We start from the raw sequence: 57,671 nt of genomic DNA, 5'->3' as shown, positions 1-57,671 counted from the left end.
ATACTTCTTCTATGAATTTTAAAATCTCTGAAATATTCAATCGATCTGCTGACTTTATAAGCTATTTCACGAATGCACTTTGCATGCTTGTACAAAGTTTTTTCTTATTCTTATTGCTTTTTATAATAGCATGGAAAGAAGCTATTATTTCAAGCCTAGGAATTGCTATTATTGGATGCATTATCTTATATATAAATAAATTGGTTTCAATGAATGCAAAGCAAGTTCCTGTGCAACAAATTAAACTAAACGAAGGAATTGAAAAGATTGCAAGGAATTTTTTATTTATAAAATTAATGAAAAAAAGAGATGATGAATATCAAGAGATTTCAGAAGCACTTAAGGAATATTCATCGAAAGCCACTAGCGCAGGATTTTACAGTAATTTAGGGACTCAAACAGGACCGTTCCTTGGCATTTTACTATTAGTTTGCATTATACTTATAAGCAATAATATTTTTGCTACAAATGGTGCTATCCTTGTCTCATTCATTTACTTATTAGCGCGTTTCATACAAAGTTTATCTATTCTTTCAGGTTACTATGGCAATGCAACTATTTATTTCCCGCAATTTAAATTATCTTTATTGACTATTGAAAGTCCAAATTTTAGTGAAATTTCCAAAGATAATTTTGATAAAATATTGTTAAACGGATATCGAAAAAAGATAGATGTCAAAAAAAATTATGATAAAATTTCTCTTTCAGATTCACATAAACTTTCGTCGCCAACTATCTATTTTAAGGATGTTACTTTTTCTTATCCAAATTCAAATCCAATTTTTGAAAATTTAAATTTAACATTTGAAAAGGGAAGTCAAACAGGACTTATTGGACCGAGTGGAGTAGGAAAATCAACTTTATTATTACTAATCACTGGACTTCTACAACCAACCTCTGGACAAACGTATATAAACGAGATCCCACCTTGGGAATATGTATCACAAAAAAATATGCGCATAGGTTACGTTGGTGCTGAACCCTTTTTAATTAAAGGAACAATTAAAGATAATATTTGTTATGGACTGACAAGGGAAGTTAATGAACAAGATATCTATAATATATTAGAAAAAGTATCTTTAAAAGAACTCATTGATGAAAAAGGTTTATCTTATATAATTGCTGAAGATCAATCTGGTTTATCAGCAGGTCAAAAGCAAAGACTCTGTCTTGCTAGAGCCTTGCTCAACGAACCAGCTCTTTTAATACTCGACGAAGCAACCGCAAATTTGGATGATGAAAATGAATTATTAATTGCACAAATACTTGCAGATATAAAATCAATTTGCACTACAATCATCGTTTCTCATCGAATAGGAATCCTAAAATATGCTGACAAAGTTATTGATTTGAAACTGCTGAAGTCGCACTAACTTTCTTGTGACTTACTTTTGTTTTCAATTTTCTTTGAAATTCATCAATTAAGCTCAATACACACGGAACTATGACAAGAGTTAACAACGTCGAAGAAATAAGGCCTCCAATCACACAAATTGCCATTGGAGAACGCCCTTCACCACCTGCGCCATGCCCAAAGGCAATAGGCAACATTCCAAATATCATTGCAAATGTTGTCATTAAGATAGGTCGCAAACGGAGGGGACCAGCTTCAAGCAAGGCTACATTGACATCTATTCCTTGTCTCATTCTTTGCAAGGTAAAATCAATTAATAATATACCACTTTTAACCACCAAGCCAATGAGCATAATTAAACCAATCATTGCATAAAGATTCATTTGCTTGCCAGTAATAAGTAAAAATCCAAATGCACCAGAAAATGCTAAAGGAACACAAGTCATAATTACAAATGGAAAAATGTAACTCTCAAATTGAGCACATAAAGTCATAAAAACTAATAAAATTGATAATGCAACAGCAAATATCATTGCACTTATTGTTTCTCCTAAAAATTTTCCTTGACCATCGAATTCAAACACAAAACCATCTGGTTTGGTACTATTTGCTTCTTTTGCTATCATTTTATTTACGTTAGATAAATCTTTTCCAATATAATTGGCAAGTACAAAAACAAATGGAATTCCTCCTGAGTGAGTGATTTTAGAAGGAGAATCATTTAATTTAATATCTGTTACTGATGCAAGAGGAATTTGCATTCCATTTTTATTCTGAATATACAAGCCTGAAATATCTTCAACTTTTTGTGAATCTTTAGGGTTTATTTTTATGCGCACATCATTGCGATTTCCAAGACTATCTTGCATTTCTCCAAGCTTCATTCCTTCTTTATTAAATAAAATATTAATTGACTGTCCAATATCGTTTGCACTTATTCCAACATCAGCAGCACGCACCGCATCAGGAACAATAGAAATTTGCTTATAAAAAGGAGGAGGATCAATAAATGTATCAACTGCATCCGGAACTTTTGTCTCTATAAACTCCTTCATATGATTTGACCATGCTTGAAGTTTTTCGCTGTCTGAGCCAATTAGTTTCAATTGAATAAGTTGTGCTCTTCCTCCAATATTTGGCATATCAACCTGAATAAGAGAGCCTTTTTCAGAAAAAGATTTGTTTAAATCAATTCTTAATCTATTTACTAATTCTTGCACTCCATATTTTCTCTCATCCCTTTTCACTAATAAAACTGCTAAACTTGCTTTATAGGAAGGTTTATCAATATCGCTCCCAATTACCAACAGAACATCTTTTACTCCTGCATAAGCACGAATCTGCTCACTCATTTTTATAGCTTTTTCTTTAGTATAACTTAATGGTGTATCTGGAGAAAATTGATAAACAACACTCAATTCATTTATATCATCTATTGGAACAAAGGCTTTTGGCACAAAGGCAAGCATAATAAAACTTAAAAGAAGAAAGATAACTCCACTTAATACAGTATATAATCTTCTCTTTAAACTAAATAAACAATAAGTTAATATTTTTTTATAATAATGTTCAGTTGCTTTAAAATAAACTTCAAATTTTGCGCTGATAGGTTGCTTTCGAGGATCAAAATCATGACTTTTTTTAAGTAGGCGACTTGACAACATTGGCGTTAAAGTAAAAGCAATAAAAAGAGATATTAATACAGCAACAGATACTGTAATTCCAAAAGGATAAAAAAATCTTCCAACAATACCGTCCATAAATGCAACAGGAATAAAAACAGCGCAGACTGAAAGAGAAATTGCAATTGCAGCAAGTCCAATTTCTGCTGTCCCATCTTTTGCTGCTTGTAAGGCGCTCTTACCCATCCCAATATGTCGATAAATATTTTCGATAACAACAATTGCATCATCAACCAACAGACCTATTGACAAAGTAAGGCCGAGCAAAGTCATATTATTTATAGAAAAGTCAAAAAGAGTAAATGCTGCAAAGGTTCCAATAATTGCTGTGGGCAATGCTAATGCGCTGATAATTGTTGCACGCCAATCCCTTAAAAATATATAAATAATACAGACAGCTAAAATAGCTCCCAAAATCATATCCAAAAAGACTGAGCTCATAGAATCTTTAATGAAAACTGAACTATCTTTTATCATTTTTAAAGAAACATTTGGTGGGAGAGTTTTGTTTATTTCAGCTACTTTATCTTTTATTTCAGAAGCACTTTTTACTATATTTCCACCTGCTTGTTTATTTACTAATAATATAATACTTGATTTATCATTGTATCGACCATAAGTGCTTTCAAATGCAAGACCATCTATAACTTCAGCAACATCGCTTACCCGAATTATATTTCCACTTTGCCCTGGAACTGGAATGGCAATACGAGCAATTTGATCGACAGAATATGGAACTCCTGTTGTTTTAATCTGAATTTGATTAGAATTTGTTTCAAGCGTTCCTCCTTGCATTTCCATAATTTGACTTTGAATTGCATTTGCGACAAGAGAAGGGCTTAATCCAATACTTTGCAAAGTAGATTTATTGAGAAGAACTTGAATTTCTCTTTCTCTATCTCCAATTATATTTACTTGCCCAATACCATTTATTTGTTGGAATTTTGATACTAGTTTATCATTTGCAAAAGAGGATAATGCTCCAAACGGATAACTTCCTTCACTTGATAATACAAGGGTTGCAATGGGAAGTTCCCCAATTTGAATTCGCCTAATTTGTGGAGCTCGAGCTCCTGATGAGCTTGGATAACTCGGATTTCCTTGAATAACACCCACTTGATTAAGGACATTTTGCATTGCAGTTGATGTTTCTATACCCAATTTAAATTGCAGCACAACGAACGCAGAATTAGGCGACGCAGTCCCTATTAAGCTATCAAGTCCTTCAATTCCATTTAAGTTTTCTTCCATCACTTTGAGTAACTTTTCTTCTACCAACGTTGCATCCGCTCCAGGCCATGCAGCACTCACAATGATGATAGGGAAATCAATATTTGGATTATTTTCCACAGCAATTTTAGAAAACGAGAATAAACCAAACACAATAAATAAAAGGTTTAATATTGTTGCTAGAACAGGTCTTTTAATAGATAAGTCTGATAAAAACATTAGAATTCCGCCTCAACAAATTGCCCAGGAATAAGATTAATATCAATTGTATTTACTTTTCCACGCACTTCAAACATTCTTGTTTCTTTAGATATCAAATCAACAATTCTTGTTATTTTTAATATGGCTGTTTTATCTATCGAAGGAACACTTACGTTAATTTCCATTCCAATTTTTACTCTAGACATTTGAGCTTCATTTATTTGTAAAGAAATTTCTACATTTTTATCTTCAAATGCACTAAAAACTGACATTCCTTCTGAAACAAACTCTCCAATATCTTTAAATTTACCAGATATTTTCCCATCATAGGGAGCAATCAGACGCGTATCATTAAATGCTTTCTCTGCTAAAACTAAATTGGTTTCTGCTTGTGTCAATTGAATTTGTGCAGATGTAAATGAATCTTGTGATTGTTCCAATGCAAACGGAGTTGTGGCATGCTTTTTAAATAGCTCATCAGTTCTTGCCAATTCCCGTTTTGATTGCTCAAATTTTACTTTGGCTAATTGCACATTTTGTTGTTGTAATTTCTTTTGAAGCAAAGGATTTCTATCATCTAAAATAGCAATTATTTGACCTTTACTTATTTTATCACCCACATTTACAAATTCCTGAGCAATAAAACCTTTTGTTTGAAAGCTTAAATTTCCTTGTTTCAATGAAACTACATTTCCACTCACACGAATTCCAGTTTTATTTTGCTCTGAATGATTTTCCTTTTTCTGCAGACTCATATCGGCTTGTGTCGTAATGGAGTTTTCGCCTAATTTGTTTAGATTACTTACTGATTGAGTGTTTTCATCTACAGTGGTGCCATTATTTTCAACTCCTTCCTTCTTAGGAGTGACTAAATTGCTATTTTTAAAATCATCTGTAACTTTAGGAATAACTCCGGATGGAGGTAAGGTTGCTTTTTCGTGTTTCTCTTTATTCGTACAAAAAATAAAAAGTAAAACAGATAATGGAATAATCAAAATTGCTAATATGCTTTTCTTTTTCATGCTTAATCCTCGAAATTAGAATTGCTCAATATTCTTTTTTAAAAAATATGTACTTATAAATTAAACTTAATAACCTATTAACTAAATTCTTACATAAATCAATCTCTAAATAGCATATGAACATTTTTTTGTCTTGCACCTTCAAAGTATTTTTATTTATTCATGCCATAATTTTAAGCATTTATTGATTTTTATTTGGAGGGAGTAAATGCAGTTTTATCTTTGCTTTCTTCTTCTTTTATTTGATCAACAAAGGTTTTATCTTTTGGAGAAAGAATATCTTTCCAGACTTTAGAATGAGCACTCATTTGGGATGAATTGTTACCAAAAATATAAATTTTTTCAAGTAATGCTTTTTTTTGTGCATCTAAATTTGTCTTCCAAGAACCTTCTAAAAGCGCTAAAATACTATCAGATTTCCAGCGTGCTTGTGCACTTTGTTGTTTAATTTTCCTCGCTAGATTGTCATCCTTTTCAGATAATATTCTTCCATACCAATAATAATTTCTTAAAATAATTGATACATAACTACGTGTTTCACGAAAAGGCATGTAATCACTAAATAACATCATATTGTCATTTGACACGCGATCTCGCCATTTATCTAAATTAGATGCACCTGCATTATAAGCCGCCAATACATATTCAATTCTTCCATCGTATCTTCGTAAAAGTCTATTTAAATATGAAATACCAACCTCAATATTTATAAAAGGATCATAAAGCTGCTTCGCAGAAACTTTTCTTTTAATACTTTTAGCTGTAGAGGGTAAAATTTGCATAAGTCCACGTGCATTTGCACCCGATCTCGCATAGGGGTCAAATGCACTTTCTTGCCGAATTACTGAGAGTACAAAGATTGGATCAATATCTATAGATTTATCAGATATTTCTCGTAAATAAGGTTTTGGAAAGAATATATATAAAAGAGTTTTGCTTACTTTAAAGTTTTTTTCACTTTTACTATATCGACCAAGCATAGAAATTGAATACCTATAATTATAAACAGAATTCTGTGCTAATGCCCAATAAAGTAACATTTTTGGATTGCTTACAGCAGTCGTTCTTGCAACAAATCCAGCCCATTCCGTTGCAGCTTGTTGATCCTTACGTGCTCTCATTAGATCAAAAATAAAAGCTTCTAAATTATTATCGTTCCACCCCTGGGCTTCTCGACTTTGCAATAGTATTTCATCATCCGGAACCAAATTCTCCATTGGATCAACTCCCATTTGCTGCGATGCAACAATGGCAGCTAATGAAATAGGCACTTCTTTTAAAAGTTTTTGCCAAAATGGATTTTTTGATGGATCCGAATTCCTATTATTTTTTTGATAAATAGCACCAAGCCAAAATAAACTGCGAGAACTTTCTTGAGGATCTTTTTCAAGAAGAGCTTTTTCAAATGCCTGCGTTGCTGAATTAGGAAAACCAGATATTAAGCGAAATAAACCCACTCTCAAATGAACTTTTTCACTTCCCTCTAAATTAGGTAATAGACATTTTTGAACTTTAGAATAGAGTTTTTCTATACTTGAATAAGCATTATGATTTGGTAAAAAGGATTCAAGGCGTAAAATGACGGCTGAAGTCGCTCCTGCAAAATCACAATCTGAAGAATAATTTAAAGCTTTTGCAGATAAAGTAACTGCCTGTTTTAAATTATCTGGATCAATTTGCAAAAATGAATCCGTAAAACTCATCCCTCTGAAGTTTTCCCAATCATGCTTTTGTTTACTTGTTAATCTTTTTGAGTTGGCAGAGGAGGAGTATGAATTTCGTCGCAGTGAATTTAATTCTTCATTGTTTTTTCGATCAAGCCACCATGCAGTGCAAGCTAGAGACTGTTCATTTAGTGGAAACTCTTTTTTAAATCCCCCTATAAGGGCTTCACAGTTTTTTGCCAATTGTGATTTATCTTTTTGTGAAATCGTTCTTAAAATCCAATCAGAAAGAATTTTTGCACTTTCATTGTAGAGTTTCAAATTTTTAAAATTTGCTTCTTCAATAAGTTGGTTTTCTTTAGGGGGAGTATAAGAACTTAAATTGGAAAGGTAGAGTTCGCTTGAATTTCTTTCAATTCTTGACTGCATTTGCTTTTGATCGGGCAATGTTAATTCCAAATTTTCAGTTAAAATTGGATTACTTGAACAAGCTAAAATAAAAATATAAGAGCTTAAAATAATGAATGCTCTAAAAGAATTTTCTTCTTTTATTTTTAAGAATTTGAGCATCCTCAAAAACCCCCTTTTCTATATTTTTTTATCGTCAATAATTATTATGACTTGAGACGATTCACATTGCAAAGGGGGTTAAAATATTTAAATTGGATCACGCAAAACGGGACAAGTCATACAGCGTGGTCCTCCTCCTCCACGAGAAAGCTCACTTCCTTCTACTGTTACAACTAATGGAGATTCACTGCTTAAAAGCGCTGGATGCTTTATCGCATCTTTAGCAGATACAATTTTAAAACCAGCGGTTTCACATGCCTGTAATGTGTGCTCATGCATGTAACTTATGACTTTACCTGGAGCAAACGAAAAGAGATTCGCTCCACTGTTCCATTGCTCACGCTGTTGATGCAAAGGGTTATCTCCACCGCATGGGATTGGATCCATGCGCACACCCACACTGCGCAAACCTAAAATGAGATCTTCAACTTCCTTAAATTTTTTATCGCCATCTGCTTTTACTCGTATACGAACAACTCGAGCTCTTTCACGCCCTAAAACATAAGGAGAATAAACAACCGCTTGTTCTTTGTTTGCAACTGTAAAAATCATATCTAAATGTATTGTACTTCTTTCTTGAGGTAAAATAACGCATAAAATATTAAAAGGTTCTGTTTTACCTTCTTCAGTACGAGCATTTAAAATAGAATTAACGAGAGCATCGACAGCTTTTACAGTTGTCCTTTCACTGATACCAATTAATAATAAATCTTCATTAATTACCAAAATATCTCCGCCTTCAATGGTGAACTTTGGATCATTATTTTTATAACAGGCATCAAGTAACAGACCATGACTGCTTAACTCGGGGTGATATTCATAAATAGCTCTCATAATAAGAGATTCGGTAAAACGAACTGAACTTGCCATTCTCGAAGATATTACTCTCGAACCTACCACCATGCTTGTATCACGCATAAAGTACATATTTGGTAAAGGAACGAGAGAAAATGTTTTTGAAGATAACCAAGACTCAAGAGAGTTTCTTTTTAAAGGAACACCCGTAATGAGTAACTTTGCTAGCTCATCAGAAGGAAGTTCACTCAATTCAAATTTAAGATCGGGACAACCTTGATAATACAATATTTGATCAAGAAGTTCATTACGTGCTTGCTGATAATCTAATATTTCCTCTAGACAAGTCGAGACTTCAAGCACTTCACTCACTAAAGATAAAACAGATTTTAATTGTGCATGTCCTGCAACAATATTTTTATAATAAATAATATCATTGTAAAGCAATTCAGATGCACTTTTAGGTGTCATTGACTCAACTTCTTGTCCTGGACTGTGTAAAAAGACTTTTCTCAATTTACCTATTTCAGAATGAACTCCAATTTTACTTTTAATTTTATGGATATTTTCTGCTTTTTTTTCTTCAGACAAAGAATCCCAAAAGCGAAAATGACTTCCTTTATACAAATGTAACTCCTCTTTCACTGTTAAACTCCTTGACCAAGACGATGCTAAATGACAAAAATAACAACTCACAGTTACCACGGATCACACCGATCTGCCCAAGAGCCATTTTATATATTAGAGGAGAATGACTATGTCGTTGAAAAAGAATGTTGCCGTTTTTGGTGCCGGCAAAATTGGTAAATTGGTTGTCCACATGCTCTCTCAATCTGACGATTATCACGTCACAGTCATTGACTCTAATAAAAATGCTGCACAAATTGCAGCGACATCTCCTACAAGTGGAAAAATACTTAGAAATGTCGATTATGACACGGCTGATTTCATGTCACAAAGAGACATCGAGCGCGTCCTAACTGGTAAGGATTACATCTTAAGCTGCGCGCCTTTCTATTGCAATATTGGCATCGCTGAAGTTGCTAAAAAACTAAAAGTTCACTATTTAGATCTTACAGAAGATGTTAAAACGACTGCTAAAATTAAAGAATTGGCGAAAGATGCACAATGCGCTTTTATTCCGCAATGCGGATTAGCTCCAGGTTTTATTACAATTGTAACAAACCATCTAGCGCATCAATTTGACAAAGTGAATACCGTTAAAATGCGTGTTGGCGCATTGCCAATGTATCCCCACAACAGATTAAAATATAATTTAACCTGGAGCACAGAGGGCCTTATAAATGAATACTGCAATGCTTGCGAAATCATTTCCGATGGTAAACTAGAAGCTGTTCCAGCACTTGAAGGTTTAGAATTATTAAATATTGATGGCGAAGAATACGAAGCATTTAATACTTCAGGGGGGCTTGGTACTTTAGCTGAGAGCCTCGCAGGTAAAGTAACACATATGGATTACAAGTCTATTCGTTATCCTGGCCATAGGGATATTTTATGTACTTTATTGCACGATCTTAAATTTATTGATGATCGTGAAGGATTAAAAAAAGTTTTTGAAAGATCACTTCCCCACACCTCACAAGATGTTGTCATTATTTTTGTAACTGTAACTGGAGAAAAAGAAGGGCGCTTTACTCAACAAAGTTATGTTAAGAAAATATATCATGCAGAGATTGGTGGTGAGCATTGGGGTGCGATTCAAATAACAACTGCTGCTGGAATATGTTCCGTGCTTGATATTCATGCCACCGCTCAACTTCCTGCCAATGGATTTATCCGTCAAGAAGATATTTCTTATAACAAGTGTATAGGCAATCGCTTTGGAAAGTATTACTCTTAGAATGACAACGTCTCTTTGCTCTTTGAGATGTTGTCGTATCTCAAGGAGAGTTTTGAATGTTTCCAGAAAATTTAGATGATATTCCAGTATATGAGAAGATATTTTGTAACCGTTCTCTTAATATGAAATCTATAAAAGCAGTCGGCTTTGATATGGATTATACTCTCGCACTTTATAAGCCCGAAACTTTTGAAAAACTTGCTTACGAAGAGACTTTAAAAAAACTTATTGAAATGGGTTATCCAAAAGAAATTTCTAATTGGGAATTCGACCATACCTATATGATACGTGGGCTTATAATTGATAAAGTTCGTGGAAATATTCTCAAAATGGATAGACATCGTTATGTTAAAGTTGCATATCATGGCTTTCGCGAATTAACGCGTGATGAACGCCGCAAACTATACGATGTCGAAAATGTAATTATTTATGAAGAACCTAATTTTGCATTAATTGACACACTTTTTTCACTTGCAGAAGCATTTTTATTTGCACAGTTAGTCGAATACAAAGATAAAAGTTCAAAACTGCAAAATAAGACTTTCCAAGAATTTTATAACGATGTACGAAAATGTATTGATCTTTGCCACAGAGATGGAAGCATTAAGCACCGAGTCGCAGAAAATCCAGAAAAATATATAACTCTTGATCAACACTTGTCTACAATTTTAAAGGATTTACGTGCCTCAGGCAGAAAAGTATTTGTAGTAACAAATAGCCTTTGGGATTATACAAATGTTGTGATGAATTATTTGTTAGGAAATCACAAAAAAGATTTAAATCAAAATTGGACAAATTATTTTGACGTAATTATTACAGGATCTCAAAAACCTGCATTTTTTATGGCCAAAAATCCGCTTTATGAAGTTGATGTTAATTCAGGACATCTTATAAATACCGATCTCATTACTTTTAAAAAAAGTAACAAAGAATATCCTACAGTCTACCAAGGTGGACATTTTAAATTACTATATGACATTTTAGGAATTAAAACAGGATCAGAAATTCTTTATGTAGGCGATCATATTTATGGAGATATTTTAAGAAGTAAAAAAGAAATTGGTTGGCGCACAATGCTTGTCATTGAAGAACTTGAAAAAGAAATTATTTCATCCAATTCTCTAAAAGAGCAATATAGACTTTGTGACATATTAAATTCAAAAAAAGTCCATTTAGAGGCTGAGTTTGAAAGACTTCAACTTTTAGAAAAAGAAAATAAGAAATCTAAAAATAAAGATTCCATTGAAGATGATAAAAATGTAAAAAAAGTTGGATATGACCTTTTAAAGCTCAGAGAACTTGAAAAAAAAGAGATTAGAAATTACCACTTAAAACTACATCCAATTTGGGGAGAACTTATGAAAACAGGACGACAAAACTCTCGTTTTGCCGCCCAGGTTGAAACTTATGCATGTCTTTATACAAGCAAATTAACAAATTTACGTCATTATGGTTCACATAAAAATTTTAGAGCTGTACGCGATTTTATGCCACACGATTTAAATGAATAGCATCGCTTAAATATCTATTTATTATTTTGTACATTTTTTCCATTGCAATGCATAGGTTGTCTGCACATTTCCATCAACAGAGTCTGTTGTTAAATGAGAATATCCATTGGGATTATTTGCACCAACAGATGCAAGTAAAGAAGTATTGATATTCAATGCACGCATATCTCCACATGGAGACCAAACGACATCATTTACTCCTAAAGTATCGCTGATTGTATAATCGCCTTGTGTAGGGCCTGTAAATAATGTAAAGAGTCTCCCTTGTTGCAAGCTCCCTTGAAAATAATATAAGGACTGTTGCTTAGCAGTTGCACCTGCACTTAAATTATAAAAGCCGCGATAATCCATGCGGATAATTGAGTAAGACCAGCCTTGTGGGAATTCAAAGTTTACTATTATTTGACAATTTTTCCGATCTAAACCATTTGAACCTTTCGCACTCGCAACATACTCATCAAAAATCATAGTAAAAGACTTTAAATCAGGTGAAACAACTGCTCGAGCCGTACCTGCTGGACATCCTGTTCCTCCATAAGAAGGATTAGCTTGGCTATTAACAACGGGTGGAATTGTCACATAAGGTGGTGTTTCTGCAGACGCATTAAAAGCCATACCTAAAATAAATGCCGAACCTAAAAAACTAGCAATAAATTTCATAAAACTCTCCTAATAGGGTATTTGCACGTATGTACAAATTACGAAAAATTTTTTAAATATTTAGAAACTCAAACTTTATCTTATGGCATTTGATCTAACACATAAAGTAACAGTCAGCAAGAATATTTTTTAAAATTAATTTATTTTTATCTGGTTATTAATTTTTTTAATTAAGGAATTTTTATACGGCTATTAATTTATTGAGTAAGCTATTTTTTTGAATTTTTAATAATTGCAATACTTTTGTTTTATTTATAATTATTTCGTCATATTTTTTAAAAATATTCGAAATTTTATCTTGCATATCTAAATTTGGAATTCGAAATTTTAAATTCAATAAGTCTCTTTTATTAATTAATGGTATCGAGCTTTTTTGAGATAAATTAGCAAAATCTATTGTCAATAACAACTGATATAAAAATTCATAATTACAAAATTCCTCATTAGGAATAATACAAATAATATTATTATCAACCGCAGTATCACGCACTAGTAATCTACGCTTATTTAAATATAAACTTGCTCCTACTTTTGCAAAAACAATGGAGTTCTTTTTAAAAACTTTTGCTTTCATTTTATCAAGATCATCTTTATTAACCCAATATTTCGTATTTTTTATAAATTTTTCATTCCCAGGCAAATTAAAGTCATTTATCTTTACAAAAGGTATCTCTCCTTTTGTTTTGCCTTGAAATTCCTCCTTAAAAACATACCCCCCCTTTATACTACTAATCTCAGCTAATGATTTTTCTTTAAAATCTAGTGTTGAAGAATTTAAATTCATATTTAATAATTCAAATAGAATATATGTTTTATATGAATCCATATTGTCAATTAATTTAGAGCATAGTTCAATAGCATTGTCCCATATTGAAATAATATTTACAATTTTAATTTGTATTTGAATGGACGGAATTAGTATTTTTAAATTTTTAATTGATTTAACTGTAAGTTGCTTTTGCGCACTTCCAAAAGATAGTTTATCAATTTGATTTTTAATGTACTCTGAAGTTAAAAGTTTAAATAGAAAATCGGTATTTATTTTTTCATTCTCATTTCTAATAATAACCATTCCAGAATTAATACGTACAAATGGATACGGAACGTTCTCATTATAGTATGCCAGATGGCCAACCGTTCCGCGGGTTGAAAGTACGATATCATTTTTCTGTAATTGTCCCTTCAGCATTTTATTATGTTGTTCTTTTGAAATAAAATTGACTTCGTCAAAAATAAATCCATTTTTTGTAACATTTTTTGTATTTAAAAAAAGACAATACCCTTTTGCTTTTCTTTCATCAGCACAGGGATATTTGCTCCCTCTATCGCCATCTATTACTTTAATTGCAGAGTCTTTTAGTAGAAAGACATTACAATTTGATTTAATCATATTTAGTTCTCAGAGATACTTAAATATAAAAAAAATTTTCATATTTAAATTATCTATATTATAGTTTAAAACCCAATTCTATAAGTTGCCTATTCATAGCTGAGTGCGCTCCTGCACATTCTTTTTCAAGTTTATTGATTTCATGCTGAATTGAAATAATATCGATTTCGCAAGTATCTTTAGAGTTATTAACAAAATGACTGATGTTTAAATTAAAATCATTTTCTTCAATCTCTGAAAATGATGCATTATATGAGAAGCCTTTTATAGTTTCTCGCTTTTCATACGCTATCAAAATTTTCTCAATATCTTTTTGCCGCAGAGCATTTTTCTTTTTTTCACTATTAAATTCAAAACTAGCATCTATAAATAAGATTGAACTATTAGATTTATTTTTCTTGAAAATCAAAATAACAGCCGGAATAATTGTTCCATAAAATAAATTATCAGGCAAACCAATGACCGCATCTAGTAAATTTTCTTCGATCAGTTTTCTTCTTATTTTTTTTTCGGTTGAGCCTCTAAATAGAACTCCATGCGAAACGATCATCGCTATTCTTCCGCTTTTTTCATTCATCGATTCTATCATATGTGAAATAAATGCATAATCACCCTTTGACTTTGGCGGTAATCCCCTATGAAATCGATTGTAAATATCAGTTGATGCTTGTTCTATTCCCCATTTTTCAAGTGAAAATGGGGGATTTGCAACAAGCACATCAAATTTCATAATTTTATTATTTTTAACTAATTTTGGATTACGAATACTATCACACCATTCTATATGGGCATGCACAACATTATGCAAAAACATATTCATTTTTGCCAATGCATAGGTTTGTCCATTTATTTCTTGTCCATATAAGTGAAAATTATAAATCCCTTTTTTAACAAGTTGATTGGCGCATTTAATTAAAAGAGAGCCAGATCCACACGTTGGATCACAGATTGTTTCACCTTCTTTTAAATCAATAAGTTGTGCAATTAATTCAGAAACCTCTGACGGTGTATAAAACTCACCCGCCTTTTGACCCGCCCCTGCCGCAAATTTATAAATTAAATATTCATATGCGTTTCCAATTATATCTTGATTTCCAATTAGACATTGTCGTAAATTGAGCTTAGGGCTGTTAAAATCTTCTAATAAATTTTTTAAACGAAGATTGCGCTCTTTTGACTGTCCAAGCAAGGCTTCAGAATTGAAATCAATATTTCGGAAAACTCCAGTTAATTTTTCTTTATTTGCCTCTTCAACTTTATGGAAAACATTATTAATTATTTTCCCAATTTCTTTCGTGTTCCTTTGATCATAAATATCATTAAAATGGCATTTATTGGGCAAGATAAATCGTTCTAATTTTAATCGATTTTTTTTGAAATTGATTTCACTTAAAGTGTCTTCTTCAGTATCTTCATACTTCAATTCCCAAGAGTCAGAGATATATTTAAGAAACAACATAGGCAATAAATAATTCATGTATGTTGCTGAATTTAAAATCCCTCTAAATGTATCACAAGCTTTCCATAATATAGAGTTAATTTCTTCTTGTGTGACATATTTTACTTCTTTCATACAATCCCCAAATACAAATAAAACAAGTAATAATATTTTCTTATTTTAATTTATAATGGGAGCCTAGTTTTTAAATTGAAAAATAGCAACAAGTTTAATGTAAAAGGAAATCATTAATTCTGAGTTGTTAATTTTACACCCGTACTTTTTTGAAAAGCTATCCAAGCTAAATCAAGTGTTCCACGCGCATTTGCTAATTTTGCCCTTGCAGAAGTCTGATCATTTGATGAGCTAATTAAATCAGTTGCAGTCACTTGCCCATTATCAAACCTTGCTTTCATTTGTGCATAAACATCTTGAGCATATTGGACAGAAACAACTGCAGATTCTAAAACTTGAACAGAATCTTTCAATTGTAAATATGAATTTGTGATATCAATACGAGCCTGAGAGTTTAAATTTTCTAAATTATATTTTGCAGTTTGTTCTTGAGCGACTGCACCACTAATTTTTGCCTGACGCACTCCCCAATCAAATAATACCCAATTTAACTGGATACCATATGAGAAAGTATCTTGAATATCTTCTTTTTTATACGTTGTCCCAGTCTCATTGACAGTCACGTCTGCAGTTTGAAAATTTCTAGAATAATTTGCAATTAAGTTAAGAGTCGGCAAATAAGAGCTTATTGTTTGATACTTAGAATATTTTGCAGCGATAGCTGTTTCTTCAGCAGCTTTTAAATCAAATCTTTGCGTAAAAGCAGGAGAAAAAACATTTCCAAGATCAGGTATTTTTGCAGATTTGCTTTCAAAAACTGATTTTTCACCACTTTGTAATGTAATTGTTCTAAAATCTTTTATTCCAATAGCTTCTGCTAAAGTCAACATAGCAATTTTGTAAGTTGTCTGAGCTTGAATCAAAGTGCTTCTTGAGTTTTCTAAATTCAATTTAAATTTAAGAAGATCTGCATTTGTTAATTTTCCAGCATTGTATTGGGCTTCTGAATCACGCAACTCCTTTTCAGAAACCTGTAAAGAAGATTCTGCAGTTTTTAATAATTGATCTGCTTTTTGTGCATTAATAAAAGCACTTGCTCCATAGTAACGCGCTTCGACACGACTTTGGTTTTTATTTTGTATTGCAGCTCTTGCCTGAGCTGCAGTTGCCTGTACCGCTAAAAAAAGCGGTGCTAAACCAACCAAAGGCTGAGTGACATTTAATGTAGCTGTGGCAGTCGTTGTATCAGGAAAACCATATTGTGCGCCAAAAGTTGTACCAACAAGTTTATTTACGCTATCACTGTTTTTTAAGTAGGTGCCGCTTGCAGTTAAAGTTGGCAGCATACTTCTATATGCTACGTCGTATTGTGATTCACTTATATTTTCATTTTGTTGTGCAATTTTCGCACTAAATGAATATTGCTCAGACATTTCCATAGCATTTTCTAGAGACAATGATGTCGAAATTAAAGCGTGAGGATTATTATAATTTTGTTGCTGCGACAATATTTCTTCTGAAAATGCAACATCATTGATTCCAAAACTTAATAAATATATCATTGGGTAGCTAACAAATCGAATAGAAAAAATAGTCATAATTAACCTTCCAAACTTTAATAAATAAGTATTCACTTATTAACTCAAATTAGAAAGGCTTTCAAGGGTTAAAAAAATTCTTTCGACTCAGAGTCAATTAAAACATAAACCTTCTATTGGACTTCAGAAATTTTATTGGCATTTTGCATCGTTTCATCATGGGCTTTTACAGTTTTTTGTAAAGCCTCATAACTTCTGTGTGCTATTATCATATTCGTAAGGTTACGCATGGGATTTACGTTACTTCCCTCTAAATAACCTTGCGCTAAATCTCCTATTGGAGGTTTTAAATTATCGGGAGCACCGTTATGAATCCAAAGATTTTCACCAAGGCGTTCAAGTAATGTCATATCTTGGAATGAAACAACTTTTATTTTATCCACAAATTTTTTCCCAACATACACCTCACCTGTAGGCAAAATACTTAAATCTTTTCCCCCTAAACCTGTAATAGCTCCATTTTCTCCCTGCACAACTGCACCATTTTTTGTAATGAGTATCCCGTCGTTGCTTATGCTAAAGCCTCCATCACGTGTCAGTCTTTCCCCAAAAGGAGTCATAACCTCAAAAAAGCCGTCACCTTGAATGGCAATATCAGTTGAGTTTGAAGTCTTCCTAACAGGTCCTTGAGAGTGAGCCGTTTTAATTTCACTCAAAGTGACATAATTCATTTCATTTCCTTTTAATGGCCACAATTCTTGCATATTCAATTTAAAAGGTGCAGGAGGGTGAGGAAACGCATAACTTGGCCATGGATTTGCTTCTTGCTCTTGAAAAGAAATTTCATCCTCCTTAAAAGCTGTTGTATTTGTATTTGCCAAATTATTGGAAATAATTTCCATAACTCTTTCTTGAAGTATTCCACCAGATAATGGGGCATAGACATTTTTAAGCATAAAAATTTCCTATCATTTAATTAATTATGATGAATATTAGCTCATATGCCCAATTGACTGTGTGAATTTTTTGCACTTTTTAACAAAAGTTAATGTGAACAAAATTGCATAATAAGAACTTAATCTATTAGAATATATGCAATATTTAATTTGCTACCTAAAAATTTCATGCTAAGTCAAAATATTATTTCGCTCATTATATATATCTATTTTGAAAGTCATAGAAATGCAAAAATCTCCAAGTGCAAAATAAGTCTATTATTTACCAATTTGAAAACCATAACTTATTCAATCAAAGCATTTCAAATAGAAAATTTTAATTAAAATAAATTAATAATAACAAATAACATAATTAAAACAAATTTTAAATATTATATTAGTATTTAGATTAATTTAAATACTAATAACTACATTTTAAAGAGTAGCTATTAAAACTAATTTAAAAATAATCAGAAATATAAAATTTATTTATAAGATAATTTTTAAAAAAAACATTCAATATAATATTTGACAAAATAAAATACGATCGATAATGTACCGATAATCTTAAAATACATTTTATCCATATATTTTGTTTTTAAAAGTAAATATCATCATATACAAAAATAATATATTATATAAAGAGGCGCAAATGTTTAGTTCTCAAAGAATTCAGAAAGTAAAAAAATTAAACTCACAAAATTTAGAATCTCTTATTACTGACAATTGTTTAGTTTTAATTATTGAAGACTTTTATTCAAAAGAATCTTCTAAAATTCTTGCTGAGCAAATCTTAAAAAGCATTCATATTGAAAAATACACTCATGAATTAATCGAAGAAACAAAACTTGTCCAAAAATATTACGGAGTAGATAGAATAGGAAACCCATTTAATTCAACATATGGATTAAGCCCAGAAAATGAAACTGTAAATAAATACTATGAAGAAATAAATACTTCAAGAGAAAGACTTAGGAATTATTCCTATCCAGCAATAACACCAATAGATAAATTACGACTTGAACTTGATGAGCAATTTATTCATGGAGCAAATGTAGCAAACTTTCAAGGAAAAAAAATGCTTGCAGGAATTGCTCGAATAGCTAAAGAGAATTTATCTTATTTAAGTGCTGAACAGCCTCATTTTGATGCTTTACCAGAAAAATACTGTAAATTAGATGAACAATTTGCGGCTAATATTTATTTGAAAATACCTGACTCTGGAGGAGAACTCGAAATCTGGGACGTTCCGGCATGTAATCCACTTGCAGCAATTCCCGATGATTGGCGAGCTCATCTACCAAATTCAATAAAAATATCTCCTACAATTGGTGATTTAATTATATTTAACTCGAGAAAACCACATGCAATTTCTTCTTTTAGAGGAGAAGCAAGAATTAGTTTACAAACATTTATTGGTTACAAAAAAAACCATGCATTACAAATTTGGAATTAACAAGGATACGCTTTATGAAAAATGACTTTAATGAATCTATTAAAATAGTGTCTGATTGGATTACAACTTATAGAAAAGACATCGAAAAATATTCTGTTTTATCTGATGTTCAATTTGGCGATATTTTAAAAAAACTGCCAGAAATAGCTGAAGAACAAGCTGAACCATTTCAAAATATCTGGGAAGACTTTAACTCTATAATTATGCCGGGTATAACTCATTGGCAGCATCCAAAATTTTTTGGTTACTTTCCTTCAAATTCAAGTCCTCCTTCAATTCTTGCGGAAATGATAGTGGCATCTCTTGGAGTGCAAGGGATGAGCTGGATCACCTCACCCTCAGCAACGGAGCTTGAAATTCGTGTGATGGAATGGCTCCGTAATCTATTAGGTTTCTCAAACCAATTTTCAGGAGTTATACAAGACTCTGCTTCGAGCTCAACTTTAATTGCTATGATTGTTGCCCGAGAAAAAATTACAGATTTTATCTCCAATAAAAAAGGTCTTTCAAACGAAAAGCTAGTCGCATACTGTTCGAGCGAAGCACATTCTTCCCTTGATAAAGCAGCAAAAATTATAGGTATTGGGAGTGATAATTTAAGGAAAATATCGGTCAATGAAAATCAAGAAATGAATATTGAAGAATTAATTCATACCATAGAAGAAGATTTAAAAAAAGGAATGAAACCATTTTTTCTTAATGGCACTTTTGGTACAACTGGCTCTAATGCAATTGATCCTTTAAATAAAATTTCACAAATTTCAAAAAAATATGGGCTGTGGTTTCATGTTGATGCAGCCTATGCTGGGTCAGCATTAATTCTTCCAGAATTAAGACATCTTGCAAATGGTATTAATGAAGCAGATAGCATTGTTGTTAACCCACACAAATGGTTATTTACAACTTTTGATTGTTCCGCATTTTTTATTCGAAATAAAGATGCACTGATTAATACATTTTCAATTCTCCCCGAATATTTAAAAACCAATGATACAAAGGAAGTTATAAATTATAGAGACTGGGGTATGGGATTGGGAAGACGATTTCGCAGTTTAAAACTTTGGTTTGTTATTCGCTGGTACGGTAAGCAGGGATTACAAAATTTAATTCGTTCCCATATAGATATGGGTAAAAAGTTTGAAAGCTTTGTCAAAAATGATGATCGATTTGAAGTTGTTGCTCAAAGGCATTTTAATCATGTCTGCTTTCGCTTAAAAGGCAGTAATGAAGAAAATACAAAACTTTTAAATAAAATAAATAAATCAGGGAAAATGTTTTTGACACATACAAAATTAAATGGAAAAATTGTTTTGCGCATTGTTCTTGCACAAACAAGCTTAAAAGAAGAACATGTTATCGAATCTTGGAATGAAATTTTAGATATGCTTTAAAAATATCTATTAATTCTTATTTTTAAAATTTGAATGCACTAAAAAAGGTATTAAACGATGCAAAAATCAGAATTTAGTTACAGCTTGCTTAATGATCTATATTTTAATCAAGCCGTCCAATGTATTACACAAGTTTTTAGTTCGCACGAGCCAATGGGAAAGCATTTAAAAATAACCAAAGAAGAATTACAACCATTTATTGAACAACTTTTAATGCATGCTTTTAAACAAAAACTATCTTGGATTGCCATTGATAATTCAAGCGAAAAGCTAGCAGCTGTTAGAATTCATACAGATGTATATGATGATTTTGAATATCATCCCAAAACTGAAAAATTAAAAATAATTTTTCAGTTACTGAATTCTTTGTATGAAAATCATGAATATTTACTGAATGCGCCTAAAAATACCATGTCCCATACTTGGATGACGGCAGTTCAGCCTGAATTTCAACGAAAAGGATTATTAAAAAATCTTTATCGACTCTGTTCGCATAATGCAAAATTAAAAGGCTTTCAATACTGTGTTGGAGAAGCTACAAATGTCCATAATTTAAAATTTTTAAATGAAGAAGCAAAATGTTCAAATTTCAATAAAATTGAATATAAAAAATTTAAATACAACGAATCTTTTCCATTTTCTGATATTGAAGAGCATCTTGAATGTACATTATATTACTATCCATTAATGTCGTATCCTGAACTTAATAATTGGTTGTAATAATTCCTCCATTTTTATTATTTAAATTTATTTTCTATTTATATTATTATTTAAGTTTCCACTATAAATCATAAACATTCTAAAGTTATTAAAAATTATTTTTAAATTTATTGACAAATTAAATTCTAAAATATATTTTCCATATTAGGGCCTGTTGAACATTTAGTTTGAAATGAAGTAGCAAAGTTTTCTTAAAAGGTATGAATGCCTTAAAATAAAGTCTTTTATGACAAATTGCAAAAATATATTTTTTAGCAAATGTATTTTAGAATTAAATTAATTTTAGTCTTATAGGAGGTAATGTACGCAACGCAAAAATTGCTCCAGAATTTATTTCAATGAGTAAAGCTGAAATCCTTATTGGAGATAAAGGTTGCTATAGTTAATCTATACACCAACAAAGCCCTGATAAAGGTTTCACAGCAAATATCTCAAATAAAAACTACATAAACAAAATCAATAATTTTAATAAAGAACTATTCAATGCAAAACATTTGATAGAAATTTATTTTACCATTTAAAACAATTAAGTGGTCTTGCTACCCGCTTCAATAAATTGTCAACAGACCCCAAATTTTAATATGACAATTCATGAAAGGGTAATAATAATGAAATTATATTTACAAGCTAAAATATTATTTTCTATGCTTCTCACATCTACTTCTGCTTATGCTGAAAACTCTAAGCAGCTTGATCCAAACCAGGGAATTATTCCATCTGTCCCAGGATATTATCCTGAAACAGATGGGTTTTGGGGAGACTGGGGCTTTTATGATAAATGTCCTTTAGGGCAATATGTAGATGGCTATACTTTATTATCAGAAGAAGAACAAATTAATAGCGATGATACGACATTAAATGGCATAATTCTTCATTGTTCAGGTGGCGCAAGAGCAACAAGTTCAATATCAAAATGGGGATCTTGGATTAAACCAGCTTATTGCCATGGCCCTGCAAAAGGATTCGCAATTCAAATTGAACCTCAACAAGGTGACGACGACGATACGGCAGCCAATGATTTTATGTTAGTTTGCAATGACAGTTCGATTGCACACGCTGAAACTAGAACACACTGGGGTAATTGGAGTAACATTTATTACTGTCCGACAGGACAAGTCATTCAGGGACTTATTACAAGAGTTGAAAGGCAGAGATATAATGGTGATGACACTGCTTTAAATGGGGTACGAATGATCTGTGGTCAGCCATAAAACAACTTAAATAGAACTTTTCCTTTTTCAAGCTCTTTATGGGGATAAGTATCTGGGTGAGTAAACCAGGGGAATTGCACCCCTAGTTTCTCTCAGAACCGTAAGTGAATCTCTCGATTCATACGACTCCTATTGTTCAGTCATTAATTAAATTCCTTTAGCGTTTTTCCAATGCTCAAATAATATAGAATTTTGCTTTTGCATTCTTCTAATTAAATCTCTTGCTCTGGAATAACTTCTATTTAATTTCTTGAATTTTCTTCTTGCCCATCTTACGAGAGCAAAATTAACTGCACGAGAAATAGTATGAATTGCTAAAGAACCATGAAATTTACAGTAATAGTTAAGCCATCCACGTAACACTGGATTAATTGAACAAGCAATCTCTTCAATTTTTGCATGACTTAATAAATGGATTTTCCAATTACGTATCCGCCCTTGGATTATCTTTCTTACCTTGTCACCAATTGCAGGAGTGAAAGAAGTCATTATGTTTCCATATTTTGTTTTCACCATTCTTGGACGAAAAGTATACCCTAGAAAATCAAAAGCCGTTACTTTATAAGTTCCATTTCTCCAATTATCTTTACAGTATACTATTTTCGTTTTAGTTGGGTGTAAATCTAGGAAACACTCTGATAGCCGTTTCCTTACTGCGGAAAGAATTATATTAGCTTGTTTTTCTGATATGCAGTGAATTATGAGGTCATCTGCGTATCTTGCAAATAGAACTCTTGGAAAATGAATTTCCATCCATTTATCAAAAGCATAATGCATGAATAAATTAGAAATCAATGGACTAATTACTCCACCCTGAGGCGTGCCTTTAGTTCTTTCTATTCTCAATCCATCATTATCTTCCAATGGGCTTTTTAACCATCTTTCGATATAAAGCAGTATCCATTTGCAATCCGTGTGTTTCTTTAAAGCTTTCATGAGCAATTCATGATTCATATTATCAAAGAAAACCTTAATATCCAGATCTATAACCCAATCAAATTTCCAGCATCTTTCACGAGTTTTACCAACTGCATCTAATGCTGATTTATTTGGTCTGTAGCCATAAGAGTCAGGATGAAATGTACAAATTGTCTTTGAGATTTGCTTCAAAGTCTTCTATAGATTGTTTATCAATACCATGTGCTCCATGATTTTCTTTTACATTTTTCCACGCCTCCCATACATTGACTTCTGACCTATGAAATTTTATAAGTTGACTTCACGGATTGACTTTATGTTCAGAAGTGAGCTGCACGAAAATACAAAGAGTCAAAGATGGCGGAGTGAACTAAAGTCACTTTAGTTGAACAAGAATTTCTCTCAAGTTCAAATAAAGAACGGGGATGTGCACGGTTGCGCACTGAAGTTATTTCAGACCTAGCACAACAGAAATCAGTTCCTTGGAGTTTGGCAAATTTTGCTGCAAAAAAGCTTAATATTTCACGTAGACAAGTTTATACCTTAATCAATGGTTATAGACAGGATGAAGGTTTAGTAACAGAAATGCTTGTAAAAAAATCGCATGGTGGAAAAGGTAAAAGTCTTTTACCTGAAGCAATTGATCAAATTATTCAAGATGTCTTAAAATCACATTATCTTAACAAACAAAAATATTCTGATACAGTTGTTTGGAATGAAATTGATCAACGCTGCCTCAAACAAAATTTAACAGTGGGCTAAAAGAATTAAAAGAAAACGGTATTTATGATTCTCTTAAGAAAAAATGGGGAATACAGAATAATTGAAATTATCTGTATCTGAGTTATTTGGGTCCGTGGCATTTAATTTGGGCCGGACTTATTTACCACTGGGTCTGAGGTGGATTAATGTGGGCCGATGGAAAATATTCAAGGTGGTTTAATTTGGGCCAGACTACTCCACAATTCGGTCCTGACGATTTTCCAAGGTGGGTCGCTACATCTTACTCTATATCGGGAGCCCATTGCGGGAAATCTGCACGATGGGTTCTGCGGAGGGGGAATTTCTGGTAACGGGGATTCTCTACTCACCTTACTCTTAAAAAACACTTTTTTCATTTGACAGATATTAAACTTTCTAATATAAAAATTAAATAATTTATTAGCTTTCTTTGATACATAAAAAATATAGTCTATAACAAGCAATGAGGAGAAAGTATGAGCAATGAAATAATGGTTTTAGATAACGTCAATACTTTACGTGCAGAGCTAAATAAAATACCTAGAGCAAGACTTCAATTTTCTAAAGTTATTTTAGATTTTTTCGACTCTTATAATATTAGTTTAAGTGGAGATCTTTTAGGTCAGTTGACTATTGCTACATGTAAAGAAATTGTTTCTGATGAAGAGGAACTCAATACTTCTTGGACAAATTAAATATGAGCCCTTTAAGTTCAATACTTGAAGGAGGATTTAAAGAGGTTGCAAAATCAATTTATACTGCTGAATTGATTTCAAAAAATCATTGCAACGATCTTCTTTTAGAAGTTTGTGATTCTCAACTTTGGTACCAAGCTAAAATAGCTACCGCAAAAAAAGATAATGATGGATTAAATAAAATAATTACAATCGTTGATACAAATATACGAAATGCGAATTGTATAAGGCTTGCGGATTTAAATTTAAGCGACATTCCTAAATCCATCCAATGTTTAAAACATGTTCAAAGAATAGTTGGTGATTTTGCAAGTTCTGAGTTTGGGTTAATTTTCAATGAATTTGGCGATGCTGAAGTTGTTCGCTATAGTGAAGGAGGAATGTTTAAGCCTCATACTGATGCACATAGAGAAAATTCTCATCGAGCATTTACAATTATCGTTTATTTAAATGAAGATTTTATAGGTGGAGAAACGTATTTTCCTAATTTAGATTATAAATGCATTCCCAAATCTGGACTTGTATTGCTTTTTCTATCAAATGAATTGCATTCAAGTCTGCCGATAATAGAAGGAAAAAAAAATATTATTGTTTTTTGGGGTTTTTATCCTGGCTCCATAGGCAGAAAAAATATAAAGAACTTCCCATAAATAAAACGATTCCTTTCTACTTGTTTCTTTATCATATGAAAAAACAATTAAAGCAAAATTATATTTTAAATATTTTGAAGGAGTCAAATTGAATTGGATTAATTCATCACATATTCATACAATTGCACCTAGACAAATGTTAGAGGGTATGAGAACCAACCTATTGCCATGGTTTGGACAAAATGATTTTGAAAATTGGTTGAATATTGTTAGTACAATACCTAACTGTGGTCGATTATTTTTAGAAATTCATCCTTTTTCCCCTACATCTAGGTGCGATATCATTACAAGTATTTTGGCTTCTGATTGTTCGTTATCAGCATGGCTGGATGCTCCTGTCTCTAGTAGCAGTATTATTTGGGAAAAGACATCCTCTATTTTACGAAGGTGGCAGAAACAAATATGCTCTCAAAAAGGTAATTTGCGATCAATGTGTTTTATGATGTGGTTGGAATTTGATTTATTCGCTCAGCAATATAATCTTGGAGATCCTTCAATATTTATTGCTCTTACTCCAAAAGATAATATTCAGGAACTTGCTGAAGAAATAAGTGCTTACCCTGAATTACACAGTGCTGTTTTAAATTTCCTGAGTGCAATTAAAAAAAGGACAAAACTATATGAAAGGGTTGTACAACTTAATCCTATAACATTAGGGCATATAGGTTATATGGCTTCACGCCAAAATAAAAATGGTATTCTTCCATTAAGAAGTTGCTGGCGCTGCGATGATATTGAACATTTTTATCAGATATTATTAATTTCTGGTATCCAGTTTGATAAATCCTTGTTGCTTAATGAATTGATTTGGCTAGAAAACATCAAAGAGTATATTAACTCTTTGATGCTTCATCTAGATAATTATGATATCTTTGAAGCTGATTTTTCATTGGAGGTAAATGTAGTTAATTCACAAATACATTTATCTGAAAAAAGAGAAAATGCAATTTTGCAAGCAATAATTAACCTTGGCTTTTTGTCTAGCGAACAAAAACAAGTTCTAATGAATTTTAGTAATCGCTATTCATTAGGAAATGATCAAATATTTTATTGCTCTCTTCATCATTTTAAAATCAAATTCTCTAACTCAAAAATTCAAGAAATAAAATGTTATTGGTTAATTAGAACAGTTGATATTAAGCCTATGCCGCAAAATAAAATCAGAAAAGATATGCCAGAGGTTTATTTTTGAACGGATCTATTTCAAGAAAACAGAAGAGAGTAGTGATTAATTTTTGGGTAAGCAGCTACCTAATGTAGAATAGAACTACATCACTTTCGGTAACAAATTAGTCTTAGCAACTGAGCCTTTGAAGGAGTCAAATTGAATTGGATTAATTCATCACATATTCATACACTTGCACCTAGACAAATGTTAGAGGGTATGAGAACCAACCTATTGCCATGGTTTGGACAAAATGATTTTGAAAATTGGTTGAATATTGTTAGTACAATACCTAACTGTGGTCGATTATTTTTAGAAATTCATCCTTTTTCCCCTACATCTAGGTGCGATATCATTACTAGTATTTTGGCTTCTGATAGTTCGTTATCAGCATGGTTGGATGCTCCTGTCTCTAGTAGCAGTATTATTTGGGAAAAGACATCTTCTATTTTACGAAGGTGGCAGAAACAAATATGCTCTCAAAAAGGTAATTTGCGATCAATGTGTTTTATGATGGGGTTGGAATTTGATTTATTCGCTCAGCAAAATAATCTTGGAGATCCTTCCATATTGTTTACTCTTACTCCAAAAGATAATATTCAGGAACTTGCTGAAGAAATAAGTGATTACCCTGAATTACACAGTGCTGTTTTAAATTTCCTGAGTGCAATTAAAAAAAAGACAAAACTATATGAAAGGGTTGTACAACTTAATCCTATAACATTAGGGCATATAGGTTATATGGCTTCACGCCAAAATAAAAATGATATTCTTCCATTAAGAAGTTGCTGGCGCTGCGATGATATTGAACATTTTTATCAGATATTATTAATTTCTGGTATCCAGTTTGATAAATCCTTGTTGCTTAATGAATTAATTTGGCTAGAAAACATCAAAGAGTATATTAATTCTTTTATGCTTCATCTAGATAATTATGATATCTTTGAAGCTGATTTTTCATTGGAGGTAAATGTAGTTAATTCACAAATGCATTTATCTGAAAAAAGAGAAAATGCAATTTTGCAAGCAATAATTAACCTTGGCTTTTTGTCTAGCGAACAAAAACATGTTCTAATGAATTTTAGTAATCGATATTCATTAGGAAATGATCAAATATTTTATTGCTCTCTTCATCATTTTAAAATCAAATTCTCTAACTCAAAAATTCAAGAAATAAAATGTTATTGGTTAATTAGAACAGTTGATATTAGGCCTATGCCGCAAAATAAAATCAGAAAAGATATGCCAGAGGTTTATGTTTGAACGGATCTATTTCAAGAAAACAGAAGAGAGTAGTGATTAATTTTTGGGTAAGCGGCTACCTAATGTAGAATAGTACTACATGGTGTGATCCCCGAAAAGTGGACGGTTAAATTTCATAATTTTCTTCATATTCTAAAGACGCAAGTTAATCAAGAGCAGAGTGCGCACGAATTCGATTATAAAACACCTCAACATATTCTATAATCGAAGATTTTACTTCTTTTCTGGTAATAAAATTGCAGCGATGCACTAATTCCTTTTTCAAAGTGGAAAAAAATGTTTCTTTAATGGAATTTTCATAACAGCTATTACTCATACTTTGATGAAAATTATTTAATTTTAAATAATTTCTAACTTCTTTGCTTGAGTACTGTGATCCTTTATCACTATGAAAAATAATTCCTTTTGGAAAATGAGATCTTTTTTTGTATGCCATGTTCAATGAATTCAAAACAATTTCTCTTTTTAAATTATCTTGCATGCTCTAACCAATTATTGCTCTTGGATAAGCATCCAATATTATGCACAAATAAACCCAGCCCTCTTTCGTTGAAATATAAGTAATATCTAGTCCAAAGTTGATTTGGCTTGTAGGAGGTAAAGTCTCCTGAAATTAAATTCGGAAAATGTATTGCTTGTCTATCAATCTTTGTTGTTGTTCTAAATTTGGGTTTACCTACCCCATTAATATTTAGATTTTTCATAATTTTAGATACACGTTTTTTGCCGACTTTAATAAATGATTTTTTAAGAGTAGATAAAATGAGCGACCTTCCATATGTACCCCTTGAAGAAGTATGTATTTTTTTTATTTCTTCTTCAAGACTATAATTAAGGTGATAATTTTTATCTTTACACTCAAACCATTTATAAAATCCACTCTTAGAAATACACATCACTTTACAAAGTAAAAAGACAGGATAATTTTCATTCTCCAGCAATATAAACTCGAATTTTAATCGAGTTGCTTTGCGATGAAGGTTGCCGCCTTTTTTAGGATTTCATTTTCCTTTTTTAAAAGATTGTTTTTCGCTGTAGTTTTCTCAACTCGTCAGGATTTTTCTTTAAATTTGAATTATCCTTTTCACTATTAGATCGCTTCCAGCTATTCAAAGTGGAGTAGGAAACCCCAAACTCCCTAGCTATCTAAGCCATGCATTTAGGACTATTTTCTAAGAATTCAAGGACTTGATTTTTAAACTCAAGAGAATATTGACTTTTAACTGATTTCTTCTTTACCATTGGACAACCCTTCTGCATGAACGCCTAAGTTCATAGCATATTGACCACTAAAAGGAATCACTTTAACCAGCTGCTACCCCAATTGAAATAACAAATATTTATTATTTTTAATATTTTCTTTATTCATATAGACCTAATTTATTTAAAATAGGGTTATTAAAAAAAGACTTATTTCACATAAAAATATATATCGACTCTCTCATTTCAATAAATAATTTCTTAAATTTTCAACAATTACTTATATCTATTTTTATATTGTCGAGATACTCCCAATTTTTTCGCTAATTCAATTTGAGACACTTCATCGCACTGCATATATCTATATTTCTTTTAATTTATACTCTTTCCCAATGTAAAATTGCAGCACCAAAATCACCTCTGCCAGTAAGCACTAGATTATTTCCATCAAGAGTGTATTCACGTTCCATTATTTTACCAATTCTAGAAAAAGAGCTTGCATTCATAACAGAATGACGGATTTTATCTTTATCAATTTCATATGTTCCTGAATAACATAAGATTGAATCAATAAATTCACTTTCACTTTCAAAATTAGAATTAATATTAACACTGACGTATCCGTCAATAGTATATAAAAGTATACCATGTGAATTTTCTCGCCATTTACGAATGCCAGAATTATTTTTTATATTAAATTTTTTAAGCATCCAAGTTCCTACAATTTTTTGCTTCATTGACACACTTTCTATATCGATTAAAAAAATATGTTTTTAATCTAGATAACAGCTAATTTTAAATCTTTATTTAATTTCATTCTACAGCTTTCTCAATTATACAACTAAGGTATCCCTTCATTTGCAGAAGGGAGGGCGCTATTCTTAAATACGCTTAAATAGTAAATAATAGTAAAAATTGAAAAGCTTAAAACAATAAGAGCAAAAGGTAAGAATGTGCCATTTTCTACAAAGCCCATGAGAGCTGTTCCCAAGGATGCCGCCGTGAGCTGTGCAGAGCCCAAGGTTCCAGTAACAAGACCTGAATTTTTTGGGAAAAGAGCAATGGCATTGGCAGATGAAAATGGCATTAAAAGCCCATTTCCAATTGTAATTACAAAAATTGGGATCATAAGACCAAGCATATGTTGCCAAGCAGAAAAATACATAAATAGAAAAAGAATGCCGCCCATGGCACTTAATAATAAACCTAAAAATATAATTTGCAAACTGCTTCGAGTTAATGAAAGTCTTCTCCCTAATAGAGATGCAAACATATATGGAAATGATGCAAGGCAAAAAGCATAACCAACAGCAGATGGAGAATATCCAAATTTCTTTAAAAGAAAAGGTGCTCCAGCAAGAAATGAAAAATATGTTGCATTTGAGGTCATCATAAATAAAGCAAAACCAAAGAATTTTTTATCCTTCAGCATTTTTATAAATATTTTTACATCAAAAGCTGCTTTTTTAATTTGAAGATTTTCTTTATATTTTGCTTTATTAGGTATGATTGGAGTTAATAACATAATTAAAATTATGAATCCATATACAACGAGTAATAAAAAAATAGCTCTCCAATCGAAAAGCATTTCAACATATCCCCCAAGGACAGGGGCAATTGCAGGAGAAAAAGCAACGAGTGGAATTGTTATAGAAAGAATACGACCTGTTTCTTTTGCACCATAAGTATCTGCAACCATTGCTTGTCCAATAGACATCCCCGCGCAGGCTCCAATAGCCTGTAAGCAACGATAAAAAATGAGTTCATTAATAGATGCTGCATAAAAGCAACCAACCGAAGATATAATAAATATAAGAATACAAATAAATAATACTTTTTTTCTACCATATTTATCGGATAGTGAGCCAGAAAATATTTGAAACACAGCCATAGTTAATAGAAACAAGCTCATTGTCAATTGAACATAGGCTGCATCTTTTTTAAAATAATCCGCAATTGCTGGCAAAGATGGCAAATAAATATCAGAGGCAACAAACCCTATTGCGCAAATAAAAATAATACATGAGACAAAAAAAACTGTCCTTAATTTTCCCCAACAATCACCTATCGCTTGATTTGCAACTTCATTTTCCATTTAAAAATAATCCCTTTTCAAATTTACTTTAAAATTTAATTAGAACTATTTCTTTACTTTATAATCTATGAAAATGAAATCACCTGCTTGAGAAATTTTTACACATCTGAGTTTCTTTTTTAAAGAAGAGCTAGAACTTATAAGCGAAGGTGCATGTTTATTTCCAATGAGGAGTGGACTTATTGTTAAATAAAGCTCATCAACCAGATTTTTTTCCCAAAACGCTGCATTTAGCTCTCCGCCCCCTAATAATGCAACTCTTTTTATTTTTTTAGTTTTTAAATGATTTATTAGCCCCGAAATATTTCCGAGGTAACAATTTACTTTAGTAAATGGAAATTCTTTTTCTTCTACCTTAAGAAGGGGTGTTTCATTAATATCAAATGATGAAACAAAAAAAATACTTTTTGGAATATTCTTTTGCTGCCAAAAATCATGAGAAAATGAAATTTCACCACTGCGTGTAAATACTATCCATTCGGGTTCAATCTTATTTTCAGTTAAATCAGCAACTCGAAATGCACCTTTTTCAGATTCTAGAGTTCTTGCACCTAAAAAAATTGCATCACAGCTTGCGACTAAATTTCTCATCCGAGAAAAATCTTCTTTACAAACAAGACCCAATTGATTTCGCTCTTCTGTTGATTCGATTTTATGTGAAGCAATTTTACCATCAATTGAGGAGGCCATGATATTTATTATAGTAAAGTTGTTATCATGGCTCATATATATTTATTGCACCTTTAGGACTGGCCATAAAATATTTGCACCTAATTCTTTTGCACGTAAAGCAATAGGATCATCTTCGAGTGCCGTGAGAATTTCAATTCCATCACCGACAATAGCTATGGTGTGTTCAAATTGTGCGGAAGGTTTTCCATCTAAAGTTTTAGATGTCCAACCATCTTTCATCATTTTCATACGCCAATCACCTGCATTGATCATAGGTTCGATTGTGAAAATCATACCTCTCACAATTTTGAGTCCTGTGCCTGAACGTCCATAATGAGGCACTTGTAAATCGGGTTCATGGAATACTTTTCCTATACCATGCCCAACGAAGTCACGAACGACTCCGCAACCTTCTTTTTCAGCATAGCTTTGGATTGCCCACCCTACATCCCCTAAACGGCTTCCATGCTTTGCAGCAGCAATACCGCGAGCAAGGCTCTCTTCGGCAACATTTGTTACCTTTTTACTTTCTTCCGAAATATGTTCGCCTACAAAAAAGGTTCTTGAACAATCACCAAAATACCCGTCTAAAGTAACAGTGACATCAATGTTAATAATATCACCTTCTTTAAGTATTTCACTTTTACTAGGTATACCATGACAAATAACATCATTAATACTTGTACAAACTGATTTGGGGTAGCCTTTATAATTTAATGGGCTCGGATATGCGCCATGAGATACAATAAAATCATGCACGGCCGTATTTATTTCTTCAGTATTTACTCCTGATTTAATTAATGTCCCTGCATGACGTAAAGTATGTGCAGCAAGCCTACCTGCCTCACGCATTTTTAAAATATCTTCTTGTGACTTTAATTTTGGCACTTTATTTTATACTCCAAGTTTATTTTGAGAGAGCTTCAATTGTTAATTTAAGTGTAGAAAAATCATGTGTCCCTAAACAATTTGCTTTCTCAAAAGTTTTTTTTGCAAGCCCTTGTAAAACTTTTCCTGGTCCGATTTCAACCCAAGTTGAAGTCGGAGATATCTCATTTATCTTTGCTAATGTCTGCGTCCATAAAACAGCACTTGCAATTTGTTTCACAAGGGTTTCCTTAGTGTAAGACTGCGTAGTATGAAGATTTGCATCTACATTTGCAACAATTTTACCAGAAAAGGTATTTAAATTTATTTCTGCAAGAAATGAAGACATTTCATTTGCTGCGGGCTGCATAAGGGTTGAATGAAAGGGTGCACTTACTGGCAGTTCTTTAGCTCTTCCTAATTTTCGTGTAGAAATTTCTTCACAAGCTTTTAAAACAGCTGATTTATGACCACTTAAAACCAATTGCCCTGGGGAATTGAAATTCACAACCTCTACAGTATTTTCGAGAGTAGAAATTTCCTTACAAATTCCTGGTATAAGATCACCCGAACTACCAATATAAGCCGCCATTGCCCCAACTCCAACCGGAACCGCACGCTGCATAGCCTGTCCTCTAAAACGCACAGCACGCAAAGCATCGGAAAAATTGAGAGCACCGAGAGAAACAAGAGCAGAATATTCTCCTAAACTATGGCCAGCAACAAGAATAGGATTAACCCCAACTCTTTTCTGTAAAACTCGCAAAGTTGCAATGCTTATTGCAAGAATAGCAGGTTGAGTAAATTCAGTTAAATTTAATTTTGCTTCAGGATCTTCAAAACACAGTTGTTCCATGTTAATAGATAAGGCATCGGAAGCTTCACACAGAGTCTCTTTAAATTCTTGAAATTGCTCAGAGATCTCTTTACCCATACCTACGGTTTGGCTTCCTTGTCCAGGAAACATGAATACGATATCAGACATAATTATTCTCCTTATAAGTGCAATGTCAGAGCACCCGCTTTGAATACCAGAGTATTTTAAATGTCTCCAGTGCGATTTCTTCTAAGCCTAGCAAAGCTCAGAATGTAAAACTACTGATCAGAGTATGCGAGTTTTTGCATTGACCTTTGCCTATTGCGAGAGGTATAGATTCACGTTTGTAGTTGATTTTTTGTGGAAAGGTTACAAAAATGTTTGACTTAGTCACCCAAGGATTTAAAGATGCATCTCTCAAGTTAAAGGGTCAAACCCGCCTGACAGATGAAAACATATCACAAGCTCTTGATGCAATTAAAAGATCGTTGCTCGACGCCGATGTCGATCTTAAAGTAACTAAACAATTTCTTGAAAACGTCCGCGGAAAAGCTCTCGACGAAGTTGTCCAACTGAAAGCAAAGTCAGGCCAAAAAGTCTCTGCAGGCGATCACTTTATTAAGACCTGTCACGATGAACTTGTTGAGTTCTTAGGTGGAAACCAAACTGAAATCATAAAAAATTCAAAAGGTCCTACCGTCATTTTACTTGTTGGTTTACAAGGTGCGGGTAAGACAACTCACGCAGCAAAATTAGCAAAACTTTTAGCAGAACGTTATAAAATGCGTCCATTGCTTGTTGCTGCCGACGTATATCGTCCTGCTGCACGTGACCAATTAAAAATTTTAGGCGACAAAATCAATGTGCCTGTCTTTACACTTGAATCTAATGACGCAGTTGAAATTGCAGAAAAAGGTCTTGAATTTGCGCGCAGCGAATGGCTTGATCTTGTTATTATCGATACGGCAGGTCGACTTGCAATTGACAATAATTTAATGACAGAGCTTGAATCTGTTAAAGCAAAAGTAAACCCACAAAATATTCTCCTCGTAATTGACTCCATGATTGGACAAGATGCCGTTCGTACAGCATCTGCATTTGATATGCGTCTTAATTTAACCGGAGTTATTTTAACAAAATTAGACGGTGATACCCGTGGTGGAGCTGCACTTTCTGTTAAAAAAGTCACTGGTAAAAATATTTTATTTGCTGGTACAGGCGAATCATTAGACAAACTCGAAGAATTCCGCCCTGACGGCATGGCGGGCCGCATTCTAGGAATGGGTGACGTTGTTGGTCTCATGGACGATTTTGGCAAAGCCATGGACATGGAAAAAGCCGAAAAAAGTGCGAGCAGAATGCTAGAAGGACATTTCGATTTTAATGACTTTCTTGAAATGATTGGCACTATCGGAAAAATGGGTCCAATAAAAGATGTCATTGCTAAAACACCTCTTGCGAGTCAAATTTCTGAAAAAGACATGGATAAAGTTAAGGACGGGGATATTTCTCGTAAAGGCGCCATTGTTCAGTCAATGACAACGAAAGAAAGAGAAAATCCAGATCTTCTCCTCATTCAAAAATCACAAACAGCACGCAGCCGCATAGCTCGTATTGCCAAAGGTTCAGCTCACACTGAGAAAGATGTAAAAGATCTCGTCGATCAATTTATGCAAATGCGTCAAATGATGCAAATGATGAGTGGAATGGGTCTCGGAGGTGGAGGTCTTCTCTCTAAAATTCCTGGCTTAGGTCAACTCAATCAAATGGCAAATATGGCTAAAATGGCCAAAATGATGGGAGGCGGCGGCGGAGGCGGTATGCCTGCGGGGCTTGGCAATATGTTTGGTGGAAGCGGTATGCCTACTCCAGCGGGTGGCATGGGCGGAGGTCTCAGCTCTGCCGACCTTGCAGAAATAAATCGAATGAAAAAAAGAAAAAAAGAAGAGAAGTTAAAAAAACAAAAGAAACGTTAATTTGGCCTTGTTACTTTAGATAGGATCTCATCATGTTTGGAATTAAAAATAAAATCTGTTTTGATACTTTACCTACCAGTGGCCCCGAAGCACTTTTTGCAAAGTATATGCCTAAACCACAGGTAGAATATCCAAATGTTGGTGAAAAAAATGAGACTTATTTAAAGAAAGTTTATATGCAGACTTGGGGCTGCCAAATGAACGTTGCAGACTCCGAGAGAATGCTCGGTTTGCTTGGTACTTTAAATTATCGTCCAACAGAAAATTTAAATGACGCGGATTTTATTCTTTTAAATACATGTCATATTCGTGAAAAAGCACGCCATAAAGTTGTAAGTCGATTAGGTGAAATTCGTCCTTTAAAAGAAGCGAATCCAAATATTATTATTGCCGTTGCAGGCTGTGTCGCACAGGCGGAATCACAGGCTCTTGCAAAAGAAGTTCCATATATTGACATGATTTTTGGTCCCGATCAAATCGAAGAACTTCCTACTCTCATTGAAAAAGTCATTGAAAAAAATGAACAAGAACGTAAAACAGAAGAGACTTTTACAACACATAAAACAGTTCCTTTTATCTTAACTAAGTTTGATAATAAAGAACAAGGTTATTCAATTCCAATTGATGTTATTCCTCCTTATTATGATGAAAACAAAAGCGAAGTCACTCGCTATGTAAATATTATTAAAGGCTGCAATAATTTTTGTACTTTTTGTGTAGTACCTTATACTAGAGGTCGTGAAAAAAGTCGTGCTGAAAATGAAATTCTTGATGAAGTTAATTTTTTAGTTAATAAAGGTGTAAAAGAAATTATTTTGCTTGGTCAGAATGTAAATTCATACGGACTTGATCTCATAGGTGCAACAGATGTTCACTCATCTAATGGAAAACTTCCTTTTGCAGACTTATTGCATACAGTTAGTAATGTACTTGGTGTAGAACGCATTCGTTTTACAACATCAAATCCTCACGATTTTACCCCCACTCTTGCCGATGCATTTGCAAAACTTCCTAAAGTTACAAACTCGTTTCACCTTGCAGTGCAATCAGGTAGCGATCGCATTCTTGACCGTATGAATCGACAATATACACGCGCAGAGTACTTTGAGAGAGTTAAGTGGATCCGTGATGTCCGCCCTGAAATTGCATTTAGTACAGATATTATTGTTGGATTTCCCGGTGAAACAGAACAAGACTTTGAAGATACAATGAGCCTTGTCCAAGAAATGCAATATGCCTTTATTTACGCTTTTAAATATTCAATTCGTAAGGGAACACCTGCAACTCGTTTTAAAGATCAAGTTCCTGAAGAAATTAAAGACAGACGTTTACAAATGCTTCTCGATTTGCAAAAGAAAGAAACTGAAAGGCAAAACCTCGCAGAAATTGCTAAGGTTCGTAATGTATTAATTCTTTATAAAAATCGTAAAGAGGAAAACACTTGGTATGGCCGCTCTTATGAAGGTCGCCTTGTAAAAGTTCATTCGCCACGAAATATTATGGGACTTATTCTTCCAGTTAAAATTACAGATGCAAACTTAATAGCTCTCGAAGGCCATTTAGCTTAATTTGACATTAAATAATTAAAAAAAAGTACGTTTTCATTTAGAGAATGTACTTTTATGTTACCTCCTCTTTAAACTTCATATTTAATATTCTAGACTTTCTTTGAAAGAATTTATTTTTCATATAACTTGTAAATAAGAGAAAAATACAGTTTTTATAAAACCTCAAAAAAGGTGATTTTGATGGGTATTATATCGAAACTAGTTATAGCTTTACTCAATATTCTCGTTTATTATCAATGCAGCGCAAGTGAAATTGAAAAAGTTAAAATTTGCTGGGAAGACGGCTTGAAGCCTCCTTATCTTATGCTTAAAGTGGGCAAAAAAACAGAGAATGAATCTGTGACAGGCGTTGCGGTCGAAATTGTTCACCAGATTTTAAAAAAAAATAAAATTGAATATGAAAATATAATTTTGCCGTGGAAACGATGCCTAATAGAGGTTGAAAAAGGAAAAATAGACATTGTCCCAAATGCCTCAATCAATCCTGAAAGACAAGCATTCGCCTTTTTCACAGATAAACCACTTTATTCAACAAATATGGTTCTATTCTATAAAAAGAAGCGCTTTAAGAAAAAACCCATTATAAATGGAATTGATGATCTAAAAAAATATATTGTGGGTGGCTACTTAGGATTTAATTATAAATATTTTAATAATCAAATAGAGATGGATATCGGCTCAACCAGCCGAGAATTACTTTTCCAAAAGTTAAAAATTGGACGCTTCGATTTTGCAATTGAACAATTAGAAGTTGTAAATTATATGGCAAGTCAAAAAATAATAAGTCTTAATGGTCTAGATTATATTCAAAATAGAGTTATGCCACAGCAGCACTACTATGTAATGGTAAGTAAAAATTCAGAAAACTCGACTCAATTAAAAAGTATTTTAGATAAAGGAATAGAAGAATTATTGAAGAATAATTCCATTCAAAAATTAATAAAAAAATATAATGCTAAAAAGCAATGAATAATATGCTGTCTAAATGTTTTAGCATACTAAAAAAATCTGTTTATTTAGTAGTATCTATTAGTTCAGATACACTTCGAAAGTTTTCAAATATGGATCATGAATTTTTATATATTTAAATGAAAAATTTAATATTTGTGATTCAAGATCTTTCCTGATTTTATTGCCACTTTAAAATTTTTATAACTAAGATGAAAAATAAATCTTGCTAATACCAAGCTTTGACACTGATTAAAATTATCGAATATAGTTAAATATGGAACAAATTCTGTAGAAAGATCTTTTCAAGAAACTCCCATTCGTAATTTCAAAATATGACTTCTATAAATATTCTATTTTTATTTGTAATGTGATTCTTAAATTCTTTTAATTTTATAGCTATATTTTTAGACACTTTTGAACTATTAACATTCCTATAAAAATATTCTTTCACTTTCCTTAGACTTCATGATCCTATATTTGCATAAAATATGTCAAAAATCGATTCAATGGAACATTTGAGTTACACTTGCAACATGTTTTGCTTATTAAATAAACAACTAAAAATTTAAGTAATTGATTGACATTTATAAAAACATATTTAATATTTAGGAAATAATAATTATGTTTTTATAAATTATTTATTTTAAGCATATTCGGTTTTATAAGTTTTACATTTAAGAAGAAGAATAATGGTAAATTTTTCCTTTAAGCTTAAAAATGGCGATCTGATTGACCTTACCGAATATTTGATTCATTTAGACCTTCGTGAAAATGACACTATCATTGCATGCGGCACAATAATAGAAAATATTGGTAACGAATTTTCAGATATCGATGTATATATTATAACTGATGAGTATAGAACTCCAAAGAATATTAATATAAGCAATTTTTATAGAACTATAAGTAGGTCAAAAGAAGTACTTGATCAAAGTAGTAATGAAGAAATATTGTTAATACATCTCCCTGTTGAAAAATCAGGTATGAAAATAGATATAGAATTTAAAACTTACAGTGATATTAATAAACTAAGTGAATCGCTGAATGAGTTTTATAATTATGCTTTTCAAAATTACATTCTTTTGACTAAAGAAATGTCTGAAAGAAACATGTCATTTATCCATAGAATACACAATGGAGTATGTATTCTTAATGAAATTAAATTAAGTGAAATTAAATATAATCTAGATAAGCAGAAATTTAATTATTACTTATATCGAGTATATGCATCTGACTATGCAGACTTACTAGATATTATCGGTGCATGGAGAAAAGAAGAGTATGAACGATGCTTTGACTTAGCAAGAGAAAATTTAATTAAACAGATGTTAGGTTATGTTTCTTTAATTGGCAATACAGATTACAAACGAAAATGGCTTTTAACAAGAATAGAGCAGTATAAAATAAAAGATGAAATTAAGTCAAAATTTAAAAAGCTTTTTATGCTAACAGACTATGGCAATACTAAAGATTATATTGTTGAAACTCTAAATTGTGTTGATGATATTTACAAGGAATCGGCATTATTTTTCTCTGAAGTATCTAATCCGATATTTCCTAGTGGAGATAAGGTTATAGATTGGCTTAATAAAAAACTAACTCCACTTTCAAAACCCTATCAAATATGTGAAATAGAGTATAGAAAAAAGGCATATTTAATGCAAAACTTTATTCCAACAAAAGAAATGTTAATAAGGGAATTATCATGACAAAGCCAATAATAGGTGTTCTTTGTTGTGCAAGAATGATTGATGATGTTTCAGATCTTCATCATCTTGTCTTTAGAAGTTATATTGATTATATCAAGTTAATCCTAGACGCTGTTCCTATACTTATCCCTGCGATTTTAAATGATGATGATGATGATGATGATGATGATGAAATAGCAGAAGCATTTATTAATTCAGTAGATGGCATTATTCTTCCAGGCTCACCTTCAAATGTTGGTGTTAGAAGAAAAAATTTAGATGAAAATGAATGTTTTTATGAGATTCAGTCTATCGGTGTTAAGGACTTAAATCGCGATATGACTGCAATGAAGCTCATTAAACAAGCATATTTATCAGATAAACCATTACTTGGTATATGCCGAGGTTTTCAAGAGATTAATATATTTTTTGGTGGTGAACTTTATCAAGAGCTTCATAAAGTCCCTGGAAAATTTGACCATCGTTCAGATAAAACAAAAATATTAAATGAAAAATATGAGTTATCACACTTAATAAAAATTGATAATAATTCATTAATACGAGAACTTTTAACAAAAGAAAATGTAATAGAAAGTGATCTATATATTAACTCTCTTCATTCACAAGGAATAGAAAAATTAGGCAACTATTTAGCTATTGAAGGTAAATCTGAGGATAATACAATAGAAGCGTTCAGGCATAAAACTGCTAAATTTATTTATGGTGTTCAATGGCATATGGAGTGGAACAAATCTAAACTTGATGCAATAATTGCTAAAGAATTTAGAGCTCACTGTTTACGATCAATTTGATATTAAGGATAATATATGGCTATTAAGTGTAATCAAATTCCATCAAATAAAGATTGGAAATTTTTATCCATTTTTGGTTCTAAAAAAAACTACTTTACTACAGAAACTTACTTTAGAGAAAGCTGGTTTGATGGGTTTTCAATTTTTGAGAATAATCTTACAAACAAACTTGTGCGGACTGCAACTGTAGTTTTTAAACCAGAAGCTTTTTCAGCAAGACGAACAAGTGATATAATTAATCTAATTGAAAAATATAATTTCAAAGCTACTTTAGCTTTTAAAATAAAATATAATAGACATAAAATTCGTGAAACTTGGCGATACCAATATAGTGAGGCGACAATCGATAGGATGTCACTTATCGATCATTTATATTGTCTAGGTGACTCATTAATAGTATTCTTTGAAGATACATCAATAGACATAAAAATACCCGCTAGCGCAAGGCTACATAAACTTAAAGGAGCATCAGAAGAAAGGTTACGAACAGATGAATCATTACGAAGTATAATTAAAATACCTAATGGTGTTATAAGATATTTTCATATCCCTGATGAACCCGCTGATATAGTTAGAGAGATTGGAATTATGTTTGACAGACCACAAAGATTAAATATTTTTGAGTCATTAAAAACCTCAAAAACTCATGAAAGAAGTCATATTGAAAAGCTGATATGTGAATTAGAGTCTCAACATGAAACGAATTCCTTTGATCTAGGATCGAGTTGGAATCGAGTACTATTCGCAGCTCAATTTACTAATGATGAACTTAAAAAACAGATTTTTGATCTTAAGCGACGAGTTGACAATCATGATGAAATAGGTTGGGAAGATATTTTTAACACTCTTTCAGCAGCGAAATGTAATATATATGATATATTAACTATTGCATCGAATGTTATAAAGCAAGATGTTGATTATGAATTTCATCTTATAGATGGAGACGCACTGCGAGGATGGGATGATCGAACTTTTCAGCATTTTTAATATACAAGTAGTGGTTAAAAAATCCTTTATTCGTATTATTATCTTGTCAATAATAATATAGTTATTAGTATACTATTTAATAAATAATTTTTATAATACATAAATTGATTCATAAAGCTTTTTTGTGAAAGAAAAATTTGTGAAAATATAAAAAACTCAATTCTATTTGTTAATATAGTAAAATCTCATATCTTATTAATTTATTTACATAAATAAACTAATTTATTATAAATTTTTCTGCATCTATACAGATGAATTATAATTAATATTTTTTAAAAAATTTTTTGTTAAGCGGAGATACTATAAACTCAAAATTAAAAAATATATAACTTTTACAAGATAGCGTTCAAATTTATTATTTGTTATAGAAAAATTTATTTCTTTTTTAAAACTATATTGTGTGCTAATTTTTATGATATACTAAATATAATTTTATTTAAAGAAGAAAAATATGAACTATATTTTATGGACTATCTAAAAGATTTACTTATTCAAGAAATATATCGAATAAAAATTCGCAAAATTAATTACTTTTGAAGAATTTTTGCGACCATAATAAGACAAAAAATAACTATGAATAAATAATATTACTCAATGATATTATTTATAGTATATATTTACGAAAAGGGTTTCTATGGATAAAAATTTTAGACTATTTCTTTTTAGCTCTGCGTGCTCACTTTTAGGAATAGAAATATTTCAATTAGCAATACCATTGACTACTATTGCCCTTGGATACTCTGCAATAGAAACAGGATGGTGTACCTTTGCTTTCTTTTTACCGGTAATTTTGGTGAAAATTTTTGCCGCGCCAATTATAGAAAATAGTAATAAAAAAGCAACTCTTGCTATGAGTGAAGTTGGAAGAATTATTTGCATAATATCTTTTATCACAACTTTATATCTTCTTAATTTTCAGAATCTATTTTACATAATTTTTATTTCATTTATTTTCGGAGTATTTACAACATTTACAGAAATTACTGAGCCAACAGCTCTTAAACTACTTATTGCTAATAAAAACTCAAATTCAATCCTTACTAAATATGAAATAAGAACACGTGTTGTTCAGTTAACCGCCCCTAGTTTATGCGGATTTTTAATTACTTATAGTATTTATTCTCCATATTTTACTATGTTACTCATTTCTTTTATTACTCTTTTTTTTATTAGTGGAATTAAATTTAATAATAAAAGTCAGAAAAATAAAAAATATAATAATTTTTTTGAAAGTATAATTGATGCATTTACTTGGATAAAAAATAATAAGTTATTTACAATAATGCTTTTATTAACATCTATCAACAATTTGTTACATCCAATTTTATACCTCACTATTATATTTTCATTGAAATCCATGAATATTGGGTATGATATAACCGGATATATTCTATCTGGTCTAGGTGTCGGTGGTATTATTGGAGGCATGATAGCAGGTCCCCTGTCGCTTCACTTTAATCTTAGAAATTTAGTCTTAGGTATTAACATTTTAAGAATATTAGTATTTGCTGGTTTTATATTTTTCCCCACACCCATTGGCTATTTTACTTTTTTTATGATGAAAGCTATACTTGGAGGAGTTTGGAATGTATGCTATAATATTTATTCAATTAATGAGATACCATATGATTATATTGCACGAGTTTCTGCATTAAGTGGCATTCTGATAAAAGTATGCACAGCATTGGGAGGAATTATGGCAGGGTATTTAATAAATTATTATAGTATTGAATTCTGTTTATATATCCTTTTAGCGCTTACAGTTATTATGTTTATCTGCACTATACCTTTTAAGAAAGTATATACTTCAAGAATATTAGTCACAGATCCGCCCAAATGAATTTTTAATTTTATATTAAGTTTTTGGAATGAGCAGGATAAAAATTATTATCATCTTAGATGCTCAACTAATTACATAATAAAGAAATGTTTAGATTTGAAATATTAACATAATTCGAGTTTTTCGAATTTTTAAAACTTATTATATTTATGGAATTTATTTATGACAAAAAATAATTTTATTGAAAACTTCATGCTTCCTTCTAATTTAATGAACTCAAGCAAAGATCATATTAGAAACATTGACTTTAGAGAAATAACACTTCCTAAAAATACTATTTACATTGACTTTGCTTCAAGTACCCCGCTTGATACTCGGGTATTTCAAGAAATGATCCCATGGATGCTTGGATATTTTGCAAATGCTTCAAATCGTTCACACCCCATGGGAAAAATAACAGAGTATGCAATAACTCAAGCTCGAATAAGCATTGCTAAAATATTTAATGTATCCCAGAATGAAGTCATTTTCACCTCAAGTGCAACAGAAAGTAATAATTTATTATTACGTGGTCTTGTTGAAGATCCTCTTCGAAAACGCAAAAAAATTGTATACTGCGCAACAGAACATTCCAGTATTATTGTTACGGCGAAGAAAATATTAGATCATTATTCAAAAGTATTTGACATCGAAATTAAATCGATTCCTGTTGATATGAATGGTCAAATTATCATGGATGAAGCAGAAAAAATTATTGATAAGAATACCTTGTGTGTTTGCATTATGGATGTTAATAATGAAACAGGGATAATACAAACTCAATTGCAAAAAATAAAGGTTTTATGTCAAAAAGCTGAAACAATATTACATGTTGATGCAGCTCAAGGATTTGCAAGATCGACCTGTATTGCATGCGATGTAGATTACGATACAGCAACCATTTCCTCGTCAAAAATATATGGTCCTAAGGGTATTGCCGCTCTTATCGTTAAAAAGAGGCGACCATTTATTCGTATTGAAGCACAATTAACAGGTGGTGGGCATGAATTTAATATTCGGTCCAGTTCATTAAATAATGCTGCAATTATTGGTTTTGCAAAAGCTTGTTCGTTACAAAAGAAAGAAGCTCAAATGAGAATTATGCATTATAAAAAAATGGAAGAGGCTTTTTGTGATGAAATTCAACAACATATTTTAGCCCATTTTTTTGGTAACAATACTGAAAAAGTTCCCGGTATTATAACTCTTTACTTTTCAGGTGTAAATGCTTCAAATCTCCTTGAAAAAAGTAAAATTGTATGCGCTAGTATAAGCAGCGAATATAAAACTTTACAAGAAATAGGAAGTCACGTTCTCGATGCAATGGGAGTCGCTCTTGAACATTCATTATCTAGCTTTAGAGTAAGTTTTGGACTTACAAATTCTGAAGACGAAGTAAGAGAAGCAGCTCGTATTCTTGCTAAAACTGCAATAAAATTAAAAAGAGATTCTGTAATACTTACCTAGAGAACTTAACTTTAATTGAATTTTTTATTAATAATGATGACCACTCAAAGCAAATTTATTGTGTATTCTTTCTATAGGAAAAGTCCGTTAAATTATAAGATTTTCTCTCGTTCCCAAGCTAGTTTACACGGATTTTCAGTCCCTAAACTATTTCCTACACTACTATTATATAAGATTAAATTTTATCTAATAAAAATACAAATTATCTTTACAAAACCCAGTTTTCAGGCACAGAAAAACTAGATTTCGTCTGAGATATTTTTTCTTTTTCAATTCTACCATCACGATGAAAAGTAATTCTTAAATAATAAATGAAATTTTCTTTTAATATAACCTTCCCTGATAAAACAGGAGAGCATGTTCCACCAACATTACGGGCAGAAGGAGAAAGCAGCATTGAAAAATTATTTTTATATAAAAAAGTACCTATTTTTCTGCAAACAGAATAATCATTTGAAATAAGTTGCACTTTCAAAGCTAATTCATTTCTCAAGTCAACGCATTTTGAAGAATTTAAAACTGCTTTAAACATTTTACGTTCCGTAATTATTTCATTTTTAGAACCTTTTTGCCTAAAAGCATTCATAGCTCTTTTCCACTGATGATAAAGACTTTCATTCACAGAAGTATCTTCTTCCAATGCTCCATACCAAATTCCGTAATGTACACCATCACCAAAACGCCCTTCTCCATATGGCGGAATAAAAATATTTCCAATTGAATTGGAAATATCTCCATAACTAAACACTCTATTTTTTTGAGGTTCTGTATGGGAAATATCACTTGTCATGCTCTCTATTTTTCTTAATATTTCATTTTTATGCGGAGTTGATTCGATTAAATCATCAAATAGATCCTGAGAGTCAATTATAGTATATATATTTCTAAACGCCGATCCTTTATATGTTATTTCTTTTCCAAGAAGATTTTCAAAATTCATTCTGCACACCTAATATAATCAAGTCGTCGGCGAATTGAAGCCAAACGTGGCAGGGATTCATCTAAATTTTCCATAATATATTCAATAGGTATTTTCCCATTAAAATCTGCTTGTGAACTTTTCATCCAGCCGTAAACTATTTCTTTATTATGCGGAAATAAAATTCTTAAATTCTTGTGAATACCAAGTAGGAGACCAACTCTATATTTTTTATCCACATCATCTGGAATAACTTGATCGTCAGAAAAGTCTTTTAGTCTTTGCCTGTTATATTTTATCCCCAAGAGTGCCGCTTGCTCCATTTGATTAAAGCCATAGAGCTTTACAAGGTTCCAAAAGGCTTCTCCGAGCACTTTATTTTCTTGTTCATTGGAACTGTTTGGGTTTGTCTGTTTTCGTAAGTTTTTTAAGGACATAGAAGCCTCCCTAAAGTAGAACACCCTCAGTGTATGATATCATACACTGTTTTATCGTTTAAAGATAGGGTAAATTTATATAATGTATGAAATCATACATTATATAGTGAAGGCTTGTTTTTGTTTAAAACTCAAAGATAAATTTCAATTTTTCTCAAAATAATCATGAATATTAGGAAGAATACTTAAACTCTGCAGATTTTTAAATTTATCTCTCATTGATTGATGAAGTAAATAAATAAATCCACAACCACCAAAATTAAAATCCGGTTGAAAATATTTTAAATCTTGAACGCTATATTGCGCTAAATTAACAACGCAGGTTCTTTTTCCTCGCAGTATTGCAAAATTTATATTCATTCCCAATTCTTTTATTTGCCCAGTTACAAATGCAGTATTGTGTGTATGACAGAACTTTCGTATAATTTCAGGCTCATTTTGCTTTGTCCGCTCTAAAAATTCATTTTCAAATTCTTGAGTAAAAACATTTATCCAATTTGCAAACTCAATTTCATTACCTGATAAGAACAAAACCACGGGCGTTAAGCAGCCACGCCCATTCCATAAACTAATAGACTGTGCGATTTTTTTAGGTGAATTATCATGAATATTGATTAAAAGAGAGTTTTTTATATCTCCCTTACCTATAAACTTTGTTATATTTGAATTAACTTGTTTTGAAAGTGTTGTAAGAGTTTCTTCGCTGCCAAAAGTTAAAACAATATCATAATCATTGAAAGTATGCGCAATAGATTTACCAGGATCTATATATGTTTTTGTAAGAGGGAAGTAGTTTGCAATGACTTGAATAAGATCTTCTGTATATTTACGAACTGTTCCCGAATAATAATCATCTAAGCGTAAGCTTGGAATTTTTAAAGTTACAGAAGAAACTCCATTTTTTGCTGCAATGATATAAGGAAACACCCAAGCAATAGGTGTATTTGCTGCAGAAATAATAAGCATATTTTTATTTTGATAACTTAAATCTTTTTCTAACTTACATTCAATACTTTCAAGTGTTTTTGCTAAATCTTCGAGTGCAAAGCTATTCCAATCTTTTTCTTTAAGTTGAAATAATATATCTTTTAAATTTAAAATATTTTTTTGCTGCTTATTTATCTCTATTAACAATTTCTGTGTTTGAGATTCAAAATTAAAGAAACCTCTCACATTTAAGCTACACCCTTTAATTGATGAGTCAGGCCCACGGCCAATGAGTCTAAACTTATTTGTATCAAGGCATAAGCCAATATCTTCAGTAATGATTGCAGCATAGGATTCATAATTAATTGAATCTATAAAAGCAATAAATCCTAATTCATTGATAGGCAATACCGAATTTGCCTCAATGGAAACAGAGAAAGGCTTTAAAGTCTTATTGCATTGAAAAGTGCCATCATGAATTTTATGGGTTGACCAAGCTTGGGAACCCAGTTCACACATTCCATACTCTGAAAAAATTGATAAATTTGCACTTGTATAAAAACTTTTTAGAACCTCAATGCTTTCAGTTAAGGTATATGCTTGAGTTCTTCCTTTGGTTCCACCAGTGTCAATAATTGACAAATTAAGACGTTTAAATTCATTCTGAATTCGTTCCTTAAATTCTTGAGAAGATAAATTTGCAAGCATGAAATGGTGAAAAGACGTACCAAAAATAATGCACGACGAATTATTTTCAATTTTCTTTAAACAAACTAAAGCATTTTCAAAAGATTCATCAAGATTGCAGAAAATTATATTAAACTCTTGATGATGAAACATGCTTAACATTGCAGATAAAGAACTATTTTTCCATATTTCCACAGGTGGAATAAATGTTAGAAGAGGGGTGCTCTTGTCTAATTGATTTCTTTGTAAAAAATCTAAAAAACCTTCACAAGTATTTTTTTCATATACCTTTAAAGCGTCATATGAAAAGATATGAGTCGATGGCTTATTACCTGTGCTGCCACTCGAATAAAATTTATTATAATTTCTTTCATTTTCAGCAGAATAATCGAGATGCAAAGTAAAGTCACGAAAGCAGCGAATGGGTAAGAAAGAAACTGTTTCAGAAAATTGAGGAATATAAATGTCGATAAAGTAGTGCTGAATTGATGGTATTCTTTCTATTAGTTTTTGCTTCTGATTTTTAAGAAAACTTAACTCCATTTACTGCATCCTTTCATACATAATAAGAACTTAAAAGCGATACAATAGAAAAAATATAATATCAAGTTTATATATTTGTGAAGTTAGACTTCGTTAATCAACTTTTATGAGAAGCATGCCAGAATGCATGACTTTCTTTGACATTTAAAATAACTGTATAAATTCTAATTTTTTATAAAAAAATTATTGACAATATATTTTTTTAATTTAAGCTCAAATGCATATCTTTAATTTTTATATAAAAGGAATTTTTATGCGCTTTATCAAAAGAGCCCTTACGCTATCAATCGTTCTATTTAACTTCAATTCAGCTTTTGCAGATGGATTTACTTTACCGTTGAAGCCGAATACTTTGAAATGTGATGATGAAGGATTAGATCCACAATCATGTACAGTTGAAAGAGATGAAGCTCTAAAAATTGGTTGCATAGGTAAAGCAGTTTATGATGAGCTCATAAGGATTAATCATTTTCCAATGTGCACTTCTACCAAGAAATTTAAAGGTTATTGTAGTTGTTTTGCATCTACAACAAAAATTTATAGTTTTGATAAAAATTAAATACTATGAATTTTATACGAATTTCTGAAACTGAAAAACAAAGATAATTATAAATTCATTGGTTTGGATAAAGAAGTAAGATTAAAAAATATGCATATCAAAACTGAATAAAAAATTGCTGGGGTCTTTTCAGCTCACTTATATCCCCGACTTTAGAAGTCGGGGATATAAGTTCGTTTCTGGTAAAAACAGACGCTCTATAAAGAAACATTAGAGAAGTTAATATTATTTTACGATTATTACATCAGAAACATGTCTTTCTTGCAGTGGATCCTGCTTATTTCTTAATTTATTATCATAATAAAAAGTTGCTGAACCACCTCCATCTAAATTGATTGCGTCTTTACAGCCTTTTTCTAGTAATATTTTAGCCCAAGTTAAAATACTTGCCCCGTCTTTAATATTATCCATCAATTCAGCATCTCCCAAGGTCAAAAACAATACATTTCCATTGTTAAGCTTGCACATAGCAGTTCTTGGAAATTTATTTAAATGAAAATTTGAATTTGGAAATGGTGTTAAAATCCTTCCATTACGTATAAGCTGCGGTCTACCAGATACAATAAAATCCATATTTTTCCAATCAATATTGTCTTGCTCAAAAAGAGTTTGAACTTCAAAATCAAGAAATAAATCTTGAATATTCTGAAATAATATTTTTTTATTAAAACTGTAGAAATATATTAGAATGACTTTATCATTGACATTCATGTTTCTATCTTTTTGATTTAAAATTTTACTTAAATCAAAAGTTTCTACAATTTTATTTTGCTCAAAATCATATTTAAGCAAATAACCTATATTTGGAAATTGTATACTCTTTTTCCAATTTTTTGTATAAACAATCGTTGCATTTTTAAATGATAAGCTATTTACAGCTGTCAAATTTAATTGATCACTTTTACTCTTATCCAAATTAAAAAAAGATAAGGCAGGTACAACAGAAATTTTTCCAAAATTCATTTCATTGATATTCGAGTTCCACCCCACAACATCATGAAAAACTGAGTTTACACCATACCAATTATTTTCTATCTTTAAAGAATATCTTGGTAATGCATAATAAGGTGAATAATGAGTACCAAGGTGAAATGAATCTAAATATTTATTTGATAGTTGCAAGCTTTTCTCATTAAATATTTTAAAAAAACCGCCATTCATTGCAAATATTGCTTTTTCCCTTATTGCAACTTCAGATACTGTTTCACTTCCAGTAAGTTGATTTGATGCTCGTACTAGACTTATGGAGCGTTTCGATGGCTCTACTTCAGCAGACCAAATTTCTAAATTATTTCCATCACGATTTATTATTTCTGATTTTATTTGAATACCATTTTGGCTTTCAGTAGATGAATTATTAAATTCATCAGGTGAATTGTTTGTATTATTTTTCGAGCAAGATATATTTATTATCGAGAAAAAACAAATTAGAAAAACTAAGCACAATATATTATTTAAATTTTTAAATTTATTATCCATGATTTATTTTCTTTCTTATCTATATAAAATTAAAAATCTATAAATATAATGAATTATATTCTGGCAGGTAAATAAAACATAATTTTCATAGCTATATATGTAATAATTCCTACCATTGCATAAGTTATTGCAACCTCACGAATAGAAGTTATAACAAGATAGCCAGTAAAAATTGTCACGATACCAGAAAATGTATAAGAGATAACTCCATAATTTGAACTCACCGTCCCAGCCAAATTATTAAATGGAGCAAACATAATTGCAATCAAATATGGGTATAAAATTCCAGAAGCAAATGCTATTCCACAAGAAGAAATCATAAAAATGAATATGGAACTAGGAAAAAAATAAGAAAGTATGACCATTAAAACACTCATTAAAAGTAAAACTGTAGAAGTAAAATGTATAATTTTTTGCCCTTCGTAATATTTTATTACGAATCGACTTGCAAAAGCTCCGAGCATATAAACTAGCCCAACAAGTAGAGCCATTTGCCCATAAAAAACCTGACTTTTTCCCATGATGTCTTGTATAAGAAAAGGCCCCATCATAGTGAATGAAAATATTCCTAAATTTGTAGCAGCAACAATAATGGTCGAACAAAAAAAATCTTTATTTCTAATAACCTTATAAGAATTAATTAATATTCGTTTGAGATTGAGATTTTGAGGCGATGTATTTGTTTCTTTCATAAAAAATAATATTACAATGCATGAAATGAAACCATATACACTTAATACGATAAAGGGCAGTCTCCAACCACCAAATTTATCAAGATATGCTCCCACTACGGGGGCTATTATAGGAGAAACACCCCATACTAAACCAATCCATGCAGTTGCTTTCATAAGCTCTATGCCCTTATACAAATCGACGGACACTGCTTTTGACAAGACAGCTATAGAAGCAGAAGAAAAACCTTGAATAAATCGAGCAAAGATAAGAAATTCAATACTTTGCGCTATAACACACATTAAGCTACTCAATGTAAATAAAATCATACCAAAAAGAAGTGCATTTTTTCGACCATATCGATCGGAAATAGGACCATAAAAAAACTGTCCTAAACCTAATGAAATGAGAAAAAGTGAAACGGTTTGCTGAACAGAGCTTGAGTTCGTTGACAAGGATGTAACAATTTTAGGCAATGAAGGTGAATAAATATCTATCGAAACTTGAGAGATGGGAACAAGGAAGAGAATAACCAGAAAAATAATCCGATGATTAATGATCTTGTTCCCATACATAATTATTCTATCCTTAATGATCTTGGAAATAAATCGTAGTCATCATCGTACAGTGGATTTCCTGATAAACCTAGTTCAAACAGATTCCTCAGTTCTTTGAGACATTTAATATTTCTAATCTTATTTTTGCGTAAATCAAGCTTTGTAAGGCTAATTAAATACTGAAGCGGTTCAACATCATTAATTTGGTTTTCAGCTAAACTTAAGGTATTCAAAGATCTAATTTTTTCTATTGCACTCACATCATCAATCATATTTTTATTTGCAGAAAAGAATTTTAGTTGTGCCATAGTTTTAATAAAAGAAATATCGGTAATGTCGTTTTCAGAAACATTTAAGCTGACCAATTTAAGAAGCAATGAAACTTCGTGTATATTTCTTAATTTATTCTTTTTTAATGAAAGAAGTTTTAAATTTGAAAATTTTTCAATTCCTAATAAATTTAATATATTATTCTCATCTAAAATCAATTCTTCGACATCTTTCAGTGGAATTAAAAAATGAAAATCTTTTAAACCATGTCCCTTAAGTGAAATGCGCTGGAGCAATTTTAATGATAAAATATCACTTATATTATTAATATTCTGATAATCTAAATTTAGCGAAGTCAATTGAGGCATAAATTTAAAAAATGAGGAATCCATTAAAAGTTTTTTTGCTTCAGGAAACGCACTTAAATCTAATGCTTTTAAATTTTGCAAAACCCCTACTGCTTCAGAAGGTATTTTGGTTCGCGCAATACGGAATAGAGTTTTTAATGCAAATTCATTCTCAATCGATTTGGGTACTTGAGAAAGATATTCAAAAAAATTATTGACAGTCATAGAACTCTCCTCACAAACCTAAATTAGTTAAAATAAACCTTTTTGATTTTCTCATATTGTCCATTTTTATCAATCACCTCTAAAAAATTATTAAATGCTTCTATTAAAGCAATATCTGACATACGTGCAGCCATAGCAAGCTTTCCTTCTTCAGTTGACTCTAAAGTATAAAATTTCATGTTCATTTCTTTTGAAGCTTGATCAATAAATACATTATCATCTACAAATGTATTTGAACGTTTTTGAATAAGAGCATCCACTTCGGCACTTTCACTATCAAATTGAAGATGGTTTGCATTTTTTAATGTCCTTCGTAAATAAAGCGTTGCTGCAGATCCTGTATGTGAAGCAATTTTAACTCCTTCATGATCAATATCTGAAAACTTTTTAAATTTAGATCTATTTTCTTTAGTATCTAAAAATGCAGCTGCAATTTTAACAGTGAAAACAGGATTAGAAAATAAAACTGCTTTAGATCTTTTTTCAGTAATAGTTAGCCCCGAAGCAATAAGATCGCATTTTTTTGTCATTAGTGCAGGAATAAGACCATCTAAAGAAGTATCAATCATTTTTAACTTTAAAGAATGTAACTCAGCAAATTTTTGCATGATGTCAACATCAAAACCTTTCCAATTCCCCTTTTGATCTTTCATTTCAAAAGGAATAAATCCAGCTTGCGAACAGACACGAATTTCTCCTTTTTTTTGCACATTCACAAAGCTTTTGTCAGATTTTTCACTTGCAAAAAGTGAACTTGACATGACAAGAGTTAAAAATACGGTTGTTACTTTCTTGCATATTCTCATAATAAAACACCTTTTAATTAAATAAAAATAAATAATTACTTAAATTAAATATTTAAATATTAAAAACATTTTCAGATATACAGTTTCAAATCTTATAAAGAAACAGATATAAAAAGATTTTATAAACAGACTAAAATAAATTAGAAAAATTGAGTTTTAATGATGGAAAGAGTGATGAATAGAGGAATGAAGGCAAGAAATCTGAATAGTTTTGGAGATTTGCTCTAATACTTGAATAACTATACTACCATTTTGAGTGAAATTCATGAGGGAATTCCTTTAAAAGAGTTTCCTTTAAATTTGATTTGTGCTTAAGATACACAAAGCAGAAGGGAAGCTATCAAATTTATCTTCCCTTTGGCAAGCGGCATATTTACATTATTAGGGCTTTTTCATGCAAGAATATAAAATCACGCAATTTGCAAGCGATAACTACGTAGGAACTCATCCTGAAATCATTAAAATCATTAATGAATCCATGCTTGCCACCGAGCTCCCTTATGGGAATGACACCTATTCAGTAAAAGCAAAAGAAGAATTTAGACGAATCTTTCAAACAGATTGTGATATTTACTTCTTTGGCACAGGGACGGCTTCAAACGTCATCGCCCTTCAATCTGGACTCAGATCCATTGATGGTGTTTTATGCTCAGATATAGCTCATATAGCTCAAGATGAATGTGGTGCTTTTGAAAACTTTACGGGTGCAAAGCTTTTCACCATTAAAAACGAAAATGGAAAAATAACTTTAGAAAACTTAAAAGAGTATTTAAATACAATTTCACCAATAAGAAATAATTACCCTAAAATTGTTTCTTTAACCCAAGTCACTGAATATGGAACTATCTATACTCAAGAAGAATTAAAAGAAATTTGCAGCTATGCTCATTCAAAATCAATGATTGTGCATATGGACGGAGCACGTTTAGCCAATGCTGCAGCATCTTTAAATAAATCATTAAAAGAACTCACTGTTGATGTAGGCATTGATATTCTTTCGTTTGGAGCTACAAAAAATGGGGCTTTACTCGCTGAGGCAGTCGTTATATTTAATAAATCTCTCATTAAAGATTTTGAATATATTCATAAGCAGTCCATGCAACTTTTTTCAAAAATACGTTTTATCCCCGCCCAGTTTTTAGCATTTTTAAAAAATGACCTTTGGTTATCTAATGCACAAAATTCAAATGCAATGGCCCAGAAAGTTTCTATGGGATTAAAGAGTATTAAAAGCATTAAACAACTTTATCCTGTAGATGCAAATGAAATTTTTCTTGAGTTGCCAACAACCTTAAAAGACGAAATAGCAAAAAAATATTATTTTTATGTGTTTGCTGAAAACTTAAAAGAAATGACCTCTACAATCCGCTTTGTCACTTCTTTTAATACTACAAATGAAGATGTTACAAAACTAATCGAAGAAATTAAAAAATTAGCTAAACCTTATAATTGAAGACTATAATCTATTTTTCCTCTTTAATTTTAACCATACAGTGACTTCATCCCTATCATGATAAAGCTGACGGCATTTCAGATCATATGCAATGCCTTCTTGATCGAGTTCAACACGAATCTCATTTAAACATGAAGAAACTTCTTGGTACTTTTTCTTCATAGGTAATTTCAAATTAAAAATATATTCATTTGCTAATTTGAGAGTTGCCCATTCAATAATTAATTTTGTTACCTTAGATGGGCGTTCCACCATATCGCAAACAAGCCAATCCACAGGTTTTTTAGGTCTAAATTTAAATCCATCTTCTTTCAAATGCTCAACAAGCCCTGACTTTAAGAGTTTTGAATCCATTTCACCATTGTCTATGGCAAATACATAGATATTTCTTCTAACAAACTGGTAAGTCCAACCCCCAGGACAAGCACCTAAATCAACCGCAGTCATACCGTCTTTTAAACGTTCCTCTCTTTCATTTTCATTGATAAATGCAAAAAATGCCTCTTCTAATTTGAGAGTAGAGCGGCTGGGTGCATCAGCTGGGAATTTAAGACGGGGAATACCCATAAACCACTGAGAAGCTTTTTTAGGGGCACATAGAGCTATATAACAAGTTTGTCCTGTTAAAAAAAGAAGATGCAAACGAAGAGCTCTTTGCTGTTTATCACCTATAACATACCCATTTTTACGTAATTCAGATAGCATTGGACTAGTGAATTTTTTACAAAATGTTAGAACTTCTTTATGAACTTCAACATCAAGAGCTTCAACAAATAAATCATCTAAATACTTTTTTTCACCAAGAATTGTTGAAAAATTCTCTTCAAATGCTTTCATAATAGGTACAGTCCGACCTTTTTCAGGTAAGCTGCTTAAAAGTTCTGAAGCCAAAAGAATTTGTCGAGCAAAAATAAAATCTCGCAAATTGATGTCATTCCAAAGCGATAGAGTCTCTTCAGGAGAGTGTGCTTGAAAAATAACATGAGCTGTATTTTGTTTAGCTTTTACAAAGCCTTGAATGTTTTTTGCAGCTGTGTATTCCATAATTTCAGCGGCACAGTCGTTCTCAACACCAGCACGACAGTAAAAAAGGAGAGATAAAGACATATTTTAGGCTTTCTTATTTTAAGTCAAATTCGCACAACTGCCCTTTGGCAGTTTTCATAGAGAAGGATTACTCGCATTTAAGCACTCTTTGCAACCAAAATCACTTCTCTAAAAAATGGATAAAAAAGAAAGCGTATTATTAATTTAATACTTTAGGAAATCCTGTAAAAAATCCATAAATTTTTGCATTGACAAATTCAGGATTCCTTCCATCCATATATTTAGAAATGACGAACTTATCTTTTTCGCATTTGCCATCTATAAAATAGCAATTAAAAATATAGGAATCATTTTTTTTGTTATAAAAGACATGTTCAGCAACGTTATTAACTTGAGTTACAACATTATTTTCTAAATTTAGCCAATAGGATTTATCAACAACTTGGTAAGAAGAATATTCTGTTATAAAAATACTTTTTTTATCCTTTGAAACTCCACTTAAAGAAACTTGATAAATATTTGGTGATGTAAATGAGTTTGAATTTAATATTTTTTCAGCATTTGAAGAAAGTAAATTTTCACTTATATCAATTGCTGCGGCATTAATTAAAACCAATGAAGGATAATCAGATTTCATTCCATAATTAGGATCACAAGAAAGCAATAATTTACTCTTGTCAATCACTCTCTGCTGACTTGCAGCATTAAAGCAATTTTGAATGGGCCATGATTTTTCAACAGATGTTAATTCATCATTTAATAGATAAATCTTAGGAAATTTATCGCTTTTTCCTTTGTCATCCTTACTATAAGATCCAACAGAAACTAGAAAAACTCTTTCATTTACAATTAAAACTGAATTAATATTTTTATCAGAAATCGAGGCCTCATCTGGAGTGTGCTCTAATTTTTTTATTGCAGTTAATGGCAGTTTTGTTTTTAATGAAAGATCCGTTTTAATAATTTCTCCTTTATCATAGCCAATACTTATTAATTCATCATTAAAAAAAATCATATCTTTCATATTCATTGGAAAGGAAGTATATTGATTTTGTCTCTCACTCTTATTATAATGAGTCACTCTTGAATTTTTTTCCGATGAAAATCTTTCAACCAAATAAAAATCTTTAATGTCTCCAAACCGATCGTTTGTCTGGAAAGCTATTGAATCACTTGAACCACTTATATGATTTAATTCTTTAATGCTTTTCGTTCCAAAATCAAAGGAATATAATTTAACAAATTTATTCATATAATCATAGGTCGTAAACATAATTTGATCGGACTGCACATTTATTGTAGGAACAACATTTTGTTTCTTAGTTCCACATGCTGCAATTAATAATGAGCACAACACGAATAGAGCAATAAAATGTAATCTCATACTAAAATTCTCCTGAAAGGGTTAAATAAACACGTCGACCGGGGGGAGGAAAACCAAGATATCCATTTGATTGAACACTCTGCACTGTACCTGTTGAGTTTGATAAAGTAGCAAAAGATTCATTTGCAATATTGTAAATATCTAAAGAAAGAGAAAAAGCTTGAGCAAGCAATGTATTTTGAAAAGAAAAAGCAAAGCCCGAATTATAAATAGGAGGAATATCCATTTGGCTGCTGTTAGTATAATCTAAATAAAAAGAACTTTGCCAATTCATATTGGCATAAGCAGCAAACTTAGTTTCATA

General features: G+C 31.4%; 49 protein-coding genes (2 of these 49 running past the window's edge). 22 read left to right on the top strand and 27 right to left on the bottom strand.

Translation table 11 applies throughout. From position 1 onward, the window contains the following. Nucleotides 1-1,373, top strand: the 3' portion of a protein-coding gene (locus tag GCL57_RS11865; protein WP_152213566.1) for an ABC transporter ATP-binding protein. It extends 367 nt beyond the left edge of the window; only the last 1,373 of its 1,740 coding nucleotides appear in the window; its start codon lies beyond the left edge, outside the window; the stop codon is at nt 1,371-1,373. Here GCL57_RS11865 and GCL57_RS11860 read toward each other — a convergent pair. The 4 genes from GCL57_RS11860 to GCL57_RS11845 all read right to left on the bottom strand — a co-directional run bounded on the left by GCL57_RS11860 (nt 1,342) and on the right by GCL57_RS11845 (nt 9,163). Further along, the gene (locus GCL57_RS11860) at nt 1,342-4,485 is read right to left on the bottom strand and encodes an efflux RND transporter permease subunit (protein WP_152213565.1); all 3,144 of its coding nucleotides are present in this window, start codon (nt 4,483-4,485) and stop codon (nt 1,342-1,344) included. The genes GCL57_RS11865 and GCL57_RS11860 overlap by 32 nt on opposite strands. Continuing rightward, a complete protein-coding gene (locus tag GCL57_RS11855) occupies nt 4,485-5,489 on the bottom strand; it encodes an efflux RND transporter periplasmic adaptor subunit (protein WP_152213564.1) in 1,005 nt (334 codons plus the stop codon). The genes GCL57_RS11860 and GCL57_RS11855 overlap by 1 nt, the downstream gene beginning before the upstream one ends. A 191-nt stretch (nt 5,490-5,680) precedes the next feature. Next, on the bottom strand, nt 5,681-7,723 hold the full coding sequence (locus tag GCL57_RS11850) for a lytic transglycosylase domain-containing protein (RefSeq protein WP_152213563.1): 2,043 nt from the start codon (nt 7,721-7,723) through the stop codon (nt 5,681-5,683). A gap of 87 nt (nt 7,724-7,810) precedes the next feature. Further along, a complete protein-coding gene (locus GCL57_RS11845) occupies nt 7,811-9,163 on the bottom strand; it encodes an arginine deiminase (RefSeq protein WP_152213562.1) in 1,353 nt (450 codons plus the stop codon). Nucleotides 9,164-9,275: 112 nt separating this feature from the next. Between GCL57_RS11845 and GCL57_RS11840 the strand changes: the two genes are divergently transcribed. Both GCL57_RS11840 and GCL57_RS11835 read left to right on the top strand, forming a co-directional pair. Further along, nucleotides 9,276-10,379 carry a saccharopine dehydrogenase family protein gene (locus GCL57_RS11840; RefSeq protein ID WP_152213561.1) on the top strand — a complete coding sequence of 368 codons (1,104 nt, stop codon included), beginning with the start codon at nt 9,276-9,278 and terminating at the stop codon, nt 10,377-10,379. A 56-nt stretch (nt 10,380-10,435) separates the two neighbouring features. Next, a complete protein-coding gene (locus GCL57_RS11835; protein ID WP_152213560.1) occupies nt 10,436-11,890 on the top strand; it encodes an HAD-IG family 5'-nucleotidase in 1,455 nt (484 codons plus the stop codon). 21 nt (nt 11,891-11,911) lie between these two features. On the opposite strand, the gene GCL57_RS11830 is transcribed toward GCL57_RS11835, so the two are convergent. From GCL57_RS11830 to GCL57_RS11810, 5 genes are all read right to left on the bottom strand, one after another. Further along, on the bottom strand, nt 11,912-12,550 hold the full coding sequence (locus GCL57_RS11830) for a DUF4360 domain-containing protein (RefSeq protein WP_152213559.1): 639 nt from the start codon (nt 12,548-12,550) through the stop codon (nt 11,912-11,914). 181 nt (nt 12,551-12,731) lie between these two features. Next, nucleotides 12,732-13,940 (bottom strand): restriction endonuclease subunit S, encoded by a 1,209-nt coding sequence (locus tag GCL57_RS11825; RefSeq protein ID WP_152213558.1) that lies wholly within the window; start codon nt 13,938-13,940, stop codon nt 12,732-12,734. 58 nt (nt 13,941-13,998) lie between these two features. Continuing rightward, entirely contained in the window at nt 13,999-15,513 is a 1,515-nt protein-coding gene (locus GCL57_RS11820) for a type I restriction-modification system subunit M (RefSeq protein ID WP_152213557.1), read from the bottom strand. Between the two features lie 113 nt (nt 15,514-15,626). After that, a complete protein-coding gene (locus GCL57_RS11815) occupies nt 15,627-17,051 on the bottom strand; it encodes a TolC family protein (protein ID WP_152213556.1) in 1,425 nt (474 codons plus the stop codon). Between the two features lie 113 nt (nt 17,052-17,164). Further along, nucleotides 17,165-17,947 carry a flagellar hook-basal body protein gene (locus GCL57_RS11810; RefSeq protein ID WP_152213555.1) on the bottom strand — a complete coding sequence of 261 codons (783 nt, stop codon included), beginning with the start codon at nt 17,945-17,947 and terminating at the stop codon, nt 17,165-17,167. 631 nt (nt 17,948-18,578) lie between these two features. On the opposite strand from GCL57_RS11810, the gene GCL57_RS11805 reads away from it, so the two are divergent. The 4 genes from GCL57_RS11805 (at nt 18,579) to GCL57_RS11790 (ending at nt 22,704) form a co-directional block, all read left to right on the top strand. Next, on the top strand, nt 18,579-19,382 hold the full coding sequence (locus GCL57_RS11805; RefSeq protein ID WP_152213554.1) for a 2OG-Fe(II) oxygenase: 804 nt from the start codon (nt 18,579-18,581) through the stop codon (nt 19,380-19,382). 14 nt (nt 19,383-19,396) lie between these two features. Continuing rightward, nucleotides 19,397-20,773 carry a pyridoxal phosphate-dependent decarboxylase family protein gene (locus GCL57_RS11800; protein ID WP_152213553.1) on the top strand — a complete coding sequence of 459 codons (1,377 nt, stop codon included), beginning with the start codon at nt 19,397-19,399 and terminating at the stop codon, nt 20,771-20,773. Nucleotides 20,774-20,830: 57 nt separating this feature from the next. Next, the gene (locus GCL57_RS11795) at nt 20,831-21,493 is read left to right on the top strand and encodes a hypothetical protein (RefSeq protein WP_152213552.1); all 663 of its coding nucleotides are present in this window, start codon (nt 20,831-20,833) and stop codon (nt 21,491-21,493) included. Nucleotides 21,494-22,101: 608 nt separating this feature from the next. Then, complete coding sequence (locus GCL57_RS11790) at nt 22,102-22,704, top strand: hypothetical protein (RefSeq protein ID WP_161597737.1); 603 nt, start codon at nt 22,102-22,104, stop codon at nt 22,702-22,704. Between the two features lie 147 nt (nt 22,705-22,851). On the opposite strand, the gene GCL57_RS11785 is transcribed toward GCL57_RS11790, so the two are convergent. Continuing rightward, nucleotides 22,852-23,814 (bottom strand): reverse transcriptase domain-containing protein, encoded by a 963-nt coding sequence (locus GCL57_RS11785; RefSeq protein WP_211363258.1) that lies wholly within the window; start codon nt 23,812-23,814, stop codon nt 22,852-22,854. 243 nt (nt 23,815-24,057) lie between these two features. Here GCL57_RS11785 and GCL57_RS11780 point away from each other — a divergent pair, with 243 nt between their 5' ends. From GCL57_RS11780 to GCL57_RS11760, 5 genes are all read left to right on the top strand, one after another. Next, a complete protein-coding gene (locus GCL57_RS11780) occupies nt 24,058-24,384 on the top strand; it encodes a helix-turn-helix domain-containing protein (protein WP_152213550.1) in 327 nt (108 codons plus the stop codon). A 455-nt stretch (nt 24,385-24,839) separates the two neighbouring features. Then, on the top strand, nt 24,840-25,058 hold the full coding sequence (locus tag GCL57_RS11775; protein WP_152213549.1) for a hypothetical protein: 219 nt from the start codon (nt 24,840-24,842) through the stop codon (nt 25,056-25,058). After that, the gene (locus GCL57_RS11770; RefSeq protein ID WP_161597736.1) at nt 25,046-25,708 is read left to right on the top strand and encodes a 2OG-Fe(II) oxygenase; all 663 of its coding nucleotides are present in this window, start codon (nt 25,046-25,048) and stop codon (nt 25,706-25,708) included. The genes GCL57_RS11775 and GCL57_RS11770 overlap by 13 nt, the downstream gene beginning before the upstream one ends. Before the next feature lie 88 nt (nt 25,709-25,796). Beyond that, complete coding sequence (locus GCL57_RS11765; RefSeq protein WP_152213547.1) at nt 25,797-26,900, top strand: hypothetical protein; 1,104 nt, start codon at nt 25,797-25,799, stop codon at nt 26,898-26,900. 132 nt (nt 26,901-27,032) lie between these two features. Next, nucleotides 27,033-28,136 (top strand): hypothetical protein, encoded by a 1,104-nt coding sequence (locus tag GCL57_RS11760; protein WP_152213546.1) that lies wholly within the window; start codon nt 27,033-27,035, stop codon nt 28,134-28,136. 145 nt (nt 28,137-28,281) lie between these two features. On the opposite strand, the gene GCL57_RS11755 is transcribed toward GCL57_RS11760, so the two are convergent. The 7 genes from GCL57_RS11755 to fabD all read right to left on the bottom strand — a co-directional run bounded on the left by GCL57_RS11755 (nt 28,282) and on the right by fabD (nt 33,955). Next, nucleotides 28,282-28,617, bottom strand: coding sequence for an IS3 family transposase (locus GCL57_RS11755; protein ID WP_152213545.1), 336 nt, complete (start codon nt 28,615-28,617; stop codon nt 28,282-28,284). Continuing rightward, nucleotides 28,607-29,077 carry an IS3 family transposase gene (locus GCL57_RS11750; protein ID WP_152213544.1) on the bottom strand — a complete coding sequence of 157 codons (471 nt, stop codon included), beginning with the start codon at nt 29,075-29,077 and terminating at the stop codon, nt 28,607-28,609. The genes GCL57_RS11755 and GCL57_RS11750 overlap by 11 nt, the downstream gene beginning before the upstream one ends. Nucleotides 29,078-29,713: 636 nt before the next feature. Then, nucleotides 29,714-30,073 (bottom strand): lipocalin-like domain-containing protein, encoded by a 360-nt coding sequence (locus GCL57_RS11745; RefSeq protein ID WP_152213543.1) that lies wholly within the window; start codon nt 30,071-30,073, stop codon nt 29,714-29,716. A 104-nt stretch (nt 30,074-30,177) separates the two neighbouring features. Further along, on the bottom strand, nt 30,178-31,431 hold the full coding sequence (locus GCL57_RS11740) for a multidrug effflux MFS transporter (RefSeq protein WP_152213542.1): 1,254 nt from the start codon (nt 31,429-31,431) through the stop codon (nt 30,178-30,180). A gap of 45 nt (nt 31,432-31,476) precedes the next feature. After that, nucleotides 31,477-32,157, bottom strand: coding sequence for a dihydrofolate reductase family protein (locus tag GCL57_RS11735; protein WP_152213541.1), 681 nt, complete (start codon nt 32,155-32,157; stop codon nt 31,477-31,479). 6 nt (nt 32,158-32,163) lie between these two features. Further along, nucleotides 32,164-32,991: a type I methionyl aminopeptidase gene (map, locus tag GCL57_RS11730; RefSeq protein WP_246164860.1), complete on the bottom strand. Its 828-nt coding sequence runs from the start codon at nt 32,989-32,991 to the stop codon at nt 32,164-32,166. A 19-nt stretch (nt 32,992-33,010) separates the two neighbouring features. Next, on the bottom strand, nt 33,011-33,955 hold the full coding sequence (fabD, locus tag GCL57_RS11725; RefSeq protein ID WP_152213540.1) for an ACP S-malonyltransferase: 945 nt from the start codon (nt 33,953-33,955) through the stop codon (nt 33,011-33,013). Nucleotides 33,956-34,164: 209 nt separating this feature from the next. Between fabD and ffh the strand changes: the two genes are divergently transcribed. From ffh to GCL57_RS11685, 8 genes are all read left to right on the top strand, one after another. Then, the gene (gene ffh, locus GCL57_RS11720) at nt 34,165-35,763 is read left to right on the top strand and encodes a signal recognition particle protein (RefSeq protein ID WP_152213539.1); all 1,599 of its coding nucleotides are present in this window, start codon (nt 34,165-34,167) and stop codon (nt 35,761-35,763) included. A gap of 32 nt (nt 35,764-35,795) precedes the next feature. Further along, on the top strand, nt 35,796-37,331 hold the full coding sequence (gene miaB / locus GCL57_RS11715) for a tRNA (N6-isopentenyl adenosine(37)-C2)-methylthiotransferase MiaB (protein ID WP_152213538.1): 1,536 nt from the start codon (nt 35,796-35,798) through the stop codon (nt 37,329-37,331). A 180-nt stretch (nt 37,332-37,511) separates the two neighbouring features. After that, nucleotides 37,512-38,300, top strand: coding sequence for a substrate-binding periplasmic protein (locus GCL57_RS11710; RefSeq protein ID WP_152213537.1), 789 nt, complete (start codon nt 37,512-37,514; stop codon nt 38,298-38,300). A gap of 671 nt (nt 38,301-38,971) precedes the next feature. Then, a complete protein-coding gene (locus GCL57_RS11705) occupies nt 38,972-39,991 on the top strand; it encodes a hypothetical protein (RefSeq protein ID WP_152213536.1) in 1,020 nt (339 codons plus the stop codon). Further along, the gene (locus tag GCL57_RS11700) at nt 39,988-40,782 is read left to right on the top strand and encodes a gamma-glutamyl-gamma-aminobutyrate hydrolase family protein (protein WP_152213535.1); all 795 of its coding nucleotides are present in this window, start codon (nt 39,988-39,990) and stop codon (nt 40,780-40,782) included. The genes GCL57_RS11705 and GCL57_RS11700 overlap by 4 nt, the downstream gene beginning before the upstream one ends. Nucleotides 40,783-40,797: 15 nt before the next feature. Next, complete coding sequence (locus GCL57_RS11695) at nt 40,798-41,769, top strand: nucleoside-diphosphate kinase (RefSeq protein WP_152213534.1); 972 nt, start codon at nt 40,798-40,800, stop codon at nt 41,767-41,769. A gap of 634 nt (nt 41,770-42,403) precedes the next feature. Beyond that, nucleotides 42,404-43,609 carry an MFS transporter gene (locus tag GCL57_RS11690; protein WP_152213533.1) on the top strand — a complete coding sequence of 402 codons (1,206 nt, stop codon included), beginning with the start codon at nt 42,404-42,406 and terminating at the stop codon, nt 43,607-43,609. A 162-nt stretch (nt 43,610-43,771) separates the two neighbouring features. Further along, nucleotides 43,772-45,055 (top strand): cysteine desulfurase family protein, encoded by a 1,284-nt coding sequence (locus GCL57_RS11685; RefSeq protein ID WP_152213532.1) that lies wholly within the window; start codon nt 43,772-43,774, stop codon nt 45,053-45,055. 208 nt (nt 45,056-45,263) lie between these two features. Here GCL57_RS11685 and GCL57_RS11680 read toward each other — a convergent pair whose 3' ends face one another. The 3 genes from GCL57_RS11680 to GCL57_RS11670 all read right to left on the bottom strand — a co-directional run bounded on the left by GCL57_RS11680 (nt 45,264) and on the right by GCL57_RS11670 (nt 48,568). Continuing rightward, nucleotides 45,264-45,995: an RES family NAD+ phosphorylase gene (locus tag GCL57_RS11680; protein ID WP_152213531.1), complete on the bottom strand. Its 732-nt coding sequence runs from the start codon at nt 45,993-45,995 to the stop codon at nt 45,264-45,266. Then, nucleotides 45,992-46,411 carry an antitoxin Xre/MbcA/ParS toxin-binding domain-containing protein gene (locus GCL57_RS11675; RefSeq protein WP_152213530.1) on the bottom strand — a complete coding sequence of 140 codons (420 nt, stop codon included), beginning with the start codon at nt 46,409-46,411 and terminating at the stop codon, nt 45,992-45,994. The genes GCL57_RS11680 and GCL57_RS11675 overlap by 4 nt, the downstream gene beginning before the upstream one ends. Nucleotides 46,412-46,555: 144 nt before the next feature. Beyond that, on the bottom strand, nt 46,556-48,568 hold the full coding sequence (locus GCL57_RS11670; RefSeq protein ID WP_152213529.1) for a hypothetical protein: 2,013 nt from the start codon (nt 48,566-48,568) through the stop codon (nt 46,556-46,558). 253 nt (nt 48,569-48,821) lie between these two features. On the opposite strand from GCL57_RS11670, the gene GCL57_RS11665 reads away from it, so the two are divergent. After that, a complete protein-coding gene (locus GCL57_RS11665) occupies nt 48,822-49,127 on the top strand; it encodes a hypothetical protein (protein ID WP_152213528.1) in 306 nt (101 codons plus the stop codon). Nucleotides 49,128-49,352: 225 nt separating this feature from the next. On the opposite strand, the gene GCL57_RS11660 is transcribed toward GCL57_RS11665, so the two are convergent. From GCL57_RS11660 to GCL57_RS11645, 4 genes are read right to left on the bottom strand one after another with little or no spacing between them, the layout of a single operon-like run. Continuing rightward, nucleotides 49,353-50,606, bottom strand: coding sequence for a phosphodiester glycosidase family protein (locus GCL57_RS11660; protein WP_152213527.1), 1,254 nt, complete (start codon nt 50,604-50,606; stop codon nt 49,353-49,355). Between the two features lie 53 nt (nt 50,607-50,659). Then, complete coding sequence (locus GCL57_RS11655) at nt 50,660-51,853, bottom strand: multidrug effflux MFS transporter (RefSeq protein WP_152213526.1); 1,194 nt, start codon at nt 51,851-51,853, stop codon at nt 50,660-50,662. A gap of 2 nt (nt 51,854-51,855) precedes the next feature. Continuing rightward, nucleotides 51,856-52,677, bottom strand: a complete 822-nt coding sequence (locus tag GCL57_RS11650; RefSeq protein ID WP_152213525.1) for a leucine-rich repeat domain-containing protein — start codon at nt 52,675-52,677, stop codon at nt 51,856-51,858. A 23-nt stretch (nt 52,678-52,700) separates the two neighbouring features. Then, entirely contained in the window at nt 52,701-53,483 is a 783-nt protein-coding gene (locus GCL57_RS11645) for a transporter substrate-binding domain-containing protein (protein WP_152213524.1), read from the bottom strand. 394 nt (nt 53,484-53,877) lie between these two features. Between GCL57_RS11645 and GCL57_RS11640 the strand changes: the two genes are divergently transcribed. Beyond that, on the top strand, nt 53,878-54,936 hold the full coding sequence (locus tag GCL57_RS11640) for a threonine aldolase family protein (protein ID WP_152213523.1): 1,059 nt from the start codon (nt 53,878-53,880) through the stop codon (nt 54,934-54,936). 3 nt (nt 54,937-54,939) lie between these two features. Here the strand turns inward: GCL57_RS11640 and rlmM are convergent, their stop codons facing one another. From rlmM to GCL57_RS11625, 3 genes are all read right to left on the bottom strand, one after another. Then, on the bottom strand, nt 54,940-56,043 hold the full coding sequence (gene rlmM / locus GCL57_RS11635; RefSeq protein ID WP_152213522.1) for a 23S rRNA (cytidine(2498)-2'-O)-methyltransferase RlmM: 1,104 nt from the start codon (nt 56,041-56,043) through the stop codon (nt 54,940-54,942). Nucleotides 56,044-56,182: 139 nt separating this feature from the next. Further along, on the bottom strand, nt 56,183-57,367 hold the full coding sequence (locus GCL57_RS11630; RefSeq protein WP_152213521.1) for a hypothetical protein: 1,185 nt from the start codon (nt 57,365-57,367) through the stop codon (nt 56,183-56,185). 1 nt (nt 57,368) lies between these two features. Continuing rightward, nucleotides 57,369-57,671 carry the end of a TonB-dependent receptor gene (locus tag GCL57_RS11625; RefSeq protein ID WP_152213520.1) on the bottom strand. The gene runs 1,851 nt beyond the window's last position, so only the last 303 of its 2,154 coding nucleotides appear in the window; its start codon lies off the right edge, out of view; it ends in the stop codon at nt 57,369-57,371.

This window comes from Fluviispira multicolorata, from assembly GCF_009208585.1.
Taxonomy (GTDB): domain Bacteria; phylum Bdellovibrionota_B; class Oligoflexia; order Silvanigrellales; family Silvanigrellaceae; genus Silvanigrella; species Silvanigrella multicolorata.
This window is presented reverse-complemented; position numbering and strand designations above follow the sequence as displayed.

What these genes read in the sequence shown, in the direction of transcription:
- fabD (WP_152213540.1), bottom strand. Translation starts at nt 33,955, where the DNA reads ATGTCTGATATCGTATTCATGTTTCCTGGACAAGGAAGCCAAACCGTA.
- GCL57_RS11690 (WP_152213533.1), top strand. Translation starts at nt 42,404, where the DNA reads ATGGATAAAAATTTTAGACTATTTCTTTTTAGCTCTGCGTGCTCACTT.
- GCL57_RS11650 (WP_152213525.1), bottom strand. Translation starts at nt 52,677, where the DNA reads ATGACTGTCAATAATTTTTTTGAATATCTTTCTCAAGTACCCAAATCG.
- miaB (WP_152213538.1), top strand. Translation starts at nt 35,796, where the DNA reads ATGTTTGGAATTAAAAATAAAATCTGTTTTGATACTTTACCTACCAGT.
- GCL57_RS11640 (WP_152213523.1), top strand. Translation starts at nt 53,878, where the DNA reads ATGCAAGAATATAAAATCACGCAATTTGCAAGCGATAACTACGTAGGA.
- GCL57_RS11660 (WP_152213527.1), bottom strand. Translation starts at nt 50,606, where the DNA reads ATGGATAATAAATTTAAAAATTTAAATAATATATTGTGCTTAGTTTTT.
- GCL57_RS11670 (WP_152213529.1), bottom strand. Translation starts at nt 48,568, where the DNA reads ATGGAGTTAAGTTTTCTTAAAAATCAGAAGCAAAAACTAATAGAAAGA.
- GCL57_RS11835 (WP_152213560.1), top strand. Translation starts at nt 10,436, where the DNA reads ATGTTTCCAGAAAATTTAGATGATATTCCAGTATATGAGAAGATATTT.
- GCL57_RS11675 (WP_152213530.1), bottom strand. Translation starts at nt 46,411, where the DNA reads ATGTCCTTAAAAAACTTACGAAAACAGACAAACCCAAACAGTTCCAAT.
- GCL57_RS11850 (WP_152213563.1), bottom strand. Translation starts at nt 7,723, where the DNA reads ATGCTCAAATTCTTAAAAATAAAAGAAGAAAATTCTTTTAGAGCATTC.
- GCL57_RS11825 (WP_152213558.1), bottom strand. Translation starts at nt 13,940, where the DNA reads ATGATTAAATCAAATTGTAATGTCTTTCTACTAAAAGACTCTGCAATT.
- GCL57_RS11695 (WP_152213534.1), top strand. Translation starts at nt 40,798, where the DNA reads ATGGCTATTAAGTGTAATCAAATTCCATCAAATAAAGATTGGAAATTT.
- GCL57_RS11860 (WP_152213565.1), bottom strand. Translation starts at nt 4,485, where the DNA reads ATGTTTTTATCAGACTTATCTATTAAAAGACCTGTTCTAGCAACAATA.
- GCL57_RS11775 (WP_152213549.1), top strand. Translation starts at nt 24,840, where the DNA reads ATGAGCAATGAAATAATGGTTTTAGATAACGTCAATACTTTACGTGCA.
- GCL57_RS11810 (WP_152213555.1), bottom strand. Translation starts at nt 17,947, where the DNA reads ATGCTTAAAAATGTCTATGCCCCATTATCTGGTGGAATACTTCAAGAA.
- GCL57_RS11665 (WP_152213528.1), top strand. Translation starts at nt 48,822, where the DNA reads ATGCGCTTTATCAAAAGAGCCCTTACGCTATCAATCGTTCTATTTAAC.
- GCL57_RS11705 (WP_152213536.1), top strand. Translation starts at nt 38,972, where the DNA reads ATGGTAAATTTTTCCTTTAAGCTTAAAAATGGCGATCTGATTGACCTT.
- rlmM (WP_152213522.1), bottom strand. Translation starts at nt 56,043, where the DNA reads ATGTCTTTATCTCTCCTTTTTTACTGTCGTGCTGGTGTTGAGAACGAC.
- GCL57_RS11815 (WP_152213556.1), bottom strand. Translation starts at nt 17,051, where the DNA reads ATGACTATTTTTTCTATTCGATTTGTTAGCTACCCAATGATATATTTA.
- GCL57_RS11790 (WP_161597737.1), top strand. Translation starts at nt 22,102, where the DNA reads ATGAAATTATATTTACAAGCTAAAATATTATTTTCTATGCTTCTCACA.
- GCL57_RS11800 (WP_152213553.1), top strand. Translation starts at nt 19,397, where the DNA reads ATGAAAAATGACTTTAATGAATCTATTAAAATAGTGTCTGATTGGATT.
- GCL57_RS11645 (WP_152213524.1), bottom strand. Translation starts at nt 53,483, where the DNA reads ATGAGAATATGCAAGAAAGTAACAACCGTATTTTTAACTCTTGTCATG.
- GCL57_RS11830 (WP_152213559.1), bottom strand. Translation starts at nt 12,550, where the DNA reads ATGAAATTTATTGCTAGTTTTTTAGGTTCGGCATTTATTTTAGGTATG.
- GCL57_RS11745 (WP_152213543.1), bottom strand. Translation starts at nt 30,073, where the DNA reads ATGAAGCAAAAAATTGTAGGAACTTGGATGCTTAAAAAATTTAATATA.
- GCL57_RS11740 (WP_152213542.1), bottom strand. Translation starts at nt 31,431, where the DNA reads ATGGAAAATGAAGTTGCAAATCAAGCGATAGGTGATTGTTGGGGAAAA.
- ffh (WP_152213539.1), top strand. Translation starts at nt 34,165, where the DNA reads ATGTTTGACTTAGTCACCCAAGGATTTAAAGATGCATCTCTCAAGTTA.
- GCL57_RS11700 (WP_152213535.1), top strand. Translation starts at nt 39,988, where the DNA reads ATGACAAAGCCAATAATAGGTGTTCTTTGTTGTGCAAGAATGATTGAT.
- GCL57_RS11805 (WP_152213554.1), top strand. Translation starts at nt 18,579, where the DNA reads ATGTTTAGTTCTCAAAGAATTCAGAAAGTAAAAAAATTAAACTCACAA.
- GCL57_RS11685 (WP_152213532.1), top strand. Translation starts at nt 43,772, where the DNA reads ATGACAAAAAATAATTTTATTGAAAACTTCATGCTTCCTTCTAATTTA.
- GCL57_RS11735 (WP_152213541.1), bottom strand. Translation starts at nt 32,157, where the DNA reads ATGAGCCATGATAACAACTTTACTATAATAAATATCATGGCCTCCTCA.
- GCL57_RS11680 (WP_152213531.1), bottom strand. Translation starts at nt 45,995, where the DNA reads ATGAATTTTGAAAATCTTCTTGGAAAAGAAATAACATATAAAGGATCG.
- GCL57_RS11655 (WP_152213526.1), bottom strand. Translation starts at nt 51,853, where the DNA reads ATGTATGGGAACAAGATCATTAATCATCGGATTATTTTTCTGGTTATT.
- GCL57_RS11820 (WP_152213557.1), bottom strand. Translation starts at nt 15,513, where the DNA reads ATGAAAGAAGTAAAATATGTCACACAAGAAGAAATTAACTCTATATTA.
- GCL57_RS11755 (WP_152213545.1), bottom strand. Translation starts at nt 28,617, where the DNA reads ATGCAAGATAATTTAAAAAGAGAAATTGTTTTGAATTCATTGAACATG.
- GCL57_RS11710 (WP_152213537.1), top strand. Translation starts at nt 37,512, where the DNA reads ATGGGTATTATATCGAAACTAGTTATAGCTTTACTCAATATTCTCGTT.
- GCL57_RS11795 (WP_152213552.1), top strand. Translation starts at nt 20,831, where the DNA reads ATGCAAAAATCAGAATTTAGTTACAGCTTGCTTAATGATCTATATTTT.
- GCL57_RS11630 (WP_152213521.1), bottom strand. Translation starts at nt 57,367, where the DNA reads ATGAGATTACATTTTATTGCTCTATTCGTGTTGTGCTCATTATTAATT.
- GCL57_RS11855 (WP_152213564.1), bottom strand. Translation starts at nt 5,489, where the DNA reads ATGAAAAAGAAAAGCATATTAGCAATTTTGATTATTCCATTATCTGTT.
- GCL57_RS11840 (WP_152213561.1), top strand. Translation starts at nt 9,276, where the DNA reads ATGTCGTTGAAAAAGAATGTTGCCGTTTTTGGTGCCGGCAAAATTGGT.